We start from the raw sequence: 56,031 nt of genomic DNA, 5'->3' as shown, positions 1-56,031 counted from the left end.
CGCGACGTCCTGGTTATCTTCGACATCAGGCGCTACCAGGAAAGTCTGCTCCGCTTTGCCGAGAAGGCGCACCAGCGCGGCGTCCAAATCGTGCTCTTCACCGATCAGTGGCTCTCGCCGATCGCCCGCTTCGCCCGCCATGTGATCGCCGGGCGTACCGCCGTGCCTTCGGCCTGGGATTCATCCGCCGCCCTCTTTGTCGTCGCCGAAACGCTGATCGGCGCGGTTACGAGGCAGCTCGAAGCCGCCGGCGCCAAGCGCATCCGCGACCTGGAGAGCCTGCGCTAGGCAGTTCCGTCCGTTCGGTTTTCCTTTAACCGAATGGCGGCCGGCATCCCCCAAATTGCGGCAAAAGGTGGGACCGAAGCGATGATCCCGCTTCACGTTACCGAGATTTAATGTGCACGTTTGCGTGATAATTGCCATAAAACGCTGATATTATGATGTGGCGTGGCCGGTATCGCTCTCACGCCGTATCGTCGCTCAGCCTGCTTCCACTTGGAACCGGCGGACGATTCTGCCGCTGGAGTGTCAATGTCGAGCTGGAAACAGATTGTTCTTGCGCTGGTGATCGTGGTTGCCGCTGCGGCCGCCTGGGCGCGCTTCTATCCCGGCGCGCCTGAGGTATTGGCACGCTGGGGTATTGACTGGGCGATTGCGGCGACGCCCCCCGCCACGGGAAGCATCGAGAGCGGTTCTGTCCGGTCCGGTCGCAATCGCGCCGGCCAGATCGTGACCATTGTCGCCTCCCCTGCCGGCACCGCCACCATCAACGACAGGCTTCAGGCGATCGGGACCGGCCGCGCCAATGCGACAGTCACTGTCAATCCATACTCTTCCGGCCGCCTCACCGAACTGCCGGTGCAGTCCGGCACCCATGTCGAAAAAGGCGATGTCATCGCCAGGCTCGATTCGGAGACGGAAGTGATTGCGCGCGACCGTGCCAAGGTCGCGCTCGACGACGCCCAGGCGAAGCTCGACCGGGTCAAGTCGCTGCGAGCCTCCAATGCCGCCACGCAAGTTGCCGTCGCGGATGCCGAGGTGGCGCTCGCCAATGCCAAGCTGGCGCTGCGCGATGCCGAGCTCGCGCTCGAGCGCCGCTCGGTCGTCGCGCCTATCGAAGGCACTGTCGGTATCCTGCCGATCGCCGCCGGCAACTATGTCACCAGCCAGTCGGCGATCGCCACGCTTGACGACCGCTCGAGCATATTGGTCGATTTCTGGGTGCCGGAGCGTTTCGCCGCCGCTGTAAAGGTCGGACAGCGATTGTCGGCCACGCCGCTGGCCAACCCCAACCAGGTCTATTCCGGCACGGTTTCGGCCATCGACAACCATATCGACGAGAACAGCCGCACGCTGCTCGTCAAGGCGACGATCGCCAACCCGGCGGATTCGCTGCGCGCCGGCATGTCGTTCCAGATCGCCATGAAATTCCCCGGCGACACCTATCCGGCCGTCAGCCCACTGGCCATCCAGTGGGGCACCGACGGCGCCTATATCTGGACCGTCGAAAACGGCAAGGCAAAGCGCGTGCCGGTGCGCATCATCCAGCGCAACACCGAGACGGTGCTGATCGATGCTCCCGTCGAGAGCGGCGACATGGTGGTGACCGAAGGCACGGAGAGTGTCAGCGAAGGCGGCGACGTCCGGATCGCCGGCGAGGACCGCGCCACCGCGGCCGAAGGCTCATGAGCGCCACCGGCGACCAGACCGCGGGATCGGGCCTGACCGCGCTCTTCATCCGCAGGCCGGTCATGGCCTTCGTGCTCAACACGCTCATCGCGGTCGCCGGCCTCGCAGCCTTCTGGGGCGTCGAAATCCGCGAACTGCCGGATGTCGACCGCCCGGTCATCACCGTCAACACCACCTTCGAGGGCGCGGCCGCCGAAACCGTCGACCGCGAGTTGACCGACCCGATCGAGGGCGCCGTCGCGCGCGTCTCGGGTGTCAAGTCGATCTCGTCGACTTCATCTTTCGGCCAGAGCCGCGTCACCATCGAGTTCAACGACGGCGTCGATCTCAATGTAGCCGCCTCCGATGTCCGCGATTCCGTCAGCCGCATCACCAACCAACTGCCCGAGACCGCCGATGCGCCGCGCATCGTCAAGGCCGACGCCAATTCCGACCCGGTGATGCGGCTGGCGGTCACGTCCTACACCATGTCGGTGCAGGACATGACGGTGCTGGTCCAGGACCGCATCGAGGACGAGCTCGCCGCCGTTCCAGGGGTCGCCGACGTCCAGGTATCCGGCGACCGCGACAAAATCTTCCGCATCGACGTCGACCAGAACAAGCTGGCAAGCCACGGCTTCACCGTGGCGGATTTGCGCAAGGCGCTCGCCTCCGTCGCCTTCGATTCCCCGGCCGGCTCGATCACCACCACAAACCAGGACCTCGTCGTGCGCACGACGGCCGACGTGACCACGCCGGAGGAATTCGAGAGCATCGTCATCGGCGGCGCGACGCGCATCCGCGACGTCGCCACCGTGACGCTCGGCCCCGACATCGGCCAGACCTCATTGCGCTCCGACGGCAAAACCGGCATCGGCCTCGGCATCATCCGCCAGGCGGAATCGAACACGCTCGATATATCGACCGGCGTCAGGGCCGCCGTGGAGAAGCTCCAGGCAAACCTTCCGCAAGGCATGTCGATCAAGGTCACCAGCGACGATGCCGTCTTCGTCAACGCCGCTGTGCACGAGGTTGAGATCGCGCTCGCGCTTTCCGTCTCGATCGTGCTGATCGTCATCTACGCCTTCCTGCTCGACTGGCGCGCGACGCTGATCCCGGGCCTGTCGATGCCGGTCGCCATGATCGGCACCATCGCCGCGATCTACCTCGCCGGCTTTTCCATCAACATCCTGACGCTGCTGGCGCTGGTTCTGGCGACGGGCCTCGTCGTCGACGACGCCATCGTCGTGCTCGAAAATATCGTGCGCCGCCGCAACGAGGGCATGGGGCCGCGCGCGGCCGCCGTGCTCGGCACCCAGGAAGTCTTCTTCGCCGTCGTTGCCACGACGCTGACCCTGGTCGCCGTCTTCGTGCCGATCTCCTTCCTGCCGGGACAGACCGGCGGGCTCTTTCGCGAGTTCGGCTTCGTGCTGGCGATGTCGGTACTGCTCTCCTGCGTCGTGGCGCTGACGCTCTGCCCGATGCTCGCCTCGCGCATGCTGACCAGCGCCTCTCTTCACCACGAAGGTGGCAGCGGCGTGGGCGCTCGCATCGGCGGCGCATTGCATCGGCTCTACAAGCGCTGCCTGCATGCCTGCCTCGGCGCCCCCTGGATCGTAGTGCTCGTCGCTATGCTCTTCGCTGGCACCGCCTTCACTTTGTTCGGCACGATACGTCAGGAGCTGACGCCGACCGAAGACCGCGCCGTCGTTTTGCTGCGCATCAACGCGCCGCAAGGAGTCAGCCTCGACTATACCACCGAGCAGATGCGCAAGATCGAGCGGCTGATCCAGCCTTTGCGCGATTCCGGCGAGATCCGCAGCACCTTCGCGAATGCCGGCAACAACGGCGCCTACAACAGCGGCTTCATGGTGATGACGCTGGCGCCGTGGGACGAGCGGACGCGCAGCCAGCAGGAGATCATGGCCGAGATCAGCCGCCTGACGAAGCAGGTGCCAAGCGTCCGCGTTTTCCCGGTTCAGCCCAACAGCCTTCGCATCCGTGGCGCCGGCAGCGGCCTGCAATTCGCCCTGGTCGGCAACGACCGCAAGGCGCTAAGCGCGGCGGCGGTGCAGATCGTCGAGGAGATGCGGCAGGATCCGCGCTTCCAAGCACCGCGACTTTCCGTCGACCTTACGCAGCCGCAGCTTGCCGTCGCCATCGACCGTGAGCGCGCCTCCGACCTCGGCATCGACATCACCGGGCTTGCGGACACGCTGCAGGCAATGCTCGACGGCAACGATGTCGTCGACGTCTACATCGCCGACCGCAGCTATGGCGTGAAGCTGGTCTCGACCACCAATCCAATCAACGATCCGACCGATCTGGAAAACATTTTTCTGAAAACGTCGGACGGCCGCTTCGTGCCGATGTCGACCATCGCCACGCTGACCGAGCGCGCCGTGCCGCCGTCCCTCACTCGCGAGCAGCAGCAGCCGTCCGTGGCGATCACCGCCAATCTGGGCGGCAGCTTCGCGCTCGGCGATGCGCTGACGCGCGCCGAGGAAATCGCAACACCGCTGCTGCCGTCGGACGCGCGGATCGTGCCGCTGGCCGAGGCGGCGACGCTCGGCGAGAGCAACAGCGCCATGGCGACCATCTTCGGTTTCGCGCTGGTCATCATCCTTCTGGTGCTGGCGGCCCAGTTCGAGAGCTTCGTCAGCGCCGTCATCATCATGGCGACAGTGCCGCTCGGGCTCGCCTGCGCCATCTTCGCGCTGCTTTTGTCGGGCACCAGCCTCAATGCCTACAGCCAGATCGGCCTGGTCCTCCTGGTCGGGGTCATGGCCAAGAACGGCATCCTGATCGTCGAGTTCGCCAACCAGCTGCGCGACCGCGGGCTTGGCGTGCGCGAGGCGATCGAAGAGGCCGCCACCATTCGCCTTCGCCCGGTGATGATGACGATGATCTGCACCGTGCTCGGCGGCGTGCCGCTGGTGCTGGCTTCGGGCGCAGGCGCCGAGGCGCGCGTGGCGCTCGGTTGGGTGATCGTCGGCGGCCTTGGCCTGGCGACCGTCTCCACGCTTTTCCTGACCCCTGTCGCCTATCTCTTGCTCGGCCGCTTCGTCACGCCCAAGGCGCATGAGGAAGCCCGCGTGAAGCGCGAACTCGAGCAAGCCGCCTATGCCAATGTCGAGCCGGCGGAATAGTGGACGAGCACGAGCCAGGCAGCTCAGCTACTTGCCGGTGAATTCGGGCAGCCGAATGTATGGATTGCGCTGATCGTAGGAATATCTTGGCTCGCCTTTGCCTGACGAAACGGCACCCGCTATGAGCACTCCTTTCGGCCCAAACTGATAATCGATGCCGGCACAAAGATGGGCGAGCGTTTCATAGTCGAAGTTGCGCAATTCGCTGCCGGCTGCGAATGCAGCCGCTTTCAATGCATCGGACGAAAGCGAGCCGAGCATGCTATCGCGATAGGCCCTGACCTTGGCCTTGCTGAGCCGCGATGACTGGCATTCAGAGCCGACGACGCGCGCCAGCATGATATTTCTAATTGCGGTCGATGCTGGATCATTCAAAGAGGCCGAATATTTATTGAGAAAATAGTTCGTACCCGGATCATTGGTCATCGACTTGCGCCAAATGGGCGGGAACTTGTCGGCGGCCTCGGCAGTAAATGTACCTGCCATTGACACCAGGACGAATCCGACAAACCACCGTAGCCTCATAGACGCGACCTCGAGTTATTTTGATCAGGGCTTAACAAACACCTTGCCGTTCGGCTTGACCAGCTCGTCCGACAGCCTGGCCATGGCCTCGTCCAGCGGCACCACCGCTGTCACATCCGTCGACCAGCGCCCGTCGGAAAACCTCTTCTGCGCCTCCAGCACCGCCGGGCCGAGCCGGTCGCGGAACTGCCGCATCCATTCGGCCAGCCAGAAGCCTTCGATGCGCTTGTGCTGGAAGATCAGTTGGCCGGGCTCGCGGATGACAGTCGCCTCGGCGTCGAGCCTCCCATAGACGATCCAGCGCGAGCGCTTCGGCATGACGTTGAAGATGACCGAGGCAAGCGGTCCGGTGACTGCGTCCAGGAAGATGCGGGGCTGCTCCGCCTTCATCACCTCGCGCAGCGCGGCCTCGAAATCCGCCGCCTTCTCGTTGAGCGCATGGGCGGCGCCCAGCTCTTTCAGCAGCGGGATCTGCTCGTCGCGGCGCACGGTGACGATCGGCCGAAAACCCTCCTCTTTCGCCAGCCCGATGATCAGCTTGCAGAGCTGGCTGGCGCCGGCAGTCATGATGAAAGCCTTCTCACCCTCCTGCTTGACGATGTCGAACATGGCTAAGGCGGTCAGCGGATTGACGATCATCGCCGCGGCGTCCTCGTCGCGCACCGTGTCGAGCAGTGGAATACAGGAAGCCGCCTCGGCGACCGCGTATTCTGCCCAGGCGCCCCAGTTCGACACGCCGGTGGCGAAGGCGACGCGCTTGCCCGCAAGGCTTTTTGCGTATGGATCGTCGCCAGTCGAGGCCACGATTCCGACGCCCTCAAATCCGGCCGGCCGGCCCTGCACACGGGGCTGGCCGTATTGCCCTGTGATGAAGGCGATATCGGACGGGTTGATTGAGGCGAGACTGACCTTGATCAGCGCTTGTGTCGGACCAGGCGCCGGCACGGCGATGCTGCCGGGCTTCAAATAAGGCTCCATCGCCTCCGGCACGCTGGCCGAAGGCGTTTTGCTGTAGCCGTCGCCGACAAGCAGCAAGCCTCGCATTTCCGATGGAAGCGTCATGGCGGTCAGATCTTCTCCTGGGTGTATTTCCTGAGCTCGGCGCGCGCCACCTGCCGCCGGTGCACGGCGTCCGGCCCGTCGGCCAATCGCAGAGTTCTCAGATGCGTCCACGAGCGGGCGAGCGGCGTGTCCTGGCTGATGCCTTGCGCGCCGAACATCTGCACCGCCTCGTCGGTGACCTTGAGCGCGACGCGCGGCGCTACCACCTTGATCTGGCTGATCCAAGGGGCCGCAGCGCGTGCATCGCCCTGGTCGATCATCCAAGCTGCCTTCAGACACAGGAGCCTCGCCATCTCGATCTCCATGCGGCATTCGGCGACGATGTCGAAATTGGCGCCGAGCTTTGCCAGCGATTGGCCGAACGCCTCGCGCCGCAGAGAACGCTGGCACAGCATCTCCAGCGCCATCTCGGCCTGGCCGATCGCACGCATGCAATGATGGATGCGGCCTGGCCCAAGCCGTCCCTGCGCGATCTCGAAGCCCCTGCCCTCGCCGAGGATCAGGTTCGCCGCCGGCACCCGCACATCCTTGAACCTCAGATGCATATGGCCATGCGGCGCGTCGTCGTCGCCATAGACCTGCATAGGCCGGAGCTTGGTGATCCCCTCGCTCTCCGCCGGCACCAGGATCATCGAATGCCGGCGATGCTGCGGCTCCTCGTCCGAGCCGGTCCTCACCATGACGATATAGATGGCGCAGCGCGGATCGCCGGCCCCGGACGCCCACCATTTCTCGCCGTTAAGCACATAGTCGTCGCCCTGCCGCTCGCAGCGCATCGAAATATTGGTGGCATCGGATGAGGCGACGTCCGGCTCGGTCATCAGATAGGCCGAGCGGATCTTCCCTTCGAGCAGCGGCTCCAGCCATTGCCGCCTGTGCTCTTCCGAGCCGTAGCGCTCCAGCACTTCCATATTGCCGGTATCGGGCGCCGAGCAGTTGAAGGTCTCTGCGCCGAGATGCGCCTTGCCCATCTCCTCCGCCAGATAGGCATATTCGACCGTCGACAGGCCGTAGCCGCGCTTGGAATCGGTCAGCCAGAAGTTCCACAGCCCGCGCTCCCGCGCCGTCTTCTTCAGTCCTTCGAGGATTTCAGTCTGCCTGGCCGTGTAAGTCCAGCGGTCACCGTTTCTGCCGACCTCGGCGAGAAACTCCTCGCCGAGCGGTGCGATCTCGTCGCGCACCATCGCGGCCACGCGCTGATGGATCGGCTTCAGCCGCTCGGTCATGCCGAGGTTCATGTCCGCCATCGGTTCCGACCCTTTCGCTTCTTTATCCGTGGCAAGGATGACCGTACTTCGGCTAGCCTTGTCAACGCGAGTCCTTCGGTTCCGGCCGGGACGAGGCGCGCGGGAGGAATTAGGATGAGCTATCTCGACAAGCTGTTCTCGGTCGTCGGCAAGACCGCGCTTGTGACCGGTGCCGCAACAGGCATCGGCCGCATGGTGGCGACCGGACTGGTGCAGGCCGGCGCCACTGTGATGATCGCCTCGCGCAAGGGCGAGGACTGTGTGCGGGTCGCCGACGAAATCAACGCTCAGGGCGGCTCCGGTCGGACCGAGGGGTTTGCCGGCGACGTGTCCAGCGAAGCGGGCATCGCCGCGCTGGTTGCCGAGGTGAAGGTCCGAACGGACCGGCTGCACATCCTGGTCAACAATGCCGGCATTTCCTGGGGCGCGCCGCTCGCAGAGTTTCCCTACCACGCCTGGACGAAGGTGTTGGGCGTCAACGTCACCGCCGTCTTCCACCTGACGCGCGAGCTCTTGCCGCTGCTCGATGCTGCAGCAAGCGACGATGACCCGGCCCGCGTGATCAATCTGGGCTCGGTGATGGGCACGCAGCCGCTGGCCGACGACGCCTATTCCTACACCGCCTCCAAGGCTGCCGTGCATCACCTGACGCGCACGCTGGCGATCGAATTCGCCGCCCGCCGCATCACCGTCAACGCCTTTGCGCCCGGTCCCTTCCAGAGTCGGATGACGGCCTTTGCCACCGCCACGGAGGAGCAGGCGAAACGTGTCGGCAGCCATGTTCCGCTCGGCCGCATCGGCGTGGCGGATGACATTGCCGGCGCAACGCTCTATTTGTGCAGCCGTGCCGGAAGCTATGTCACCGGCGCCATCCTGCCGATCGACGGCGGCCAGTCGGTGCAGCACGGGATGACATTGTTCAAGGAGTAGGACGCCCGGTTCAAGCAATCGCGATCCGGGCGGGGTGCGGAGGACATCAGCGTGGAACCGATCAGTCTCGATACGCTTCTGGCCAGCGTCGGCAAGGAAGTCGGCGTGTCGCCCTGGCGCACGGTGACGCAGCGCATGATCGATCAGTTCGCCGACGCCACCGACGATCACCAGTTCATCCATTGCGATCCGGAACGCGCCGCGCGCGAGACGCCGTTCGGCGGCACCATCGCGCACGGCTTCCTGTCGCTGTCGCTGCTGTCGGCCATGACCTTCGAGACCATGCCGCCGATCGAAAACACCAAGATGGGCGTCAATCACGGCTTCGACACGCTGCGCTTCCTGGCGCCGGTGAAGACCGGCTCGCGCATCCGCACCCATTTCGTGCTGGCCGACGTCAAGGTGCGGCCTTCGGGATGGGTGCAGACGGCGCACGACGTCACCATCGAGATCGAAGGATCGAAGAAGCCGGCGCTCACCGCGCGCTGGCTGACCCTGACGCTGATCGAGCGCCAGCCCGAGACCGCATGAGCGGCGACGCCAACGCGCTCGACCAAGCAGCGCTTGCGCCTTATCTCGAAGCGCATGTGCCTGGTTTTTCCAAGCTTTGCGCGGCCGAAAAATTCAAGTCCGGACAGTCGAACCCGACCTATCTGCTGACCGCCGCCAGCGGCCGCTACGTGCTGCGCGCCAAGCCGCCGGGGCAGTTGCTGAAATCGGCGCATCAGGTCGACCGCGAATTCCGGGTCATGCAGGCGCTGAGCACGACCTCCGTGCCGGTGCCGCGCATGCTCCATCTTTCAGGCGAGATGACGCCGATCGGCCGCATGTTCTACGTCATGGAGTTCCTCGACGGGCGCATCTTCTGGGATCCGTCGCTGCCGGATACATCCGGCAATGACGAGCGTGCCGCGATCTACGACGCCATGAATGCGACCCTCGCCGCCCTGCACCAAGTCGATGTCGAGGCTGTGGGCTTAGGCGATTTCGGCAAGCCCGGCAGCTATTTCCAGCGCCAGTTCGCGCGCTGGACAAGTCAGTACCGCGCCTCCGAAACCGAAAGCATAGCCGCTATGGATCGGCTGATGACCTGGCTGGAGACGCATATGCCGGCCGATGACGGCCGGGTCTCGCTGGTGCATGGCGACTACCGATTGGACAATATGATTTTCGCCAAGGACGAGCCGAAGGTCATCGCCGTGCTCGACTGGGAACTGTCGACGCTTGGCCATCCTTTTGCCGACCTCGCCTATCAATGCATGCAATGGCGGCTGCCGCATGCGTCGGGCTTTCGCGGCCTAGACGGCATCGACCGCGCCTCGATCGGCCTGCCGTCCGAGGAGGCCTATGTCGCCGCCTATTGCCGCCGGCGCGGCATCGACGGCATCGGCAACTGGACCTTCTTCCTCGCCTTCTCCTTCTTCCGCCTGGCGGCGATCTGCCAGGGTGTCTACCGCCGCGCGCTGGACGGCAATGCCTCCAACCCGGAAAAGGCCAGGACCTATGGCGAGGCGGTGAAGCTGCTCGCCGCGCTGGCGGTGGAACTGATTGACAAGAAAAGTTGAGGGAGCCAAGCCGGGGTCGTTTCGATGGAGCGACGGTGTTTTAGCCGGTGCGACAGGCGGCCTCGGCAGCGGCGCGGCCAAAGCCTTCGCCACTGAGGGCGAGCGGCCATGCGCTGGCGCTGGACGGCGGCATTAGCGCGATCTAGTTCGGAAAAAGTGGGTAGCGGCTTTCCTGTTCGGAATTAAGTAGGAACAAAGCGTTAGGGCGTAGTTGGGGAACCAGGCCGCTCCCTTGTCCGTTTCCGTACAGCGTATATAATTTTGTCAGGCAACCAACCATAAAGGCAGGCGGAAATTGCCGCTGAGCGTTCAGAAACGCCGCGAGAAACAGAAAGCCGAGCTTCGTTCCGAACTGGTCGACGCAGCTCACAAGCTTGTGCAGGAAGAGGGCTACGAAGGGCTTACCATTCGCAAGCTTGCCAAGCGGGTCGGCTACGCGCCGATGTCGGTCTATTCCTATTTTGCCGATAAGCAGGACATCCTGTTCGCGCTCGCCGAGGACGCGTTCGAAACGCTTGCCCGCCGCATCGAGGAGCACCCGGCAGACGATCCCGTTGAGGCGCTGCGGGCTGTGATGACCGAGTATGCCGCCTTCGGGCTCGGCAATCCCAATGAATACCGCACCGTCTTCATGACAGAGAAGACCCGGCTGCCGGAAGGCCGGAGCTACGAGGACATGGAACAGCGCAATCCGGCTATGAAGGTGCTGATCAGCAGGGTCGAGGCCTGCGTCGCAGCCGGCAAGCTCAAAGGCGACCCTCGCGCCATAGCCACCATGCTGTGGACCGTTGGCCACGGCACGATCTCGCTGCTGATCACCTTTCCCTTCTATCCGTTCGGCGACCCCCAGGCCTATGTGAAGCGGATGTGCGACTTCATGCTGGCCTCGTTGTCGGCGCAAGACATACCCCCGCTCACCGAAACACCGGTCAACTGCTGACCGGCTTCGCCGGCTTGACACAACGCCGGTCGCTTGATTTGCGACGCCGGTTACTCGGTTCAAGCTAATTTGTCGTACGCGTACAAATTCCCTCTTGAATTCAGCCTCCATTAACCGTATATGTACGTTGTGTCGTACATGTACGATTGGAGACGGAAAGATGAAAAAGACAATCCTCGCGCTCGCTGCCTTGCTGGCTTTCTCGGGCGCCGCTTTCGCTGGCGGGAGCCAGCCGGCCAAGCACGCCCCTGCGGCCTGCACCCAGGCTCACACCAATCAGGCGCTCGACTGCGCCGCGACCGGCTCAGTGGAAAAGCCCGATGCCGCCAACACTCAGACGACCAACGGCCCGCGGCTCGGTATCGACGTGAACCCTTGGTTCGTGCCGGGCCTCTAATCAGCGCCAAATCGTAAACGAAACCGGCGGCGCTTGGCCGCCCGTTTTCGTTTAGCCTGAAGCCCGATTTGACTGCGGCGGCGCTCTACTTCTTGTGCGACTTCATTCCAGGCAAGGTCTTGGCCCTGCCAGGCTTTGCCGGCCCGCCGGGGATGGTGGTGCTGGTAATCGACACCGGATCGCTGGCCGGGAAGGTGCCCTCGAGGCCTTCCTCGAGCTCTTCTTCCTCGATCTCGCGATCCCGCTTCAGCGAACGGACCGCCTCTGACTTCTTTGGCGACTTCGGCGCAGACTTGCACGGCATCGGCAGTCTCCTCGCAAGCCGCAGAAACGGCCCGGACCGGTGAAGGCTCCCCGAGGCCGGCCCTTCGGACCGGTTGGCGCAGGATCAGTTCGCCGCGTCGCTCGCCGCTTCCGACAGCAAAGTAAATACATAGTCCGAGAAGGAACGCCAGCATTCCACCCGGAACGTGTCTTCAGCGGTACGCAGCAGCACGATCTCGGACTTGCCGAGAATGGTGCGCGATGCTGCCCCGACCGGGAAGGCCTCGAGCGACAGGTCCTGTGGGCAACCGGAACTGACCGTCACCGCGGCCGCCGGCCCGGCAACCGAGATCGCCACATTGCGATGCGAGATGCCGACCGCGGAGTGCAGCGCCGAAACCTTGGCGCAGTCGGCCAGCGGATCGTTGCCGGCATCGTCGATGACCAGCCATTCGTCCGGCCCGAGCCATAAGGCGGTGCGCCCGCCTTTCGCCGCCGAGGTCTTCGGCTTCGACGGCAGCGTCACGCCGAGCGCCTTGGAGAGCGCGGCGACGGAAGCTTCGGGCGCGCGCAGCGAGATGCGTTCGGCCGGCGGTAGGATCTCGACCTTGACGCCCGGCGCCGACACCGCGCGCCCGGCAAGTGCCGGACGCCGTTCGGCGGCAGCTGAAGCGTCGGCGGCTTTTGTCTTGGCGGTAGCCTTAGCCATTGAGGCGCTCCCCCTTTTCGTCGACGAACACCATGCCGGTGACCTCCACCTCGATCGTGCCGTTCGGCATCGGCACATAGAGCGTCTGGCCCATGCGATCACGGCCGCCGGCGACCAGCGCCAGCGCGATCGAGCGCCCGCAGTTCTCCGACCAGTAGCTGGAGGTGACGTGGCCGATCATCTTCATCGGGATCGCCTGTTTCGGATCCTCGACGATCTGCGCGCCTTCTTCCAACACGACCTTCGGATCCTTGGCCTTCAGGCCGACCAGTTGCTTGCGGCCCTTGGCGACGAGATCCGCGCGCATCATGCCGCGGATGCCGACGAAGTCGGTCTTCTTCTTGCCGACCGCCCAGTCGAGACCGGCATCGTTCGGCGTCACCGTGCCGTCCGTATCCTGGCCGACGATGATGTAGCCCTTTTCGGCGCGCAGCACGTGCATTGTTTCGGTGCCGTAAGCGGTCGCGCCATGCTTCTGGCCTTCGGCCCACAGCGCTTCCCACACCGCTTCGCCATAGTCGGCCGGCACGTTGACCTCGAAGCCGCGCTCGCCGGTGAAAGACATGCGGAACAGCCGCGTCGGCACGCCGCAGATCTTGCCTTCTCGCACCGACATATGCGGCAGTGCCTCGTCCGACATGTCGATGCCTTCGACCAAAGGCTCGATGATTTTCCGCGCGCTCGGCCCCTGCACGGCGATCACCGCCCATTGCTCGGTGATCGAGGTCAGCCAGACATTGAGATGCGGGAACTCGGTCTGGAGATAATCCTCCATGTGATGCATGACACGCGGCGCGCCGCCGGTGGTCGTCGTCACATGGAAGCGGTCCGGCGCCAGCCTGCCGACGACGCCGTCATCATAGATGAAGCCGTCCTCGCGCAGCATGATGCCGTAGCGGCAGCGGCCGGGCTCCAGCTTCTCCCACGGGTTGGTGTAGAGCAGCTCCATGAACTTCGCCGCATCCGGCCCGACCACCTCGATCTTGCCGAGCGTGGAGGCGTCGAACAGGCCGGCCGCTTTGCGCACCGTCACGCATTCGCGGTTGACAGCGGCGTGCATGTCCTCGCCGGCTTTCGGGAAATACCAGGTGCGCTTCCACTGGCCGACATCCTCGAACACGGCACCTTGGGCGGCCGCCCAGCCATGCGTCGCCGTGCGGCGCGTCGGGTCGAACAGCGCGCCACGCGCATGGCCGACGATCGAGCCGAAGGTGACCGGGGTATAGGGCGCGCGGAACGTGGTGAGACCGACCTGCGGGATCGGCTTGCCGAGCGTCTCGGCGGCGATCGCCAGGCCGTGCATGTTCGACGTCTTACCCTGGTCGGTCGCCATGCCGTTGGTGGTGAAGCGCTTGACGTGCTCGATCGAGTGCATGCCCTCATGCACCGCCTGGCGAATGTCCTTGGCGGTGACATCGTTCTGAAAATCGACGAAGGCCTTGACCGTGGTGCCCGGCCCGGCGCCGGGCGCAGCGCCAAGCATGCCGCGTGACCAGCTTTCACTGGCATCGACCTTTGGCTTGGCGCCCTTGCCCATCTTGCCGCTGGAATCCTTGCCGCCGGCGTCCCTTGCCGCCTGGGCGCCTGCCGCATAGGCCTCGTCGACCGTTGCCTCCAGACCGTCCGTGCCGTTGCAGGCGCCGACCGAGACGCAGTCCTGCGCATAGGTCCCCGGCACGAAGCGTCGCGCCTCCTCGTTGAAGGCGACTTTGCCGCGCGACTGCGAGAACAGATGCACCGACGGCGTCCAGCCGGCGGACATCAGGATGGCGTCGACCGCGATCCTGCGCTCGCCGCCGCCGTTCTTCGGCTGCACCGTCATCGACGATACGCGCAGCTTGCCGCCGGCGCTAACCACAGCGCGACCGAAATTGATCTCGATGCCGAGGCTCCTCGCTTCGTCGATCACCGCCCCCGACGGGTTGTCGCGCAGGTCGACGATGGCAGCGACATTGACGCCGGCCTTCCTCAGGTCGATCGCGGCCGCGTAGGCCGAGTCGTTTGCCGTATAGACGCCGACATTCCTGCCGACCGCCACGCCATAGTGGTTGAGGTAGGTGCGCGCCGCCGATGCCAGCATGACGCCCGGCCGGTCGTTGTTGGCGAACACCATGTGCCGCTCGATGGCGCCGGTCGCGAGCACGACCCGCTTGGCGCGAACCTGCCACAGGCGCTCGCGCGCCAGCTCCCGGCCGGGGCTCTTGAGATGGTCGCTGACCCGCTCGACCAGGCCGACGAAGTTCTGCGCGTAGTACCCGAAAGCTGTCGTGCGCGACAGCACTCGGACATTGTCCATCGCCTTGAGTTTGGCGATCGCGGCTTGTGCCCAGGCAAAGCCGTCCTCGCCATCGATCCTGGCGCCGCTCTCGAAGCGCAGGCTGCCGCCGAATTCGGCCTGCTCGTCGGCGAGGATCACCCGCACGCCGGTTTCGGCTGCGGCAAGCGCCGCAGTGATGCCGGCCGCCCCGCCGCCCAGCACCAGCACGTCGCAATGCGCGTAGCGCGCCGCATAATGGTCGGGATCCGGCCGGTCGGGGGAAACGCCAAGGCCGGCCGTCGCGCGGATCTTCGGCTCATAGAAGTTCAACCAGGCCGACTTCGGCCACATGAAGGTCTTGTAGTAGAAGCCGGCCGAGAACATCGGCGAGGCAATGTCGTTGACCGCGCCGACATCGAAGGCGAGCGAGGGCCAGCGGTTCTGCGAATTGGCGGTGAGCCCGTCATAGAGCTCCTGCACGGTCGCCCGCACATTCGGCGTCTTGCGCGCGTCGTCGCGCACGATCTGCACCAGCGCGTTGGGTTCTTCCGCGCCGGCCGACAGGAAGCCGCGCGGCCGGTGGTACTTGAAGGAGCGGCCGACCAGATGCACGCCGTTGGCGAGCAAGGCCGAGGCCAGCGTGTCGCCCTCGATGCCGATATACTGCTTGCCGTCGAAGCTGAACGAGGCGGTCTTCGCCTGGCTGAGACGCCCGGCGCCGGAGATGCGGAAGGCGGCGTTCATTTCGAGGCTCCAGGCAGCTTCGCGGGCTTCGGCTCGCCGGCCTTGTAGGTCATGACGAACTTGTCGGTCACGGTGTCGCGCACGGCGTTGAAGAAGCGGGCGCAGCCATGGATATGCCGCCAGCGCTCATAGATCACGCCCTTGGGGTTCGAGCGGATGAAGAAGAATTTCTCGAAATCGTCGTCGCTCTCGGCGGCAATGTTGGTCGGGCGCGCGATATGCGCCTCGCCAGCATTGCGGAACTCGAGTTCCGGGCGCTCTTCCTCGCAATAGGGACAGCGGATGAGAAGCATCTAGGTTGATCCTACAATTCGCCATGGCCGACGCGGGCGCCGGCCGGTTGATCGCAAAGCTTCTGGCAGGCCATCTCGGCCATCATCAATGCGCCACCGCCGCCGCCGCCGCTTCGTCGATGAGACGGCCGGTGCGGAAGCGCTCGAGCGTGAAGGGCGCGTTAATCGGGTGCGGGTCGTCCCTGGCGATGGTGTGGGCAAAGACGTTGCCCGAACCTGGCGTCGCCTTGAAGCCGCCGGTGCCCCAGCCGCAATTGACATAGAGGCCCTTGACCGGCGTCTTAGCCAGGATCGGCGAGCGGTCGGGGGTCACGTCGACGATGCCGCCCCAGGAGCGCAGCATCTTCATGCGGGTGAAGATCGGGAACATCTCGCAGATGGCGTCGAGCGTGTGCTGCAGGATGTGCAGGCCGCCGGTTTGCGAATAGGAGATATACTGGTCGGTGCCGGCGCCGATGACCAGCTCGCCCTTGTCCGACTGCGAGATATAGGCGTGCACCGTGTTCGACATGATGACGCATGGCACCACCGGCTTGACCGGCTCCGAGACCAGCGCCTGCAACGGATAACTCTCCAACGGCATGCGCACGCCGGCCATATCCATGATGACCGACGAATGGCCGGCAGCGACGACGCCGACCTTCTTGGCGCCGATGAAGCCGCGCGTCGTCTCGACGCCGGTGACCGCGCCGTTGGCCGCACGCTTGACGCCGGTGACCTCGCAGTTCTGGATGATGTGCACGCCGCGCGCCGAGGCGCCGCGCGCATAACCCCAGGCGACCGCATCGTGGCGGGCCGTGCCGCCGCGGCGCTGCAGCGCGGCACCCATGACCGGATAGCGCGCCTCCTTGGAAATGTTGAGCGGCGGACAGAACTCCTTCGCCTGTTCCGGCGTCAGCCACTCATTGTCGATGCCGTTGAGGCGGTTGGCATGGATGTGGCGCTTGAACACCTGAACGTCATGCACATTGTGCGCGAGCATCATGACGCCGCGCGCCGAATACATGACGTTGTAGTTGAGCTCCTGGCTCAGTCCGTCCCACAACTTCAGCGCATGGTCGTAGATGCCGGCGCTTTCGTCATAGAGATAGTTGGAGCGGATGATGGTGGTGTTGCGGCCGGTGTTGCCGCCGCCGAGCCAGCCCTTTTCCAGCACCGCGACATTGGTGATGCCGTGCTCGGTCGCCAGATAATAGGCGGTGGCCAGGCCGTGGCCGCCGGCGCCGACGATGATGACGTCGTATTCCTTCTTCGGCTCGGGTGAGGTCCATTGCTCTTCCCAGCCCTTGTGGCCGCGCATCGCCTCGCGGGCAATGGCGAATACGGAGTATTTCTTCACGTTCAGCCTCGCGCCAAAAATCGCGGATCTCGGCCGGGCATTCCCCGGCGCGCGTGGTGTATCACTAGCGAAAGCGTGCAGTCACCCTTGCGCTGTTTGCGACGGCGCTTGCCGTTTTGCGCCGCGGCTGCGCGGCGCATGCCCGACAACTTGCATTCCGATCGGCAAGTCAGCTTTCGGGTGGCTGCCGAAATGCCGATTTGCGACCAATCATCCCACCACCGGCTGGACCGGCATAGAGAAAGGATGTGAAATGTTCGCACTCACCGAAAAGGTCGCCATCGTCACCGGCGCCAGTTCCGGCATCGGCCGCGCTACGGCCAGTCTGTTCGCCGAGCAGGGCGCCAGTCTCGTCGTCGCGGCGCGCCGCCGGGCCGAACTCGATGCACTCGTCGGCGAAATCGAGACGGCCGGTGGAACCGCAATTGCACTCGCCGGCGATGTCCGAGACGAAGCCTATGCCAGGGCTCTGGTCGAGCTTGCAGTCGAAAGGTTCGGCGGCCTCGACATTGCCTTCAACAATGCCGGCGCCGTCGGCTTGATGGCGCAGGTTCCGGAGATGGCGCCGGCGACTTGGCACGACACGATCGACACCAATTTGACCAGCGCCTTCCTCGCCGCCAGGCACCAGATCCCGGCGATGCTGGAGCGCGGCGGCGGCTCGCTGATCTTCACCTCGAGCTTCGTCGGCTATACCGCCGGCATGCCGGGCATGGCCGCCTATGCCGCCGCCAAGGCGGGTTTGATCGGGCTGACGCAGGTGCTGGCCGCCGAATACGGCCCGAAAGGGCTGCGCGTCAACGCGCTGCTGCCCGGCGGCACCGACACGCCCGCAGCGACGTTCAAGACGCCGGAGTCGCGGACATTCGTCGAAAACCTGCATGCCTTGAAGCGTGTGGCCCGGCCCGAGGAGATCGCCCGCTCAGCGCTCTACCTTGCCTCGGACGCCTCAAGCTTCACCACCGGCGCGGCGCTGTTTGCCGATGGTGGCGTCTCGATCAATCGGACGTGAATCATCTGACGGTCGGCAGCCATGCTCATCCGCTGAAATCGCGCGACGGGGCCTTGCATTCCGGTCCGTTTTGACGATTTGGTTTCCCGTCGAAAACGGATCGGAACGATGCTGCTGATCAGAACCTATGTAGCCCAGAGCGCCATCGAAGGCGTCGGCGTTTTCGCCGCCGAGCCGGTCAGGAAAGGTTCCTCCATCTGGCGGCTCGATCCCGATTTCGACCGGCTGATCCCCATGGAGAAATACGAGAAGGCGCCGCCGCATCTCAAGGAATTGCTCGACCGCTACGCCTATCCGAGCCCGGACAAGCCGGGTTTCATGGTATATGAGGTCGACAATGGCCGCTTCATGAACCATTCCGAGCGGCCGAACACGGATTTCTCCCAATATGGTGGCGCCACAGCGACCCGGGATATCGCGGCCGGCGAGGAAATCACTTGCGACTATGGCGAATTCTTTGAGGATTTCGCCCGTCTGCATCTGGCGACCGCCTAAGGCTCAGACCGGCAAGGCACGGCGCTCGGGCTTCCGATCGCGGTTTCCTGCAATCAACGGTGGACAGCACGGCCTGATTCTGCTATCAGCCGGCACAATTCGCGGTGCAGGTCACTGCGGAGGCATGCGGCTATGGGCTGCTTGCCTGAGATTTCAAACCCGAAGACAGGATTGCACGTGCAGGTACTCGTCCGCGACAACAACGTTGATCAGGCGCTTCGCGCGCTGAAGAAGAAGATGCAGCGCGAAGGTATTTTCCGCGAAATGAAGATGCGCGGTCACTACGAAAAGCCGTCCGAGAAGCGTGCCCGCGAGAAGGCGGAAGCCGTCCGCCGCGCCCGCAAGCTGGCCCGCAAGCGCGCCCAGCGCGAAGGCCTGCTGCCGATGACCCCGCGCCCGGCTCCGGCTGGTGCTGCCGGCGCATCGCGTTCGCCGCGCTGATACCGTCAATTTTTCGTCCTTTTCGAAGGATACCGAGGGTGGCGCGATGCGGAATCGCCGCCACCTTTTTGTTATTCGAGCCGGTTCGGAGAGGGAACGGACTTGACGGCGCGGCGCCAGTGAGGACTGAGATGAACGCAATTACCGTGGAGCGCAGAACCGCTTTTCGCGGCTTCGCCCTGACGGCGGCCCTGCTTTCGGGCCTGACCCTTGCAGCATGCCAGACGGCCCCGACGGGGGAGTTCAACAGTATCGACAAGGCGCAAGGCTCGACCGAGAACATCTCCTCGCTGTCGGCTGTCATCCAGCGCAATCCTCAGGATCCCGAGGGTTACAATGTGCGCGGCTCGGCCTATGGCCGCGGCGGCCAGTACCAGGCGGCGCTCAAGGATTTCGACACCGCCATCCAGCTCAATCCGAACTTCTATCAGGCCTATTCGAACCGGGCGCTCATCCAGCGTTTCCTGGGCAACCAGCAAGCAGCGCTTGCCGACTATAACCGCTCGATCCAGATCAACGCCAATTACGACGCCGCCTATATCGGCCGCGGCAATCTCTATCGCAAGGCCGGCCGCGTCAACGACGCCTTCAACGATTTCCAGAAGGCGATCCAACTCGACACGACCGACGCCCGCGCCTACCACAATCGCGGCCTGATCTATCAGAGCCAGGGCCAGCATAAGTTCGCCATCGAGGATTTCTCGACCGCCATCTCGCTGGCGCCGGACGCAGCCGAGCCCTACAACGGCCGCGGCCTGTCCTATCTGGCCATGAATGACGAGGACAACGCCTTCGCCGACTTCAACATGGCCATCAAGCTCGACGGCAAGAACGCCGAGGCCTGGGCCAACCAGGCGCTGATCTACGAGCGACGCGGCGACAAGGAAAGGGCGGCCAAGTCCTACCGCGAAGCTGTCCACCTCGACCCGAACTACCAACCCGCCAAGGACGGCCTGTCGCGCACCTCGGCCGGCGCCAGCTGATCGGAAGCTAAGGCCGCCCGGGGGTCCGGTCGCCCGCGATGGGTCTATTGCGGCGCTGACACGCCGATGTGGCCGTTAGTCGCCAACGGCGATGTGTTGGCTCGCCATGCTCGCGCCAAGTTTTGGGCGGAACGCTCCTCGCACCTCGACCGTTTAACCGGGGCCGTTTGTTGCGAAAGGACCTTTCCGATGATCAAGACACTTGCCTGTGCCGCCGCCGCGCTTGCCGCCACGGTCCACGCTTCTCCGGTCAGCGCCGGCACGCTCCGGCTCGGCACGCTCGATTGCACCATCGACGGGGGCACCGGTTACGTCATCACCTCCAACAAGGGCGTGTCCTGCGTCTTCCGCCCCTATCATCACGGCCCGGCCGAGCTATACACGGGCATGATCTCCAAGCTCGGCGTCGATATCGGCCGGACGCATCAAGGTCAGCTTGTCTGGGCGGTTCTCGCCGCCACCCGCCACCATGACTCGGGCGATCTCGCCGGCAGCTATTACGGCGTCAACGCGGAGGCGAGCGTCGTGACCGGTGGCGGCGCCAATCTTTTGGTCGGCGGCCTCGACGGCGCCTTCATGCTCGAGCCGCTGAGCGTCCAGGCGCAGACCGGCGTCAACCTCGCTGTTGCCGTGGCTTCGCTGGACCTCGTCCACTCCTATAAGTGAAATTTCAAATCAGTTAGCACCGATACGGCCCGGGACTCTCGCTCCGGGCCGAATTTTTAGCGCGCTGCTCGCCGATATCCCCGAAAAGCCTCTTGAGCTCAACTGCGCTTGAGGTTCTACAAGCCCTGCCGAACTGGATCTGGCGCTTCGTTCGCAATGCGGATGAGGTTGCGGAAAACAAGCGGGAGATCGACGTGACGGCAGCAGGCGGCGGCAAGGTGGCCGGCAACAAGGTGGACTGGCGAGCGCTGTGGGCAAGCGGCGACCTGGCGCGTTTCTGCTTCGTCAGTCTCGGCATCCTGCTGCATGCCACCAATGAGACTATGGTGGCGACGGTGATGCCGGCCATGGTCGGCGAGCTGGCCGGCGTGCAGCTGGTTGGCTGGTCGCTGGCGATCTATGAGCTCGGCGCCATCGTCGCGGGTGCGGCCGCCGGGCGGCTGGTGAGCTATGTCGCGCTGCGCTCCAACATGATGGTCGCCGCCCTGCTCTACGCGGCAGGCGCGCTGATCTGCGCCACGGCACCCTCCATGCCGTTCTTCCTCGCCGGGCGGCTGGTCGAGGGACTTGGCGGCGGCGCGCTGGTGTCGCTCGCCTTCGTTTCGGTCGAGCGTCTCTTTCCGCGCAACATCTGGCCGCAGCTCTTCGGCATCATGTCGGCGATCTGGGGCGTCGCCGCCTTCAGCGGACCGATGCTCGGCGCTGTTATGACCGAGTTCCTGTCATGGCGCTGGGCCTTTGGCGTCTTCACTGTCGGCGGCGCGGCGATGGCGCTGGCGAGCTTTATCGTGCTGGACACGCCGGAGGCGACGAGGCCGCAGGCGGGCAGCGGCACGGCGCCGCCCTTTCCCTATCCGGCGCTTGCCTGTCTCGCCATCGCCGTCGTGCTGATCGCTGCCGCCGGCATCGACATCGCCCTGCTGCGCTCGTCGCTGCTGCTGGCCGTCGGGCTGATCGGCCTGGCGCTTTTCTTCCGCATCGATGCCCTCAGGCCGCGCTCGCGCCTGTTTCCGGCACCTTTGTTCTCATGGCGCTCGCCGCTTGGCTCAGGCATGACCATGGTTGCGGCCTTCTCGGTAGCGACCTGCACGTTCACCATTTACGGGCCGCTGCTGCTCACCACGCTGCACGGCATTCCGATCCTGACCACCGGCTATATCATCGCCGCCGAATCCATCGCCTGGTCGATCCTGTCGATCCTCATCGCCAATGCGCCGCTGGAACGCGAAAGACTGATCATCGTCGTCGGCGCGCTGATGATCGCCTCCGGTCTTGCCAGTTTCGCCTACGCCATCCCCGCAGGTTCGATCCCGCTGATCCTGCTCTGCGCTCTGCTGCAGGGCGGCGGCTTCGGCGTCTGCTGGCCGTTCTTGACGCGCGTCATCGTCGCTTCGGCCCGCGACGGCGAGCAGACGATCGCTTCCGCCGCCGTGCCGACCATGCAGCGGATCGGCTACGCGGTGGGCGCGGCCCTTGCCGGCATCGTCGCCAACGCCAGCGGCTTCTCGCAAGGCCTCAATCGTGACGCGGCTGCAGGCGTGGCCGGCTGGCTCTTCCTCGCCTTCGTGCCGCTTGGGATCCTCGGCTGCATCGCCGCGCTGCGGATCGCGCTGCCGCCAATGCGACCGCAGGCAGCGGCCAGCTAAACCACTGTCGTTTTCAGCCGCTCGGCAATCGATGCGGCGAGCCGTGTCGCCACCTCGTCCTTGCCCATCTCCGGCCACTCCTCGACGCCCGTGCGCGAGACGATACGCACCTTGTTGCGATCGCCGCCCATAACGCCGGAAGGGCCGATGCCGCTGCCATGCGAGACGTCGTTCGCGACGATGAGATCGGCGCCCTTCTTCCTGAGCTTGGCCTCGGCGTTGCCGATGAGGTCCTGCGTCTCGGCGGCAAAGCCGACGACAAGACCGGGCCTCTGCGCATGATGGCCGACGCCCGCGATGATGTCGGGATTCTCGACCATCTTGAGCGACGGCGGGCCCTTCCCCGCCACCTTCTTGATCTTTTCACCGGCGGCATTCGCGGTGCGCCAGTCGGCGACGGCCGCGACGAAAACAGCCGCGTCCGCCGGCAAAAGGCTCTCGACCGCTTCCTTCATCTCGGCCGCTGTTTCCACATGAGTGGTCTTCACCCCGGCCGGATCGGCGATGTTGACCGGACCGGACACGAGCCGGACATCGGCGCCGAGCTTCGCCAGTGCCGCCGCGATAGCATGGCCCTGCTTGCCGGACGAACGGTTGGCGATGTAGCGCACCGGATCGATCGGCTCATGCGTCGGCCCCGAGGTGACGATGATCTTGCGGCCCGCAAGCGGCTTCGGCTTCTCGCCGAGCATCGCCTCGATCGCGGCCACGATTTCCAGCGGCTCGGCCATGCGGCCTTCGCCCGCCTCGTTGCTTTCCGCCATCTCGCCCTTGGCCGGCCCGACAAAGGCGATGCCATCCTTCTGCAGGGTCGCCCGGTTGCGCCGCGTTGCCGGATGCGACCACATCTTCGGATTCATCGCCGGCGCCATCAGCACTTTCTTGTCGGTCGCAAGCAGCACCGTCGAGGCAAGATCATTGGCATGGCCGTTGGCGAGCTTCGCCATCAGGTCGGCGGTGGCCGGCGCCACGACCAGCAGATCGGCCTCGCGCGACAGCCTTATGTGGCCGACATCGTGCTCGTCATTGCGGTCGAAGAGTTCGGTGAAAACATGGTCGGCCGAAAGCGCGCCGACGGACAGCGTGGTGACGAATTCCTGCGCGGCTGATGTCATTACCACCCGGACAGAAGCGCCGCGCTCGCGCAGGCGCCGGATCAAATCGAGCGATTTATAGGCGGCGATGCCGCCGCCGATGACGAGAAGGACGCGTTTGCCGGAGAGCGTTCCGCGAACTGATGGCCTGCCGGGCATGTCGGCGATAGGCGGTGCTTGCTGGCCGGGGCCGGTCAGCGCACGCAGCGTCTTCTCGATCTGGTCGATGCGGTCGGCCTGCCCTGCCCGGCCCTCAACCGCCGCCCTGATCATCGCCCGGGCCTGCTCCTCCATCGAGCAGCCATTTTCGGCAGCCAATTGGCGCAGCAGGTCCTTAACTCCATCGTCAAGGTTGCGGATCGTGATACTGGCCATCTGATTGCACCCGCCTCAAACTAGCGCCGGCAATGATAGCAATGCAATCAAAACGCAGCAAGGCGGCGGGCGGTCAGAAAATCCGCCACGCGATGTAAATCAGCGTCAGCGCAATGGTCCACAGCGCCACCCGGCCGGAGCGGGTGTGGCGCGCCTCCGCCTTGCCGATCGCGCGCGCGGTCGCCTCGTCGAAGCGCAAGCCATGCTCGGCCATCAGGTCGATCTCACGCGACAGCCGCTCGGTGCGAACCGCAATGTCCGGCGCCTGCCTCGCCAGCGAGATCAAGGCCTTGCCGGCGTCCCGCGCGTCCGAGAGCACGCCGCGCGGGCCGAGATTGCCCGCGATCCAGTCACTGACCACCGGCTCCGAAGTCTTCCACATGTTGAACGCCGGATCGAGCGTGCGGGCCACGCCTTCGACCACCACCATGGTCTTTTGCAAAAGCACCAGCTCGGTCCGCGTCGCCATGTCGAAGAGGTCGGTGACCTCGAACAGCAGCGTCAGAAGCTTGGCCATCGAGATCGTGTCGGCCGACTGGCCGTGGATCGGCTCGCCGATGGCGCGGATCGCCTGCGCGAAGGCCGAGACATTGTGCTGACGCGGCACATAGCCGGCCTCGAAATGCACCTCGGCGACGCGCCGGTAGTCGCGCACGATGAAGCCGTAGAGGATCTCGGCCAGAAAACGCCGCTCCTTCTTGCCGAGTCTGCCGGCGATGCCGAGATCGACGGCAACGATGGTGCCGTCCGGTTCGACGAACAGGTTGCCCGGATGCATGTCGGCATGGAAGAAGCCGTCGCGCAGCGTATGCCTGAGGAAGGACTGGACGAGATTGGCTGCGATCGCCTTGAGGTCGTGACCGGCGGCAGCAAGGCCGGTCAGATCGTTCATCTTGACGCCGTCGATCCACTCCATGGTGATCACGTCTCGGCCGGTCCGCTCCCAATCGACCGCCGGCACGCGGAAGCCCGGATCATCCTTGGTGTTCTCAGCGAGCTCGGAAAACGCGGCCGCTTCGAGCCGCATGTCCATCTCGACCTTGGTGGTCTGCGCCAGCGTCTGGGTCACCTCGATCGGCCGCAGGCGCCGCGAGGAGGGGATGTACTTCTCCTGCAGGCGGGCGGCGAGGAAGTAGCTCTCGAGATCCTGGAAGAAGCGATGGCGCACGCCGGGGCGGATGACCTTCACCGCGACCCGTGAAGCCTTTCCGTCGCGAACGACTTCGGCGCCGTGCACCTGGGCGATCGATGCCGCCGCGACCGGCTCGCCGAAGGTTGCGTAGAGATCCTCGATCCTGCGCCCGAGCGAGGCTTCGATCGCCGCGACCGCTTCCGCCCTCGGAAAGGTGTGCATCTTGTCCTGCAGCAGCGCAAGGTCGACCGCCATGTCGTTGCCGACGACGTCGGGCCGCGTGGCGAGGAACTGGCCGAGCTTCACATAGGATGGCCCCAGCCGCACCACCGCCTGCGCCAGCCGGTCGCCGCGCAGATGGCTTCGGGCGCGGCGGCGAGTGAGCACGCGCGCCAGCCGCCAGCCGAGCTTCGGCATACCGGAAAGCTCTTCGCCGGGCAGCGCCGCGACGACGCCCTCGCGGACCAGCACCCAGCCGGCCCTGGCGAGCCGGAAGCCGGCGCCAACGCTGGTCATCGGACGCCCTGCCTCAAAGCTTCCAGCCCGAATGGAGCGCCGCGATGCCCCCCGAATAGTTGCGGAAAGTAACCCGATCGAAGCCGGCCCGACCAATCATCGCGGCGAAGTTCTGCTGGTTGGGGAACTTGCGGATCGATTCGACCAGATAGGAATAGGGCTCGTCGTCGCCGGTCACCGCCCTGCCGATTTTGGGGATGGCGTTGAACGACCAAGCCTCGTAGGCCTTGTCGAGCAGCGGCATGTCGACCTCGGAAAACTCCAGGCATAGGAAGCGCCCGCCGCGCTTCAGCACACGAAAAGCTTCGCTCAGCGCCACATCGATGCGCGGCACGTTGCGGATGCCGAACGCGATCGTATACGCATCGAACGTGCCGTCCTCGAACGGCAGCGCTTCGGCATTGGCCTCGACGAAATCGGTGTTTTCCGAGAGGCCTTTCTTTTCGGCCCTGTCGCGGCCGACGTCGAGCATCGAGCCGTTGATGTCGAGCACCGTGGCATGCGCATGGCGCTGGCTTGCCTCGATGATGCGAAAGGCGATGTCGCCGGTGCCGCCGGCGACGTCGAGCACCTTCCAGCCCGGCCGCTTCGGGGGGTTGAGCCACGCGACCATCGCGTCCTTCCACAGCCGGTGCAACCCACCCGACATCAGATCGTTCATCAGGTCGTATCGATTGGCCACCTTGTGAAAGACGTCATTGACGAGCGACTGCTTGTCGCCCTCGCCAACCTTCCTGAAACCATAGGAGGTTTCCATGCCGCCCGCGGCCGTGGTTCTCTCAACTGACATTATTTCGATCCGCCATAAAACCGGCGGGACCATAGCCGATCGATGGGGCGGGCGCTATTGTCCAAGGCGCGGTTTTCGGCCGCGCTTTCAGAACGGGTCGGGGAAGAGTTTGCCACGATTTTCCACCCGGAATCGGCGCCACGACAGAAGAATACCGCACGGGATGGCCGCATGATCTTGAAAGCCGAATTGCACTGCCACATCGAAGGGGCAGCGGCGCCCGACCTCGTCGTCAGCCAGGCCCGCAAATACGGCAAGGACCCTTCGCCCTACATCCAGAACGGCTCTTTCGTCTGGCACGATTTCACGTCTTTCCTCGCCGCCTATGATTTTGCTTCCGACCTGTTCCGCACCGAGGAGGATTACGCCCGTCTAACCGATCATTATCTCACCAGCCTCGCCCGCGACGGCGCCATCTATTCCGAGGTCTTCACCTCGCCGGATCACGCGAAAAGGGCCGGGCTTTCGCCCAAGGCCTATACGGACGCGCTGGGCGAAGGCATGGCCCGCGCCAAGGCGAGGACCGGCATCGAGGGGCGCATGATCGTCACCGGCGTACGCCACGTCGGCGTCGAGGCGATCGAGCAGGCGGCGCGCTTTGCGGCGCGCTGCGGCCATCCGCTGGTCACCGGCTTCGGCGTCGCCGGCGACGAGCGCATCGGCGATTTCGAGGACTACGTCCGTGCGTTCGAGATCGCGCGCGAGGCCGGCCTCGGCATCACCATCCACGCCGGAGAATTGATGGGCTGGGAAAGCGTGGCGGCAGCGCTCGACCATATCCGCCCGTCGCGGATCGGCCATGGCGTGCGCGCCATCGAGAACCCGGACCTCGTTCGCCGCATAGCCGCCGAGGGCGTGGTGCTGGAATGCTGCCCCGGCTCCAACATCGCGCTCAAGGTGTTCGATAGTTTCGCCACGCATCCTTTTCCGGCGTTGCGCGCGGCCGGCTGCAAGGTGACGCTCAATTCCGACGACCCGCCCTATTTCTGGACCTCGCTGAAGCGCGAATACGACATCGCCGCCGAGCATTTCGCGATGGACGACAAGGCGCTTATCGCCGTCACCAGGACGGCCATCGAGGCGGCCTTCGTCGACCGGAAGACCAAGGCGATGCTGATGAGCCGGCTCGACCCCAAAGGCCGGTGAATGGTCAATGGTGAATGGTGAATGGTGAATGGTGAATGGTGAATGGTGAATGGTGAATGGTGAATGGTGAACGTTTGCCGGCGGCTTCAGCGTGTCAACCAATCATCGGCCCATCAGGACTCGCAAACCGGCTCACTATTCACTATTCACTACTCACCATTCACTGGAGAAGACCATGCAGGGCGTCACCGTCGTCGACCACCCCCTTGTCCAGCACAAGCTGACCATCATGCGCAAGAAGGAGACCTCGACGGCAGGCTTCCGGCGGCTGCTGCGCGAAATCTCCCTGCTTCTCGGCTACGAGGTGACCCGCAACCTCGAACTGACGACCACCACGATCGAGACCCCGATCGAGGAGATGGAAGCGCCGACGCTGGAGGGCAAGAAGCTGGTTTTCGCCTCCGTGCTGCGGGCCGGCAATGGCCTGCTCGAAGGCCTGCTCGATCTGGTGCCGGCGGCGCGCGTCGCCCATATAGGCCTTTACCGCGACCATGAGACGCTCGAGGCGATCGAATATTTCTTCAAGGCGCCGAGCGACCTTGCCGACCGTCTGGTGATCGTGGTCGATCCGATGCTTGCGACCGCCAATTCCGCGATCGCGGCGATCGACAAGCTGAAGGGGCGCGGCGCCACCAACATCCGCTTCCTTTGCCTGCTTGCGGCGCCCGAAGGCATCGAGCGCTTCACCAAGGCGCATCCGGATGTCCCGATCTTCACCGCTTCGATCGACCGCCAGTTGAACGACAAGGGTTACATCATGCCTGGCCTCGGCGACGCCGGCGACCGCATGTACGGAACCAAGTGAGATCTTTTCTTAACCGGTCGTTTACGAAACGCCGTGGTTCCGGCGCGCGTTAAAGCCGAAGACACCATGTCGGCTTAAGGATCGAACCTTCACGAAGGTCGATCCATGCTGCGCAAGCTTCTTCTCCTTGGCGTCTTTGTCGGAAGCTCGGCATCGATTCCGATCATCTATCAGTCGAACCCGCAGATGGTCGAAACCCTGCTGAGATCGGCGGTTGCTTCGAAGCCGGCGCCGCCTGAGGCTCAGCCGGACGTCAATCTCGCTTCGGTTCCAGCCAGGCCGGCGGCGCCGATGCCGCTCGGCCGCCAGGTGCTGGTCAATGCCGACCAGCGCGGCCATTTCACTTCCGCCTTCAAGTTCAACGGCCGTCAGATAGACGGCATGATCGACACCGGCGCGACGCTCGTCGCGATCAACATATCGACGGCGCGCCGGATCGGCATCTCGCTCAACCAGTCGGATTTCAATCAACAGGTGAACACGGCGAACGGCGCCATCAAGGCCGCCGTGGTCACCGTCGACCGTCTGCAGATCGGCAAGATTTCCCTCGACAACGTCCAGGCGGTGGTGCTCGACGATCGAGCGCTGCAAACCAATCTGATCGGCATGAGCTTCCTGCAGCGGCTGCAGAAATACGAAGTCCAGGACGGCGCGCTGTTGCTCGTTCAATAGGCGCGATTTTACAGAGGCAGTATCCGCCTGAGCACCGTCTTTTCTGCGGTCGGCTTCGAGTGACCGACCGTATAGGCGGCGCGCACCGCGACGGCGGCAGCCTCGGCGTCGGCCTCGGTCCGCGCATGGACCAGCGCCAGCGCCTCGCCCGCATGCACCTCCGCGCCGACCGGCAGCAGTCGGGTGAGGCCAACGGAATGATCGATCTTGTCGTCCGGACGGACGCGCCCGCCGCCCAGCGCAACGACGGCGAGCCCGATGTCGCGCGTCGCGATCCCGGTGACGAAGCCGTCCTCGGCCGCTTTGACCGCCAATTCCACTGCCGCCTTCGGCAGATATTTCTCCGGGTTCTCGACGATGTCGGCGGGTCCGCCGAGCGCCGTCACCATCCGCGCGAACACCGCCGCCGCGCGGCCGCCGGCGAGCGTCTCGGCCGCGCGCCTGATCCCGTCCTGGTTGGACGAGACAACTCCCGCCGATTGCAGCATCTCGGCGGCAAGCGCCAGCGTGACGTCCTCCAGCCGGCGGTCGCGGAACCGGCCGGTGAGAAAGTCGACCGCGTTCTTCACCTCGACCGCATTGCCGGCTGCCGAGGCCAGCGGCTCGTTCATGCCGGTCACCAGTGCCGAAGCGTTCAGGCCGGCGCCATTGGCGACCTCGACCAGGCTGTTCGCAAGTGCGGCCGCATCGCGCGACTTCTCCATGAAGGCGCCGTTGCCGACCTTGACGTCGAGCACAAGCGAGTCGAGCCCGGCGGCAAGCTTCTTCGACAGGATCGAAGCCGTTATCAGCGGCACCGATTCCACTGTGCCCGTCACGTCGCGGATGGCGTAGAGCCGCCGATCGGCCGGCGCCAGGTCGGCGGTCTGGCCGATGATGGCGCAGCCCGTCTCGAGCACCGTCCTGCGGAACCGCGCCAAATCCGGCCGGCTGACGTAACCGGGAATGGCATCCATCTTGTCCAGCGTGCCGCCGGTATGGCCAAGCCCGCGGCCGGAGATCATCGGCACATAAGCGCCGCAGGCCGCGACGATCGGCGCCAGCATCAGCGAGACATTGTCGCCGACGCCGCCCGTCGAATGCTTGTCAGTGACCGGTCCCGGCAAATCGGACCAGTCGAGCACGTCACCGGAATCGCGCATCGCGAGCGTCAGCGCCACTGCTTCCTCGCGACTCATGCCTTTGAGGAACACCGCCATGGCAAAGGCGCCGATCTGGCCCTCCGAGAGCGTGCCGGCCGTGATCCCCTCGATGAAGGTCGCAATCTCGGGCATCGAGAGCTTGTGGCCGTCACGCTTGCGCCGAATGATTTCCTGCGGGAGCATCAGCTTTCCGGCAAACCTTCCTCGAAGACGCGCCGCAGGATCGTCGCCAGCCGCGCGCCGCCGACCGGCGCCATGTCCTTGGTTTCCTGGTGCGAGAGTTCCGCCCCGGTCATGCCTGCCGCAAGGTTGGTGATCACCGAGCAGGCAGCGACCTTGAGGCCGAGGAAGCGGGCCAGGATCACTTCGGGCACGGTCGACATGCCGACCGCGTTGGCGCCCATGACGCGCGCCATGCGGATTTCGGCCGGCGTCTCGAAACATGGTCCGGAAAACCACATGTAGACGCCCTGGTGGAGCGCGGTGCCGGTCTCCTTCGCCGCCGTCTCGATCGCCTTGCGCAAGCCGGCATCATAGGCCTCGGTGAGGCCAACGAAGCGGCGGTCGCTCGGCTCGCCGATCAGCGGATTGGAGCCGGAGAAGTTGATGTGATCGGTGATCATCATCACCGAGCCCGGTCCCATCTCGGAATCGACCGAGCCGGCGGCGTTGGTGAGGATGAGATGCGAGATGCCGATGCCGGCAAGCACCTCGAGCGCCGGGCGCATCGCGGCGGCATTGCCGTGCTCGTAATAGTGCGCGCGCCCGGAAAGCATCAGCACCGGCGTGCCGGCGAAACGCCCTGCCACCACCTCGCCGGCGTGGCCGGAGACGCCACTGCGCGGGAAGCCCGGCAATTCGGCATAGGGGATGCGCCTTGCGTCCTCCACCTGGTCGACCAGCCCACCAAGGCCGGAGCCCAGCACAAGCGCCGCGGTCGGGGCCAGCCCGTCCAGTTTCTCGACCAGATGATCCAGCGCCTCCTTCATTTCAGGATATCGCCCCTGAAGCCGTAAGGCAGCATGTCGCCCATGGTGACCGTCTCGACCACGCCGGTGTTGTCGCAGAGATAGAGTTTCGTCTCCGGCCGGCAGAATTCCGCCAGCCGCTGCCGGCAGCCGCCGCAGGGCGAGCATTTGGCCATGCGCTCGGCGATCACCGCGATCTCGGTGATCTTGCCGCCGCCGCCCATGATGTAGTGGCCGAGCGCGGTGGTCTCGGCACACCAGCCTTCCGGATAGGACGCCACCTCGATGTTGGCGCCGGTGAAGACGCGACCGTCCTCGGTGCGCAGCGCGGCGCCTACGGGAAACTTGGAATAGGGCGCATAGGCCTTGGCCATCGCCGTCCTGGCCGCTTCGAACAGATCATGCGACATTTCCTTTTTCTCTCCCACGATCTTGTTCAAATTGCCGGTTGCCGAGACTGCCCGAGCCTCAGCGTTCCTTGACATAGGGCACGCCGCCGGCGCGCGGCGGTATCGCCTTGCCGATGAAGCCGGCGAGCAGGATGACAGTGAGTACATAGGGCAGCGCCTGCATGAACTGCACCGGCACTTTGCCCAGGATCGGCAGCGGCGAGCCCTGCAAGCGGATCGATGCCGCGTCGAGGAAGCCGAACAGCAGGCAGGCGAACATCGCGTTGACCGGCTTCCATTTGGCGAAGATCAGCGCGGCAAGCGCGATATAGCCCTTGCCCGCGGTCATGTCCTTCACGAAGCCGCCATTCTGGACCATGGAGAGATATGCGCCGGCGACGCCGGTAAGGATACCGGTGCAGATCAGCGCCCGGTAGCGCAGCCAGGCGACCGAGATGCCGGCGGTGTCGACGGCGGCCGGGTTTTCGCCCACGGCGCGCATCCGGAGACCGAAGCGGGTGCGGAACAGCACCCACCAGGTGAACGGCACCATCGCGAAGGCGAAGTAGACCAGGATCGAATGCCCGGAGATCAGCTCGGCATAAACGGGCCCGAGGATCGGCACGTTGCGAACGGCTTCGGCGCCCGGCCACACGATCGCCTCGAAGCGCTCGCCCGGCTGCAGCGCCGGCGTGCGGCCGCCCTGCTCGAACCAGGCCTGGCCGAGGATGATGGTCGAACCGGCGGCGACGAAGTTGATGGCGACTCCGGAGACGATCTGGTTGCCGCGATGCGTGATCGAGGCGAAACCGTGCACCATGGCGAAGGCGACCGAGATCAGGACGGCGGTGCCGAGACCGAAAAAGGCCGAATGGAAGACCGATGCCGCTGCAGCGCCGGCGAAGGCGCCGACCAGCATCTTGCCTTCGAGACCGATATCGAAGATGCCGGCCCGCTCTGAATAGAGGCCGGCAAGACAGGCAAGCAGCAGCGGCACCGACAGGCGGATGGTGGAATCCAGGACCTGGACGATCGCGTTGAAACTGTCCATCTCAGGCCCCCTTCCCCTTGACCGCCTGCATGCCGACCGATTTCGGGCTGACCGATGCGAACAGCGCCTGGATATAGGGCCTGAACATATGCTCCAGCGCGCCGGCGAAGAGGATGACCAACCCTTGAATGATGACGATCATGTCGCGGCTGATCGCCGGCATCTCGAAGGCAAGCTCGGCCCCGCCCTGGTAGAGCATGCCGAACAGGATCGCCGCCAGCACGATGCCGACCGGATGCAGTCTGCCCATCAGCGCGACCGCGATGCCGACATAGCCGGCGCCCGAGACGAAATCGATCGCCACATTGTGCTGGTCGCCCATCACGGGGTTGAGCGCCATCATGCCGGCCAACGCACCCGAGATCATCATCGCGGTGAGGATGATGCGGGTTTCCGAAATGCCGGCATAGCGCGCCGCTTTCGGACTATGGCCATAGGTGCGCATCTCGTAGCCGAGCTTGGTGCGCCAGATCAGCAGCCAGACCAGGAACGCCATCGCCAGCGCCAGCAGGAAGCAGATGTTGAGCGGCGCCGAGCGGATCTTGGCGCCGAACAATTCGATCATCCAGTTGAGCTTCGGCAATTCCGCGCCGGCCAGGAAATTGCGTGTCTGCGGCGCCTGCGATCCGACCGGCTTCAGCGGACCGACCAGCAGATAGACCATCACCGAGGCGGCGATGAAGTTGAACATGATGGTGGTGATGACGATGTGCGAGCCGCGCTTGGCCTGCAGATAGGCCGGGATGAAACCCCAGAGCGCGCCGAACGCCGCCGCGGCGACGATCGCCATCGGAAAGATCAGCCACCAGGGCAGGACGCTGTCGAAGCTCAGGCAGACGAGCGCGATGCCGAGGCCGCCGATATAGGCCTGGCCTTCGGTGCCGATGTTGAACAGGCTGCAATGCGCCGCCACCGCCACCGACAGCCCGGTGAAGATGAAGGTCGTGGCATAGAACAAGGTGAAGGCGATGCCTGTGCCCTTGCCGAAAGCGCCTTCGACCAGGATGACGGCGGCGCGGAACGGATTTTCGCCGACCAGCATGACGACGAAGCCCGCGACGATGAAAGCAACCGACAGGTTGATCAAAGGGATCAACCCATAATCGGCCCAGGCCGGGAGCTTGGCGTAAGGCGTGCTCATTCGGCGGCCTCCTGGTGCTCGACACCGGCCATCAAGAGGCCAAGCTCGCCTTCCGTCGCTTCCGGTCCGCGTTCGCCGACGATGCGGCCGGCGAACATCACCAGGATGCGGTCGGACAGCGAGCGGATCTCGTCGAGCTCGACCGACACGACCAGCACCGCCTTGCCCTGATCGCGCATGGCGATCAGCCGCTTGTGGATGAATTCGATGGCGCCGACGTCGACGCCGCGCGTCGGCTGGCCGACGATCAGCACGCCGGGATCCTGCTCCATCTCCCTGGCCAGCACGATCTTCTGCTGGTTGCCGCCGGAGAAATTTGCGGTCTTCAGCCGCGGATTGCCGGGACGGATGTCGTATTTCTCGATCTTGTTCTTCGCGTCGGCCATGATGGCATCGACGTTGAGGAACGGTCCCTTGAGATAGCGCTCGTCGTCATGATAGCCGAGGATCGAGTTCTCGTTCTCCTCGAAGGCGAGCACCAGCCCGACATGGTGGCGGTCTTCCGGCACATGGGCGAGACCGCGGTCGCGCAATTCGCCGGGATCGGCCTTGCCGGTCAGGTCGATTGGCTTGCCGTCGAGCATGACCTCGCCCGAGACGGCGTGCCGGATGCCGGAGATCGCCTCGAGCAGCTCCGACTGGCCGTTGCCGGCCACGCCGGCGATGCCGACGATCTCGCCGCCGCGCACGTCGAAGGAGACGTCGTCGACCATGGTGACGCCGCGTGAATCCTTGACCGTCAGGTTCTTGACCGAGAGTTTTGTCGCACCGGCCTCCGACTGGCCTTTCTCCACCCGCAACAGCACGCGCCGGCCGACCATCAGTTCGGCCAACTCGCCGACCGTCGTTTCCCTGGTCACCCTGGTCGCCACCATGGTCCCCTGGCGCATGACCGAGACCGTGTCGGTAACGGCCATGATCTCGCGCAGCTTGTGGGTGATCAGCACCACCGTTTTTCCCTGTTCCTTCAGCTGCTTGAGGATGCGGAACAGATGGTCGGCCTCGGCTGGCGTCAGAACCCCTGTCGGCTCGTCGAGGATCAGGATCTCGGCGCCGCGATAGAGCGCCTTGAGGATCTCGACGCGCTGCTGCAGGCCGACCGGCAATTCCTCGATGATGGCGTCGGGATCGACCTCGAGGCCGTATTCGCGCTCCAGCCGTTCGAGCTCGGAGCGCGCCTTGGCGATGCTGCTCTTCAACAGCGCGTCGGTCTCGGCGCCGAGGATGACGTTCTCCAGCACCGTGAAATTGTCGACCAGCATGAAATGTTGGTGCACCATGCCGATGCCGAGCGCTATCGCGTCGTTTGGGGTGTTGATCGACACCGGCTTGCCCGCCACGCGGATTTCGCCGCTGTCGGCCTGGTAGAAGCCATAGAGGATCGACATCAGCGTCGATTTGCCTGCGCCGTTCTCCCCGACAATGCCATGGATGGTGCCGCGCGTGACTTCCAGGTTGATGTCGCGGTTCGCGCGCACGGCGCCAAAACTCTTGTTGATGCCTATGAGCTCGATTGCGGCTTGCGCCATGCAGCCTGTCCCACTCGTTATTTTTTTATCGCTTGGTCAAAATGCCTAGCATGATGCCCCGCCCGTGCCAATTGGCCGAAACGCCATTCACTCTCGACAAATCCCCCCGCGCTTGTCAATTTCGAAGGTGGCCGGGAGCTTCACATTCACAGAGACCGGGATGATGACGATGCCTGACGATCGGCTGACGACGCTGGAAATCCGCGCCGCCGAGCAGGAAAAGACGATCGAGGAACTGTCCGGCCAGATCGCTGAGCAGTGGACGGTGATCGAGCGCATGGAACGCAAGCTGGCCGCCCTTGCCGACCGATTCCTGGCCCTGGAGGAGCAGGCCGCTCCCGACGTGCCGGTGACCAAGCCGCCGCACTACTGAGCCTGCAGGGGGAGCGAGCGAGTTCGAGGAGAACGGTCATGGCCGGTGAAGGAGACCGCATCGCAAGGGCCGGCGACTATGTCTTCGGCCTGATGGACGAACGGGAGCGTGCTCGCGCCGAGCGCGACCTAGAGATCGATCCCGCCTTTCGCGACGCGGTGCTGCGGCTTGCCGAGCGCATGCGTGCTTTGGAGCCGCAGGGAGCGTCGGCCACGGCTTCGGATGAGCGCTGGCAGCTTATCCAGCGCCGGCTTGGCGAATTGCCGCAAATGCGGTTTGCCGGGCTGGACAAGGGCGATGCGAAGCCGCAGCCGATCGTGATCAACAAGATCGAGCGCAAGCCTTATGGCGTCGGCCTGCACTCCCTTGGCGGCCGGCTCGGCCTGGCTATCTCGCTCGCCCTGGCGGCCGCCTTCGCGCTGGGCTATCTCGCCGGCACGCTATAGGGCGCACGACATCAAAAGCATCGGCTCGCCCTCCTGCTCGAAAGCTTCCGCCGCAGTCCAGCCAAGCGCTTCGTAGAACGGTCGTGCCTGCCAGGTATAGAGATAGAGCCGGTTAACGCCGGCCGACGCGGCGTGGCCTTCTATGGCCCTGACCAGCGCCGTGCCAACGCCCTGCCCTCGATACGCCTTGTCAACAACAAGCCCGGCGAGCCACGGCGTCAGATCATGCGCCGGGTCGATCTCGTTGCGGACGAAGAGGCAGCTTCCGATCGGCGAGCCGCCGAGGCGGGCGACGACAGCCGCCTCGAACCCGTCGCCTGCGATCAGCCGGCGAAGTCCCGCAATATCCTCTGCGAGCGTCCGGCCAGTGCCCTCAAAGAAGGCGGCCAGGCGCAGCTTGGCGATCGCCTCGACATCGCGCTCCGTCATGGCTTCGATAATCGGTTGCATGATGCTGGTCGAAAAACAAACCGCCGGGCAAAAAGCCCGGCGGTCGAAGAAGCCTCGTTCAGTTGCCGATCAATACGGGCAGTTGTTGTCGGTGGTGTAGTCGTGCACCTGGACCTTGCCGGCGATAATGTCGGCCTTGGCCTTTTCGACGGCCGCCTTCATCTCGTCCGTCACCAGCGCCTTGTTGTTGTCGTCCATGGCGTAGTCGACACCGCCTTCCTTGAGGCCGAGATTTTCGACGCCGCCCTTGAAGGTGCCGTTCTTGCCGTCCATGAAAGCATTGTAGACGGCAACATCGACGCGCTTCAGCATCGAGGTCAGCACCTTGCCGGGCTGCAGGCCGTTCTGGTTGGAATCGACGCCGATGCCGAGCTTGCCGGCATCCGCGGCCGCCTGCAGCACGCCGACGCCGGTGCCGCCGGCCGCGGCATAGACGACGTCCGCGCCCTGATCGATCTGCGTCTTGGCGATCTCGCCGCCCTTGGCGGGGTCGTTCCAGGCGGCCGGGGTATCGCCGGTCATGTTCTGGATGACCTCGGTGGCCCCGGCAGACTTGGCGCCGCCGACATAACCACATTCAAACTTGCGGATCAGCGGGATGTCCATGCCGCCGACGAAGCCGACCTTCTTCGACTTCGACGCCATCGCAGCCAGAATGCCGACGAGGTAGGAGCCTTCGTTCTCCTTGAACACCAGCGAGCGGACATTGGGCAGGTCGACGGCATCGTCGATGATGGCGAAGTTGAGGTCGGTATATTCGGCCGCGACCTTCTTCAGCGCATCTTCCCAGGCAAAGCCGGCCATCACGATCGGGTTGCGGCCGTCCTCGGCGAAGCGGCGCAGCGCCTGCTCGCGCTGCGAAGCGTTGGAGACTTCGAATTCGACATAAGCGACGCCGGTTTCCTTCTTGAATTTCTCGGCGCCGTTATAGGCAGCCTCGTTGAAGGATTTGTCGAACTTGCCGCCGAGATCGTAGAGGATGGCCGGCTGGACATCCGCGGCGAAGGCCGGGAGAACCATTGCGGTTGCGGCCAGGAGGCCGAGAACGATACGTTTCATGTGATCCACACCCTGTCGGTTATTTTCCGTTGCACCGCACACCCTGCCCGGTTCTCCGGCAGGCATGCGACGTCAGGCAGGAAGTGTATGCCCTCCCGCTCGCGGCCAATCTGGCACGGCCCGAAACAAAATTCACGTGGAATTTTGACCTGTTGGAAAAAGCGTGAAGGCCGACCGTTTCGGGCGGAGTCAGCGTCAATTGGTCGGGGCGAATTCGTGGCGCCGCCGGCGGTAGCCGAGGGCGTAGAGCAGGAACGCCAGTACCGCGAACACGGCGAATCCCGGCTGGCCGAGCACCCAGGCGATGATCCCGTCCCAGACCAGCGGACTGGCCTTGGCGCGCACATAGGTCTCGAACGCGGCGCGCGTGTCGGGCGATACCGCCAGCCAGCTTGCGTTGAGCGGCGTCATGACCAGCGCCGACGCCGCGACAGACCGCGTGGTGTCGATCACCGCCATGATGACAGAAATCGACAACGCAACCATGGCCGCCAGCCGAAAGATGAAACGCAGCATCCAACGCACTCCCCGGGAACACTCCCGTCTGCCCCGCCAAACGACATAGAGCGTGCACAACCGCCACGCAATCGCGACACGTGATTTTGAGTTAGGCCCTCCGCGCCGCTTTGCGCCGGTTGACGCGCCAGATGGCGAAAATCCCGCCGCCGACGGCTCCGATGATCAGGCCGCCCAAGCCGATGAAGACAGCAAAAAACCCGCAGGCGCCCTCGAAGCAGCTCATATGGGTGGCGTCGGCGATTAGCGACCCCGCGAAAAATCCGATGCAGGCGCCGATGGCGCCACCAAGAATGATGCCGAGCAACGCGGCGACGAGCGAGACCAGGAGCGGCGGGCGTACGGCCTCGGGATTGGCATACACCGTGTCGGCGCCGGCGCCGCGCCGCAGGAGGTAGATGCAGAGCAGGCCGATGGCGATCTCGGCCACCGTGAAGCCCAGCCCTTCGGCCGAGAAGACGAAATCGGGGACAAGAAGCATGTAGGCCTGACGCACGACGAGCCAAAGGATGATGGCGACCTGCCAGATCGTATAGTGACGCGGGAAACGCGCCGACCGGTTGAAGGCGAGGCCGAGCAGGTAAAGCCCCCACAGAATGGTCACGACGCCGCCGGTCAGCCCGCCGTAGATCAGGAAGAGCACGCTTTCCGGCAGATTGAAGTCGCCGATCAGCCGCCAGCTCGAGATCAGGCCATAGGCCGAAAGCGCCATCACGATGATCAGCCACGCCACCGGGATGAAGGAGAGCCCGCTGTCGGGCCGGCCCGCGGGCTGCTGGTTGATCGATGCCATGTCAGGACAATGCCCCTCGCAAAGCCCAAGCAGTTCCGGGAACTGCGTCGTGGTTTTCCGTCCGGAAGTGCACGAAACAACGCCTCAGGCAGTCGACAGGCGGCCAGAGCCGAAGTCAAGCGCGGGAAACTCCGCCGGCCAGCCTGTGCACAGCATTCGGCTGCATGGCAGGCCACCGGCAGCTTTCGCGCCATCCACGGCAAAAGCCACGGAATGACTTGGCATTCGCTTTCGGATCGACTAGATGAGCCCCGCGCCTGTTTTGCCTAGACGGCTAGAGGTGCCGGGAAAAGGGTTGCCTGCCGGTTGAAGGCACCCCAAATTTAGGCCGAGAGCCCTTCCCGAGGGAGATGCATCTCCCCAACCCGCGCGGCGAAACCGGCCGACGCGACATGCAAGACGGAGAGGTGGCCGAGTGGTTGAAGGCGCACGCCTGGAAAGTGTGTTTACGGGAAACCGTAACGCGGGTTCGAATCCCGCTCTCTCCGCCATCAATTTTCCTAATACTAATGTTTTCAACTAGTTTGCGAAGAAGGAAGGCACCCCAAAGCCGTCCGCAATTGGCTGTTAGGCAGGTGCCCGAAAAGACGTTCCGTGCGGCCCGCCCCAGAAACCGTCGCGCTAACGCCGATCGGTTACCGCCCTGGCAGCTGACCGATCACGTTGCAATCGGTCGTGCTGTCTGAACGCGCCGTGTAGGTGGCGTAGATCACCAAATCCGTGTTCATGGCGATTTCACGCACCAGCTTTCGACGGACTGCGGTGGCGAACATGGCGGGCTCTGTGACACCGATTGCAAACGCGTCTGGTCCGCCAATGACGCAGCGCTCGAAATAGGATTGCAGGTTGGAACGGCCATACCTCGCGAACCCGTCGGCCTCGCCAATCCGGGGCAGTGCGATAGGCAGCCCGTTGATCGTCACGCCTTCCGCGAGAAGAACCTGCCGGATGGGGTCAAGGAGTGCTCCGGCATTATTGGGTCCGTCGCCGGATATATCAACGACCCTGCGCGGGCTGCGCAAGCCACTATTCGCGAACAGATCATTCGCGGCAGACAATGCACCGGAAATCGACGTTCCGCGGCCTTCAGTCAACGACAAAGCCGCGAGCCTGTCTGCCAAAGTGAGAGCGTCCTCGCGACTTTGGACGATTGTCCATGGCACGATGACGGTTTGCTGATTTGGCCCTGCCCACTCCAGATAGAGCACTGCAATTCTTCCACGCTCTCCCGACTTGACTGCCCCCGCAATGTCCGCGTGGCGGAAAGCATCGACGTAGCCGTCGCGCTGCACTCTTTGCTCAACTTTGCTCATCGACGGCGAAACGTCCACTGCAAGGATCAATTGCAGATCGACGTCGACCAGGCCGTCCTGGGAACGGTCGGTTGAGTGAGCCTGGGGCGCCATTGCCAAGAACAGGGTCATCAGGCACACGCCTGTGAGCCGGAGCACCAGCCTTGCGCCCACACTTCGAGCAATCTGCACTTCGTCGTCCATGGTGAGCCTCTCGCTGACGCTGCGATTGTCGGTCCGAGGCGTCTCGGGGTCACGAACGGCTTCCGATCATTTGCCGAAATCGGCGCTCCCCGCCCGATGTGAATGATGATGGCAAGCGCGAAACCGTGCTAGGATCGAAACATTGGACTGCGGCTTCGTGCTTGAGGGAAACGGCTTGAGTAGCTCGCCGCCCACGATGTTCGTGCTCAACGGCGTTACCGTCGACGTGAGCAGCGAGACCTTGCGCGACAAATCCAACAGCACAATCGCACTTCGTCACCAAACCTTCGCGGTGCTTCGTCACCTTCTGGAGAACGCTGATCGCGTCGTCACCAAGGACGAGCTGATGAGGGCGGTCTGGAACGGGATCGCGGTCACCGACGACAGCCTTGTGCAATGCATTCACGAGATCCGTGCGGCGCTCAATGACGGTCGGCAGGCTGTTGTGGAGACGGTGCCTCGGCGCGGTTACAGGCTGGTCCGTCCTTCAAGCGCCGGGCCAAGAATGGCCACTATCCTGGCAGCCGAACTGGCTGCTGACGGTCGGCCGCCAGGTGAGGCTGAGCGGGGCGCTGCTGTACCAATCGGGCCGTACAGGCAGATCGTCGATCGGCTGCTGGTGCAACATGCCGGTCGCGTGCTCTCGAGCGCCGAAGAGAGCGTGGTCGCCGAATTCGCAGGCCCTGTCGAGGCCTTGCGGTGTGCGAGCGACATCCAGCATGAGGTCGACAGACGGAATTGCCAAGTTCCCAAGACAAAGCGCCTGCGCTTCCGCATCGGGCTTCACCTCGGTTATGTCGTCGACGAGGGCGACCACCTCGGGGGCGAGGCGGTCGAGGTCGCAGCCCATGTTCAATCATTGTCACGACCGGGCGGGATTTGCATCACGGAAGCGGTTCATGCCCAGGCTCGAGACCGGCTCCCGCTGGAATTCATCGAGCTTGGCGAGCAGAAGCTGAAGGACGTCGCACGTGCCCTGCGCATCTACCGCGTACCTCTTGCTTCAGAGGAACCGGTCAGGTCGCCATTTCGCGGTCTCGATGCCTTCGAATTCGAAGATGCCGATCTCTTCTTCGGCAGAGCGCGGGCGATTGCTGCCTGCACTTCAAGACTGGAGCAGCAGGCAGCAAGCGGCACCGCATTCCTGCTAATCTACGGCATGAGCGGTTGCGGCAAGTCTTCCCTCCTGCGCGCTGGCCTGCTGCCGTCATTGATCCGGCCCGGAACCGTGGCGGGCATATCGTTGTGGCGCCGCTGCCTGATCCGCCTCTCCGAAGGACCGGATTCATTCGCTGTGCTGGCTGCGGCGCTGCTTAGCGAAGCTGCTGTGCCGGAACTGGCCTGCGAAGTAACAGCCGCGGAGCTCGCTCGGCTTTGCAGGAGCGCGCCGGATCGGGCGCTGGCGATGGTTCGCCAGGCACTTGGCAAAGCCGCTGGGTCGGCCCGCTCGCAGATCAGGTTGGTTGTCGCCATCGATCAGCTGGAGGAGCTGTTCACGACGGAGAAGCAGCCGGCGACGCGCGAGGCTCTCGTGCGGCTCATGACGCTGCTCGCCGCGAGCGGACTGGCCTGGGTGATCGCGGCGATCCGTTCGGATTTTTTTCACCGCTGCGGCGAGGTCCCGGGGTTCTCGGCGCTCAAGGATGGCCTCTCCAGCTACGAACTCCTGCCGCCGACTGGCCCGGAGATCGGTCAGATCATCCGTGAGCCGGCGGGCGTTGCCGGACTCCGCTTTGAGGAGAATGCCGAGTTGGGGCGACTCGATGACGTGCTGCAGGAGGCAGCAGCTGCCGATCCCGGATCATTGCCGCTTCTGGAGTTTGTGCTCGACGCGTTGTACCAGGCCGGCCGCCAGCGCCGCGTTCTCACCTTTGCGGATTATCGCGCGCTCGGCGGGCTCGAAGGCGCAATCGCGCGCCGCGCCGATGAAGTCGTGGATTTACTGGCGTCCGAGATCCAGGAGGCCTTACCGACGGTACTGGGCGCCCTCACAACTGCAAGTCTGAGCGATGACACCGTGACGGCACGTCCAGCCCTGCTCACCGAAGTTGCAGGTACTCCCGCGCGATCGGCGCTGGTCAGGGCCCTGATCGACGCGCGGCTCCTCGTCAGCGACGAGAACGCCGCAGGGCGTGTCTTCGTGCGCGTTGCACATGAAGCACTGTTGAGGCGCTGGCCGCGCGCAAGTGACATTGTGAATGCAAACCGGAATTTTCTCGAGACGCGCGAACGCCTCAGGGCTGATGCCCACCGATGGCACCTGGAAAGCAGGAATCGAGAGCTTCTCCTTCCGTCCGGCAAACGTCTGGCGGAGGGCGAAGAACTAATGTTGTCGAGACGGGAGGAGATCGACGATTATGTCCTTGAGTACATCGAGGAGTCTTTGCGTGCCCATCGGCAGAAAGAGGAGAAGGACCGGCACGCAGCGCTAGCGCTGATCGAGGCCGCCGAAGAGGCAAAACACGAGCGCCTGGAGCGCGAAGCCGAGCGCCGGAGCCTGGCGGCGGCCGCAGCAAACCGGCTTTCCCGACGTACCCGCAACGCAGCGATTGTGGCGATAATGCTCGCTCTCATCGCGGGCGCAGGCGCGCTGGTCGCCTTCAGGGCGCAGGAGGAAGCGAGGTCGCAACGCGACCAGGCGATGCGCAATCAGTTCCTTTCGCTCTCGTTCCTTTCGGAGCAGTCCACCGCGGCAGGCGGCACCGAGGCTGCGATCCTCTTGGCGCTTGAAGCACTGCCCTCAAAAGACCAATCCGAGCGGCAATATCTGTTCGAGGCGGAGGCAGCCCTCTACAAGGCTCTGCTGGCGCACCACCAGATCAAAATCTTCCGGCATGGCGCCGGCGTGACGGATACGGCATTCAATCCGAGCGGCGATCGCATCGTCACCGCATCCTACGACAAGACTGCAGCCGTCTGGGACATCTCCAGCGGTGCCGAAACTGCAGTTCTAAAGGGTCATGAAGCGGCCTTGGAGAGGGCTGAATTCAGCCCGGACGGGAGCCGTATCCTGACGGCGGCGAGGGATGGCACTGCACGTCTCTGGGACGCTGTCTCGGGAGAGCAGCTCTTTATCATGCGCCCGGTAGGCAATTATCCGACGGCAATCTTCAGCCCGGATGGCACCCGGGTGCTGACGGCGGGGGAGAACAGCGATGCAACGCTCTGGGATGCTCGGACCGGAAAGAAAGTTCTAGGTGTAAAAAGCGACGCATATACGCGTGCTGTTTTCAGTTCAGACGGCCGCAGCTTCGCGACGGCAGGCAAGCATTTTGTTTCGATCTGGAATAGCGCAGACGGCGCGCTGACGCGGTCAATGCGAGTGACCTCCTGGCCCTACAGCCTGGCGTTCAGCCCGGACGGAAGCCGGATGCTGGCCGGCCCGTGGGGTTGGCATTCACACCGAGACACTTCCAGCCTTTTCGATTTGTCGAAAGGAACGGAGATCGCAAAGCTGGCCGGCAGCAAGAGCGACACGCAATTGAACGGCGTCATTTTCAGTCATGGGGGTCAGCGAATCGCCACGGTATCCATCGATGGCACTGCCCGAATTTGGGATGGAGCGTTGGGAACGCTGGATCATGTGCTAGGCCAAGAGGTTTCGGGGTTGAAGGCAGACATCGATACGGATGAACGCGATGTGGAGATGAACGGTGCTTTCACTCCGGACGACCGCTTCCTGGCGACTGCCTCGGTCAATGGGCCGATCCGCATCTGGGACGCTGAACGCGCCTCGTTGGTGACGACGATCGCCGGTCATGAATCCTTGGTCGAGCATATGGAATTCAGCCCGGTCGACAGCAACATTCTTCTCACTGCTTCACACGATGGCACCGCTCGGCTGTGGGATGTCGACGGCGCGCTGACGACTGCGCTCTCACATGAATATCGGCCGACTTTCGCGGTCTTCAGTCCCGACAACGTCCACCTGCTGACCGGCGGCGGCGACAGCGCGGCGCACCTGTGGGATGTCGTGAGCGGGCGCGAGACAATCCGGCTCGATACACATGAGATCGTTCAAAGCGCGACGTTCAGCCCAGATGGAAGGCGCGTCGCGACGGCATCTCTTGGGGGGCAGGTCCGTGTTTGGGATGTGGCCACGGGACACGAGACCGCCCAGTTCCGATCACATCGCGGCCTGATCCAGATCCAGTTTGGTCGCGACGGCAAATCGCTTCTCTGCGCATCGATGAACGGCACCGCGCAGCTGTGGGACGCGGCGACCGGCACCGAGCTAGCCGCCATTAACACGAGCAGCAACCTACCGCAGGCCATTCTTAGCCCTGACGGAAATCTGATCCTCTCGGCCAGGGAAGACAATGCGGGCCACCTCTTGACGACGGGCGGAGCCGAGCTCAGGGTTCTTGTGGGGCATCAGGATCGCATCACGGCAGCGGCCTTCAGCCCGGACGGTCAACTCGTCGCCACGGGCTCACTCGACCACACGGCTCGCATTTGGTCGACCACGGACGGAGCAAACGTCAGAACGCTAGTGGGACACACCGGCGCGGTAACGGTCGTCGCCTTGAGCCCCGACGGTCAGTTGCTGCTGACCGGCTCGCGCGATGGAACCATCCGGATCTGGAGCGTCGCTGGCGGACTGGAAAGGGCCGTTCTAAGGGGCCACAGCGGCGCGGTGGACAGCGCCCAGTTCAGTCCCAACGGTTTGTATGTCGTGACCGCGTCCTCGAAGGATCGCACGGTCCGGCTCTGGGCGACGCAATCGGGACGCCAGATTGCCGTCCTCGGCAGCCACGACGAAGCAACCATTCTACTGGGCTTTACACGCGCAGCTTTCAGTTCCGACGGCACCCGCGTTGCAATTGTTTCCGGCGAAAAAGATGTCCGCATCCTTCGCGTCTTCCAAACGTCCCGGGACCTCATTGACTTCGCCCGGCGCACCGTCCCTCGCGAACTCACCGCTTGCGAGCGGCGAAGCTTCTTCCTTCCTGAAGACCCTGCAATTGGCACTTGTCCGGGCTGAGGTCGACAACGGGGTCAGAGCCCTTGTGATCAATCTGCGATGCCAGGCCGATACCGCAGCATGTTTTCGATCTTCTTCGTCCGCTGTGGAGGGTGCGTAGCAGCCATTCCGGGTCTGGGTTGGGCATTCTGATCGAATTCATAAGAAACTGGGATGGAGACGTGTCTGTACCTCAGACAGGTAGGCTTGCCGGTCGCCATCCAAGGCAACCGTGAAGCAAACAGCGCAACGAGCCGGAGCGAAAGCCAAATTTTTTCAATTATTTAGATGCGAACTCGAAAGACGCTCTCTTCGCCAGCACTCCAACGGTCGGGATGGCGGCAAGCCGCATCGTGGGCGGCTCAGATTCCGCGCTCTGGGGTGTGGATCGGCCTATGGTTCGTCCTTGTCGATCCCGATGCTCTCGCCCTCGCCATGCACCTGGTTCCGGTCCCAATCGTTGGTCTTGTCAGGCGTTTTCGCGGCAGCTTTTTGGTTTTCCCGTTCCTTGTCCTTGCGGGGCTTAGGACCGGGCAGATCGCGCGATGATTTGGGTTCCATTGAGGTGTGTCCCTGTCAGTCGAACAGAACCCAACGTGGGCTGAGCTCGAATGTTCCGGCGCTTTGCCGGCGATATGCGTTGCAGGGACATCCCGGCGTCCTGCGGAAGGAACCGGGCAGCCCACAGATACGTTCTGGCGCTCATGGATGAGCTTGTTGAACGTTTCGGGCAGCAAACCTGGCTGCCATTTTCCGTAATTTCAGCCAGGCTTTTGCTGGCTGCGGTTCTTGGCTCACTCGTCGGCATGGAGCGCGAATGGCGTAACCGGCCGGCCGGGCTGAGGACGCATATCCTGATCTGTCTAGCAACCGCCTTGATCGCCATCCTGGCCATCGAAATCACCCATCTCCCCGTCTTCGATGGCCAGGAGATAGCCATTGACCCCATCCGCCTGATTGAAGCCACAACTGCCGGCGTCGCATTCCTGGCTGCGGGGCTAATATTCTTCTCCAAAGGGGAGATTCAGGGGCTGACGACCGGCGCGGGAATGTGGCTGGCCGGTGCCATTGGATTGGCAGTGGGTCTCGGGTTCTGGCAGATCGCAATTCTTGGCACAGTCTTGGCGCTGATCGTGCTAGGGCTTTTGCAGCTGGTGCAGGTTGCCCCAAAGGACGAGCAATAGTCGGAGCATTTGGAGGCAGGGCGTCCAGTCCCTGCGCTTGTCGGCGTTACAGTGTTTTGCTGAATTGCAGATTCCGATCGTCTCGGCCGGCGCACTCATGGCAGATCATGACCTGTCACCAGATCAAGTGCAGACACCCATGGTCCGGCCCGACAAGGCAGGAATCCTCCTAGCCATTTTCGGCTCTGCGCAGCAGCCGCGACAAGTGCTGCCGATGCATCGCCTGCATGTCTTCAAGCAGCTGGAGGAAGCGCAGGGCGTCATCGGTCGGCAATCCCTGATCGCTGAGGTCGGCAACCAACTCGTGCTGGCGGCGAAGGTGCCGCTCGCCTTCGTGAACAAGCCGCCTGGCCATTTCGATATCATCGTCGATTGCCATTTACCGGAACGTCGCTGGTGTCGTGACGTTCCTCGGGCGGGCTGTCCAAGATTGGAACTGATTGCGCGGCCATGACTTGTTATGGGAACGGTCGTTTACCGTTGGGACGTAGCCGTCTCGGCAGCACAAAGCCCGTCGCTTCGCTCATTAGCTGCGACGGGCTTTTCAAGTCTTAGAAAATGTTAATGTCGGTCGCCGCAAGCGCGGCGCATAATGAAACTCTGCCCCGCTGCGCGGGGTAAGGGCCCGGCCTGTATGTCAAGCCCCCAACCCCGCCCGGCAGGCCGGGCTACTTTGATCCACAAAAGCGAACTTTCGCACCGTCCGGTCCGCCGCGTGGCGAGAACGGCGGCCTGCGGCACGTGAAGGCAGCCGAACGTCGTCAGCGTCTGGCGAGACAACGGATCGGCGAGCAACGCGAATGCACGGCGGAACCAATAGGCAAGGGCGCGGTTGGGGCAGATGGTCGCCTATAACGAAACAATTGATCCCGCGCTTACCGGTGCACGCGGTCGAGGCCGGATTTTGCGCCCTCGTTTCTGTCTGTTCGGAAGGAAACGAGGCCATCCTCACGAGCGACATCTGTGTCGGCCTCATTCTTATGAGAACCGGGAAGCAGTCGCGCACGCCCTTGGTCTTAGTCACCAACAGACAAGTTCGTTTGCCGGGCACGAGCCGCTTGCAATAGCTCTGCATCACCTCCCGGGAGTTCTTTGGTGATCGAAGACGATAGCGTCTGTCAGTGGGAACGAATTGACTGCTTGGTTATCGGTGGCGGTCCGGCCGGCTTGGCAGCAGCGACGTATCTCGGGCGCTTTCGCCGCCGGGTCGTCGTTGTCGATTGCGGTCAAAGCCGCGCGAAGCTCATTCCGATTACCCGCAACTGTCCCGGCTTCCCCGACGGCATAGCCGGCGCCGAACTGCTGAATCGGCTGCGGCAGCAGGCTTTGCAGAGCGGAGCCGATCTTAGGCACGATATAATCCACGAGATTGGCCGCGACGGAACGGATTTTATTGCGATCGGTTCGACAGCCATTCGTTCCCGCGCGGCGCTCCTGGCTACTGGCATTGTCGATAAGCTTCCAGAGACGCCTTCGGCAGACGATATGATCAGAGCCGGCACCTTGCGCCTCTGTCCGATCTGTGACGGCTATGAGGTGATCGATAAGCGCGTCGCAGTCCTGGGCCCGGCGGAAGAGGCAGTGAAGAAGGCATTGTTCATGCGGACCTACACTCGCGACGTCACCGTACTGACGACCGATGCTTCGAGTGAAATTGATGCAGATGCCGGCCGACTGATCCACGAAGCTGGAATCCAGCTCGAGCCCTGTATCCCTCATTCGCTACGACCCTCGGGAGAGCAGGCCACCATTCAACTCTCCAACGGAACAGCATCCTCATTCGATACCGTCTATCCAGCCATGGGATGCACGATAAGGTCGCAACTTGGCCTAGATCTCGGGGCGACATGCGACGAGCTTGGAAATCTTGTCGTGGATGCGCATCAGCGCACGGTCGTGCCAGGCCTGTATGCCGCTGGCGATGTGGTCAACGAAATCAATCAGATTGCTGTCGCATTCGGCCACGCCTCGATCGCAGCCACCGACATGCATAACTATCTTGACGATACCAAGTGCTAGTTTTCACCGGTGAATTGTGATGCATCTTGTTCAGATCCTGCTCCCCTGCTCGGACAACAACGGCCAGCCTTTCGCTCAAGAAGATTTCGACCGCGTGAAGGAAGAACTGGCGAGTCGCTTCGAAGGCGTTACTGCTTACCTTCAGGCGCCTGCCGACGGTTTGTGGAAAAAGGGTGCCGAGTCCAACGCCGACAAGATTGTGATCTTCGAAGTCATGGCCAACGAGGTCGATCTCATCGACTGGCGTGAACGCCGGATCGCACTCGAGCGGTGGTTTCGACAGGAGAAGGTGGTTATCCGCTACATGCCGATCGCGCTGGTGTAGTCGTTCTTGTCCATGCACGGGAAATCAGAGCCGGCGCCTCTCCTGCCGGCGTAGCTCAGATGAGCTCGCTCGGCCCGTCGGCATCAGCCGGTCCCGAACCATTCGATGGCCGGGCGGGTGATCATCAGCCATAAGATAGCGGCGACCGCGCCGAAGGCCGGAAAGCCGAAGACGAACCAGAGCCGGAAAAGCCGGTGATAGCGCGGCGGAAGCAGCTGGCCGGCTTTCGCCGCCGCCAGGGCAAGATCGCGCATCTCCATCTGCATCCAGACCACGGGAAGCCAAAAAACACCGGTCACGACGTAGAGAAGGATCGACAGCGCGATCCAGCCGTCCCAGAGCGAATAGCCGACGAGCCAGGCAAGCGCGACGCCGGTGATCGGTTGCGCCACAACTGCCGTTGCCGTGAACAGGAAATCGGCAACCACGACAATGCGCGCGACAGCGGCCACGGTAGCCGGGTTGCCGGTCCGGTGTGCAAGCAGCATGAAGAAGGCGATGCCAGCGCCCGTCCCCAGCAGAACCGCCGCGCCCACGATATGGAGGTATTTGAGACCGAAGTAGAGCATCAGCGCTCCTCCAGGATCGCCAATGCGACGAAGTGCAGAAGAACGATCGGCAGGATCTTCATCAGCGGGCCGAGCGGTTCATTCCACAGATCGGGCCGCAGGAGCGTGCCGGCCAATGCATAAAAAACGCATACGCCGATCGCTCCCCAGAGCCCAACGCGCGCGGTTTTGCGAAGCGCGATGAGAAGGCCGATGACCAGGTCGGCCAGCGCGCCGGCGATGACCAACGGCGCCGCCAGCGCGCTCACCGCGGTACCGATCAGGAGTTGGACGCCGCTCTGCCATCCGGTTGTCAAGGATATGATTCCGGTCATGATCCAGAAGAACGGCAGCACCGTGAAGATCGCGGGTTTGATGAAGTAGAGGCCGGCAAACCACCTGTCCTGCACCGTGGCTGGGTTTGCGGCGAGTGCTGTCGGGAGACCTCGCGGCTCGATCCCGGTTATCGCCTTCCAGGGTCCGGGATCACCGGTTGCTCCCCGGCTGATCTCAAGGGCGGCGTTGGTGCGCATGGGAGGGCGCCATCCCAGCACACTGACGGCGTCACCCAGCCGATAAAGTAGACGCGCCGCCCATCTCGGGAGAGCCAGGACGCGAGCCTCGTCCCATCCAAGCCACCTGCGGTGATGCGCGACTACCTCCTCCATGGCGAAGGCGTCCGGACCAGCAAGGTCGAGAGCGATCCGTGACGGGCTGTCAGGGCTGAGGAAAAACGCCACCGTTTCGACCACGTCCTCAAGTTGAACCACCTGCAGACGGCCGGAGCCGGGCATGGAGGGCAGCAGAGGAAGCGCGGCAAGGCCGCGAAACAGGGCGCTCGCTCCAAAAACGGGGCGGCCCAGAACGACGGAGGGTCTCAGCACGACCCAATCCAAGTCGAGCGCCATCAAGGCCTCCTCGCCGGCATATTTGCTGGCGGAGAAGGCCGAGGGTTGCTCACGATCGACGCCGATAGCGGAAAAGTGGATGACCCGGCGCACCCCGGCTTGCTGGCAGGCACGAAACAGCGCCGCTGCGCCCAATGCATGAACCCCTGTCGTATTTTCGCTGGCGCTGTCCTGCAGAACACCGGCACAATTCACCACCAGGTCAACGCCTTGAAGAGCACTGCCCCAGTTCTCGGGGGCGAGCGCCTTCGCCATATCGATGGCGACCGTTCCCGCCTCCCCCGCCCGGCTTGATCGGCGTCGTGAGGCCCGCACGACCTCGTGCCCTGACGCGACCAAACGCGCGCACACCGCTGTGCCGATGAGACCGTTCGATCCCGTTACGAGAACCTTCATTGCCGATGTCCCGCCGGACAAGACAGCGCGGCGGGCCGAAGGGTCGGATCGTTCCGCAGAACGCGCGGCCCGGTCACCGGCTTCTCCTCTCGGCTTGCTGGTCGAACGCCTCGATGGCGGCGCGTTCCATCTCTCTCAGTGATCTCGAAAGCGTCAGGCCCCAAACGACATGAGCTGCAATCATCAGCATGTTTCTCCTGATGGGGTGACGGTGCGCCGGGGTCAGAATGCGGGCGGCGGGAATCCAACCGAGATAGCTCAGCGCCCAGATGCATAAGCCGTAGGCGATCCCGCTCCCTCGAGTGGTGGGCAGCAGGGCAAACAAAGCACCGGTGAGACCGCCAAACCCGAAATGCGCAAGCAGTGTTCTTGAACGTGCTTCGCGCTCGTCAACAGCTGGAAAAGTGCGGTCGACGATCTCGCGAGGCGGAAGCGGATAGCGCTCGTCGTCGGGCAGGACTGCGTGCAGGCGCCTCATCGTTGCTGTCATCGCCATGGTCGCCGCGACGCCTGCCACAGCCCCAAGCAACGCCTTATCGAGCGGCCGCATTGCTCACCATCTCTTCTCCATTGGGATCGAAAGACGACCTTTGCGTCCAGCCTGACGTCGACGCTTCAGGCCAGAGGCAAGAATCAACGCCGTCGTCCTCGACCCTCACTTCGCTTTAAAACCTCCATCAACCCGGCAAGCCGGTCAGGGAGCCACCTCTCGGTCCGAAACAGCGGAAGTGCACGCAGATGGCGCCTCATTATCTCACTGGAAAACTGGCGCCTCAGTAGCTGCGCAACCTGCTCATTATTATGTCTTCTATGTCCAACCATTTTCGTGACCGCAATCGGTTCGGTCACCAAACCGGAAAGACTTGCAGTTTGTTCCTGGACAGCTGAGCTGTTCTGCCAGCTCCATTATGCTAAGTGCTCGTCGTCCTGTTCTAAGGTTGGCCATCCGTGTTTTCGCCGAATTGCACCCGACGACGGGCGCCGATATTGGAGCACGACCGGGGCGGGTCGCACCAAGAATGGTGACATGGGCGGCGCCGCCAACATCCAGAAGGCGCCGGCGCGGGCAGCAGCCGCCACTAGCAGAACCAGGTAATCCTATTGGCCGCGAAGCAAGCTCTCGAAAGCTTCCTCGAACAGCCTAGCCATCTCGGCATAGCCGCCGTCGGACGGATGCAGGCCGTCGCCGCAATCGAAGGCGGCGAGCAGCCTCGACGGGTTGGCGGGATCGGCCAGCGCACGCTCGAAATCGACGACGGCATCGGCTTCGCCCGATGTCCTGATCCAGGCGTTCACCGCCTCACGGTCGCGCTCCTTGGTCGGAGAGTAGAACGTTCTGAGCGGCTGGCCTTCGAAGGCGCCGCTGAAGGGCGGCAGCGTGCCAAGCAGCACCTTGATGCCGTTGAGGCGGGCGCGTGCGATCAATTGCCGGTAAGCCGCGATCAGGCTTTCGACGGCGACGGCCTCCTGGCGACCGGCAAGCATGGTTTCCGGCCAGCCGATGTCGTTGATGCCTTCCAGCACCGAGACCCATCGGACGTTGGGAAAGCCCAGAACGTCGCGGTCGAAGCGGGCGAGCGCGTTGGCGCCGCGGGCGCGGCTGGCAAGCACGCGGTTGCCGCCGATCCCCTGGTTGAGGACGCCGATGCCTGACAGCCGGCCGCTTTTCGCAAACCGCTCCGCCAGCCGGTCCGGCCAGCGCGCATTGCCGTCGACGGTCGAGCCGAAGCCGTCGGTAATGGAATCGCCGAGACAAACCAGAGAGCCGCTGTCCGGCCCGCTCTCGACCAGCACGGCGCTGAGGAAATAGCGGCTGGTCGAGGTCTGCTGCACCGGCAGTTCGGCTGCGCCGGCGAAGTCGCCGATTTCGGAGATGTAGGCGGTCTGCTGCGCCTCGTAGTGATAGGTCTCGATCGGAGCGAAATCGGGGAAATAGAGGCTGATCGCGATCTGCCCGAGATCGGGAACCGCTAGGTCCACAACATCGCTGAGCAGCGGCGCGCCGGGCGCTAGATCGGTCTGCCGTTCGCCGCCGAACGTCACCTGCCGGATGCTGCCGGCGTCGACCGCGCCGTCTTTCGCGGCAAGCGCGACGGTCGCGGCGCCGATCCGAATCGGCGAGGCGCCATATTCGTTGGACAGCCTCAATCGCAACCTCTCACCGCCTGTGCTGACGCGCACGACTTGGCGTACCGTCTGCCGGTGGAAGCCATAGAGCACGGCGTCTCCCGGCCAGACGTTCATCGGGCTTGCGCTCCAGGTTCCGATCCAGTGCTTCATTCTCTCCATCCCTTCGGTTTCGACGCGCGGCCCTCCGCCAGACAGATAGTCGCGGCTTGCGGCGCGAGCTACCGGTTGCGCTTTCCGCGACACATAGATTTTTGACTCCGAATGCAACGCGCCGGAGGTCGAGCATGTTGTAGCGCAGTCGTAATCGCGGCCTCGGCTTTCACTAGCGGAATCAAAAAAGTACTAACACCCGCCCCGGAACGTGGTGGCTGGCCGGATAGCGCGCGCCTAGCCTGATCAGATCGTCCGGGGGAGGAAACGTTCCGGGGGATGTTTGGGGCTGAGTGCCCCGCCGGGCGGGCTTGGTGGAAAGCTCTACCGGCAAAGATTCCAACCATTTCAGGGAGCGAGACATGGGTTGCGAGACCAAGAGCTTAACATTGAACCGCCGCGCGCTTTTGCAGGGCGCGGCAGCCACTGCCGGCGGCCTGTTGCTGGCGGGCGGCGAGCGCGCCGCGGCGCAAGGCACGACCTCCAAGGTTGTGGCTTGGGAGACCGGCTATCTCGGTTTCTTCTTCTTCGTCGTGCTGCAGGAGGCGCTGAAGCGCAAGGTCGAAAGCCTCGGCCTGGAATTCGTCGGCAAGGACGCCAATGGCGATGCCAACGCGCAGGTCAACGACTGGAACAGCCTGCTCTTGCAGAAGCCGCGCTACCTCATTTCCGACGCGCTGGATTCGGAGCTGCTCATCCCACTGAGCAAGAAGGCGAAGTCGCTCGGCGTGCCGCTCGGCATGGTCGACACCGTGCTTACCGGCGGAGAGGTAGCCGCTTCGGTGACCTTCGACAACAAGCAGTCGGGCGTCATGGCGGCGGAGAAGACCGCCGAGCTGCTCACCAAGAAGCACGGCTCGCCGAAGGGCAGCGTGCTCAACAATTACGGCTCGCTGACCGCCGTGGCGCTGCGCGACCGCAAAGACGGTTTCGAGGACACGCTTAAGAGCAAATATCCCGACATCGAGATCATCTCGCGGCCGCAGAACAACCAGCATGAGCAGGCGCTCGCCGTGGTCTCGGCGACGCTGCGCGAGCGGCCGGACCTCGACGCCATCCACATGCCGACCGACATCTTCGTCGTTGATGCCCGCAAGGCACTCGAAACGCAGAAACGGCTGTTTCCGGTCGGCCATGAGAAGCACATCATCCTGACCAGCATCGATGCCTCGCCGAATGCGCTGGAATGGGTGAAGGCCGGCGAGATCGACGCCGACATCGCACAGGACCCGATCGCCTATGTCGAGATCGTCGTCGACCTGCTGGAAGAGTACACGCTGAAGGGCAAGCCGGTTCCGACCGGACCTTACGAAAACAAGAAGTATTTTTGGGAGAAGGGCACGATCGCCGACAGCCCGTCCGGCCCGCTGCTCACCATCCCGCCCTACTTCCTCACCAAGGAAAATGCCGACGACCCGCGCCACTGGGCCAATGTCGTGACCCAGGTGTGGAAGATGCAGCAGAACGCCGGCTGAGATCGCAGCCGACGAGGCGGGTGAGAACGCGCCCATCGCGTTCTCACCTCATTTCGAGATTGCCGGTTATCCCAATGGTCAACGCCGACGGCACAATCGTGCCCGATAGCCTTGCGCAGGACGGTGCCAACGCTGTTCTGACCGTCGACAATGTCTTCAAGCGCTTCGGCCCGCTTGCGGTGTTGGACGGCGTCTCGCTGAGCGTGTCGCGGGGCGCGATCCATGGCCTGCTCGGCAAGAACGGCGCTGGCAAATCGACGCTGTCCAACATCATCGCCGGGCTGTTGCGTCTCGACAGTGGCACCATCCTGTTGAATGGGGAGGACGTGTCGGCTCTGCCGTTGACGGCGCGCAAGAAGCGCGGGCTCCACCTTCTGTCGCAGCATTCGGAGATCTTCGAAGACCTCTCGATCGGCGAAAATCTTCTGCTGCCGGATCTGCCGAGACGCTACGGCTTGACCGACTGGTCCGCGCTCCGCCGCCTGGCGGTGCGCCAGCTCGAAAGCCACGGCATGCCGGTCGATCCGAGGCGGCGCGCCGGCGACCTCGGCGCCAGCGACAGGCGCAGGCTCGCCATCATCAAGGCGGTCGCGGCCGAAGCCTCGCTGATCATCCTCGACGAGCCGACCGCAGGCCTTGCGGCGGCCGAGCGGCTGCATCTGCTGGAATGGGTCGAGAGCCTTACCCAACGGGGCACGTCTTTCATCTACATCTCGCACCACAACGACGAGGTGCGCCAGCTCTGTTCGGAATACACGGTGCTGCGCGACGGCAAGGTGACCGCCAGCGGCAAAGCGGCGGAGCCTTCGGCCGAGGCCATGGCGCGCGTCATCACCGGCGCCGACGTCGCCGAATTCCACCGCGCCCGCAAGGATCATGGCGCGGCCATCGAGCTCAGCGGGCTATCCTTTTCCGGCGGCGGCCCGGTCGATCTTGCGATCGGCCACGGCGAGATCGTCGGCCTCGTCGGCCTGCTCGGCGAAGGGCCGCAGGAATTGATGCGGGCGCTGGGCGGCCTGCTGCCCATCGAGGCCGGTGCCGTCCTGATCGATGGCCGGGAAGCGCGTCTCGGCTCGCCGGGGCAGAGCCTCGGCTCGGGCATTGCCTACCTCACGCATGACCGCATCGGCGAAGGCCTGGTCGGCTCGATGTCGGTGACCGAGAACCTCAACCTCGGCAATTGGCCGCTATCGCTCGGCTGGCTGGTGAGCGGCGCCGGCATGAACCGCCGCATGCGCGAGGCGCGCGGCGCCATGGAGATCGTCATGGGCAGCGGCGCCCAGGAGATCGGCGAGTTGTCTGGCGGCAACCAGCAGAAGGTGCTGCTTGGCCGGCTGCTGGAACGCAAGCCGAGATTGCTTCTGCTCGACGAACCGACCGTCGGCGTCGATGTCGCCGCCAAGGAGCAGATCCACCGCCTGATCGACGATGCGACGAAGGAGGGCGTTAGCGTGCTTCTGCTCGCGCAGGACCCGGAAGAGATGCAGCGCCTCGTCGACCGCGTGGTGATCTTCTCCAAGGGTCGAATCGCGCGAATGCTGCGCGGCGCCGAGATCACCATCGATGCGATCGCCGAAGCGAGAGCGGCGCGATGACAGGGGCAGTATCAGACATGACCAGCAAGAAATTCCTTCTCGACAATGTGGTCTGGATCCTGATCATCGTGTTCAGCATCCTCGCCGGCTTCCTCAATCCCTTCTTCCTTTCGGAAGGCA

Annotated in this window: 54 protein-coding genes and 1 tRNA gene (2 of these 55 only partly in view); 28 read left to right on the top strand and 27 right to left on the bottom strand. The window is 63.9% G+C overall.

All coding sequences use genetic code 11. The annotated features are described in order from the left end of the window. The 3 genes from P9217_RS14140 to P9217_RS14130 form a co-directional block, all read left to right on the top strand. Window positions 1-288, top strand: partial view of a MurR/RpiR family transcriptional regulator gene (locus P9217_RS14140; RefSeq protein ID WP_067002767.1) — the end only. It extends 543 nt beyond the left edge of the window; 288 of the gene's 831 nt are visible here — the last part of the coding sequence; the start codon falls outside the window, past its left edge; its stop codon occupies window positions 286-288. Window positions 289-534: 246 nt separating this feature from the next. Further along, window positions 535-1,692 carry an efflux RND transporter periplasmic adaptor subunit gene (locus tag P9217_RS14135; protein WP_127239422.1) on the top strand — a complete coding sequence of 386 codons (1,158 nt, stop codon included), beginning with the start codon at window positions 535-537 and terminating at the stop codon, window positions 1,690-1,692. After that, entirely contained in the window at window positions 1,689-4,820 is a 3,132-nt protein-coding gene (locus P9217_RS14130; protein WP_278087095.1) for an efflux RND transporter permease subunit, read from the top strand. Before P9217_RS14135 ends, P9217_RS14130 begins: the two co-directional genes overlap by 4 nt. Window positions 4,821-4,847: 27 nt before the next feature. Here the strand turns inward: P9217_RS14130 and P9217_RS14125 are convergent, their stop codons facing one another. From P9217_RS14125 to P9217_RS14115, 3 genes are all read right to left on the bottom strand, one after another. Continuing rightward, entirely contained in the window at window positions 4,848-5,306 is a 459-nt protein-coding gene (locus P9217_RS14125; protein WP_164747693.1) for a hypothetical protein, read from the bottom strand. A gap of 63 nt (window positions 5,307-5,369) precedes the next feature. Beyond that, window positions 5,370-6,407, bottom strand: a complete 1,038-nt coding sequence (locus P9217_RS14120) for a zinc-binding dehydrogenase (RefSeq protein WP_127325951.1) — start codon at window positions 6,405-6,407, stop codon at window positions 5,370-5,372. Window positions 6,408-6,412: 5 nt separating this feature from the next. Next, window positions 6,413-7,654, bottom strand: a complete 1,242-nt coding sequence (locus P9217_RS14115) for an acyl-CoA dehydrogenase family protein (RefSeq protein ID WP_278087094.1) — start codon at window positions 7,652-7,654, stop codon at window positions 6,413-6,415. 114 nt (window positions 7,655-7,768) lie between these two features. Between P9217_RS14115 and P9217_RS14110 the strand changes: the two genes are divergently transcribed. The 5 genes from P9217_RS14110 to P9217_RS14090 all read left to right on the top strand — a co-directional run bounded on the left by P9217_RS14110 (window position 7,769) and on the right by P9217_RS14090 (window position 11,486). Then, complete coding sequence (locus P9217_RS14110; protein WP_095823444.1) at window positions 7,769-8,584, top strand: SDR family oxidoreductase; 816 nt, start codon at window positions 7,769-7,771, stop codon at window positions 8,582-8,584. 45 nt (window positions 8,585-8,629) lie between these two features. After that, window positions 8,630-9,115, top strand: coding sequence for a MaoC family dehydratase (locus tag P9217_RS14105; RefSeq protein WP_277816115.1), 486 nt, complete (start codon window positions 8,630-8,632; stop codon window positions 9,113-9,115). Beyond that, window positions 9,112-10,149 carry a phosphotransferase gene (locus tag P9217_RS14100; RefSeq protein WP_127324640.1) on the top strand — a complete coding sequence of 346 codons (1,038 nt, stop codon included), beginning with the start codon at window positions 9,112-9,114 and terminating at the stop codon, window positions 10,147-10,149. Before P9217_RS14105 ends, P9217_RS14100 begins: the two co-directional genes overlap by 4 nt. A 295-nt stretch (window positions 10,150-10,444) precedes the next feature. Continuing rightward, on the top strand, window positions 10,445-11,089 hold the full coding sequence (locus P9217_RS14095; RefSeq protein WP_278087092.1) for a TetR/AcrR family transcriptional regulator: 645 nt from the start codon (window positions 10,445-10,447) through the stop codon (window positions 11,087-11,089). Window positions 11,090-11,249: 160 nt separating this feature from the next. Then, window positions 11,250-11,486 (top strand): DUF680 domain-containing protein, encoded by a 237-nt coding sequence (locus P9217_RS14090; protein WP_095800511.1) that lies wholly within the window; start codon window positions 11,250-11,252, stop codon window positions 11,484-11,486. An 85-nt stretch (window positions 11,487-11,571) separates the two neighbouring features. Here P9217_RS14090 and P9217_RS14085 read toward each other — a convergent pair whose 3' ends face one another. The 5 genes from P9217_RS14085 to P9217_RS14065 all read right to left on the bottom strand — a co-directional run bounded on the left by P9217_RS14085 (window position 11,572) and on the right by P9217_RS14065 (window position 17,092). Next, window positions 11,572-11,790, bottom strand: a complete 219-nt coding sequence (locus P9217_RS14085) for a hypothetical protein (protein ID WP_278087091.1) — start codon at window positions 11,788-11,790, stop codon at window positions 11,572-11,574. 84 nt (window positions 11,791-11,874) lie between these two features. Then, the gene (locus P9217_RS14080) at window positions 11,875-12,459 is read right to left on the bottom strand and encodes a sarcosine oxidase subunit gamma (protein WP_067325799.1); all 585 of its coding nucleotides are present in this window, start codon (window positions 12,457-12,459) and stop codon (window positions 11,875-11,877) included. After that, complete coding sequence (locus tag P9217_RS14075; protein ID WP_278087090.1) at window positions 12,452-15,460, bottom strand: sarcosine oxidase subunit alpha; 3,009 nt, start codon at window positions 15,458-15,460, stop codon at window positions 12,452-12,454. The genes P9217_RS14080 and P9217_RS14075 overlap by 8 nt, the downstream gene beginning before the upstream one ends. After that, on the bottom strand, window positions 15,457-15,753 hold the full coding sequence (locus P9217_RS14070; RefSeq protein ID WP_067325793.1) for a sarcosine oxidase subunit delta: 297 nt from the start codon (window positions 15,751-15,753) through the stop codon (window positions 15,457-15,459). Before P9217_RS14070 ends, P9217_RS14075 begins: the two co-directional genes overlap by 4 nt. Before the next feature lie 85 nt (window positions 15,754-15,838). Further along, window positions 15,839-17,092 (bottom strand): sarcosine oxidase subunit beta, encoded by a 1,254-nt coding sequence (locus P9217_RS14065; protein WP_067002609.1) that lies wholly within the window; start codon window positions 17,090-17,092, stop codon window positions 15,839-15,841. Window positions 17,093-17,345: 253 nt separating this feature from the next. On the opposite strand from P9217_RS14065, the gene P9217_RS14060 reads away from it, so the two are divergent. The 6 genes from P9217_RS14060 (at window position 17,346) to P9217_RS14035 (ending at window position 22,335) form a co-directional block, all read left to right on the top strand. Continuing rightward, window positions 17,346-18,104: an SDR family oxidoreductase gene (locus tag P9217_RS14060; protein WP_067325787.1), complete on the top strand. Its 759-nt coding sequence runs from the start codon at window positions 17,346-17,348 to the stop codon at window positions 18,102-18,104. 108 nt (window positions 18,105-18,212) lie between these two features. Next, window positions 18,213-18,599 carry an SET domain-containing protein-lysine N-methyltransferase gene (locus P9217_RS14055; protein WP_278087089.1) on the top strand — a complete coding sequence of 129 codons (387 nt, stop codon included), beginning with the start codon at window positions 18,213-18,215 and terminating at the stop codon, window positions 18,597-18,599. 177 nt (window positions 18,600-18,776) lie between these two features. Further along, a complete protein-coding gene (gene rpsU, locus P9217_RS14050) occupies window positions 18,777-19,040 on the top strand; it encodes a 30S ribosomal protein S21 (RefSeq protein WP_040969057.1) in 264 nt (87 codons plus the stop codon). Window positions 19,041-19,171: 131 nt separating this feature from the next. After that, window positions 19,172-20,023: a tetratricopeptide repeat protein gene (locus P9217_RS14045; protein WP_095826741.1), complete on the top strand. Its 852-nt coding sequence runs from the start codon at window positions 19,172-19,174 to the stop codon at window positions 20,021-20,023. 189 nt (window positions 20,024-20,212) lie between these two features. Then, window positions 20,213-20,689 (top strand): DUF992 domain-containing protein, encoded by a 477-nt coding sequence (locus P9217_RS14040; protein ID WP_278087088.1) that lies wholly within the window; start codon window positions 20,213-20,215, stop codon window positions 20,687-20,689. A gap of 194 nt (window positions 20,690-20,883) precedes the next feature. Next, window positions 20,884-22,335: an MFS transporter gene (locus P9217_RS14035; RefSeq protein ID WP_278088292.1), complete on the top strand. Its 1,452-nt coding sequence runs from the start codon at window positions 20,884-20,886 to the stop codon at window positions 22,333-22,335. Here P9217_RS14035 and coaBC read toward each other — a convergent pair. The 3 genes from coaBC to ubiE all read right to left on the bottom strand — a co-directional run bounded on the left by coaBC (window position 22,332) and on the right by ubiE (window position 26,242). Next, window positions 22,332-23,804: a bifunctional phosphopantothenoylcysteine decarboxylase/phosphopantothenate--cysteine ligase CoaBC gene (coaBC, locus tag P9217_RS14030; protein WP_278087087.1), complete on the bottom strand. Its 1,473-nt coding sequence runs from the start codon at window positions 23,802-23,804 to the stop codon at window positions 22,332-22,334. The genes P9217_RS14035 and coaBC overlap by 4 nt on opposite strands. Before the next feature lie 73 nt (window positions 23,805-23,877). Next, window positions 23,878-25,452 carry a 2-polyprenylphenol 6-hydroxylase gene (gene ubiB / locus P9217_RS14025; RefSeq protein ID WP_095781082.1) on the bottom strand — a complete coding sequence of 525 codons (1,575 nt, stop codon included), beginning with the start codon at window positions 25,450-25,452 and terminating at the stop codon, window positions 23,878-23,880. Between the two features lie 13 nt (window positions 25,453-25,465). Further along, complete coding sequence (ubiE, locus tag P9217_RS14020; protein ID WP_127325050.1) at window positions 25,466-26,242, bottom strand: bifunctional demethylmenaquinone methyltransferase/2-methoxy-6-polyprenyl-1,4-benzoquinol methylase UbiE; 777 nt, start codon at window positions 26,240-26,242, stop codon at window positions 25,466-25,468. A 171-nt stretch (window positions 26,243-26,413) separates the two neighbouring features. Here ubiE and P9217_RS14015 point away from each other — a divergent pair, with 171 nt between their 5' ends. The 3 genes from P9217_RS14015 (at window position 26,414) to P9217_RS14005 (ending at window position 28,865) form a co-directional block, all read left to right on the top strand. Next, entirely contained in the window at window positions 26,414-27,388 is a 975-nt protein-coding gene (locus P9217_RS14015) for an adenosine deaminase (RefSeq protein WP_095800650.1), read from the top strand. Between the two features lie 175 nt (window positions 27,389-27,563). Then, window positions 27,564-28,193, top strand: coding sequence for a uracil phosphoribosyltransferase (upp, locus tag P9217_RS14010; protein WP_067002624.1), 630 nt, complete (start codon window positions 27,564-27,566; stop codon window positions 28,191-28,193). Window positions 28,194-28,298: 105 nt separating this feature from the next. Further along, complete coding sequence (locus P9217_RS14005; protein WP_278087086.1) at window positions 28,299-28,865, top strand: TIGR02281 family clan AA aspartic protease; 567 nt, start codon at window positions 28,299-28,301, stop codon at window positions 28,863-28,865. A gap of 8 nt (window positions 28,866-28,873) precedes the next feature. Here P9217_RS14005 and deoA read toward each other — a convergent pair whose 3' ends face one another. From deoA to P9217_RS13975, 6 genes are read right to left on the bottom strand one after another with little or no spacing between them, the layout of a single operon-like run. Beyond that, window positions 28,874-30,190 carry a thymidine phosphorylase gene (deoA, locus tag P9217_RS14000; RefSeq protein ID WP_278087085.1) on the bottom strand — a complete coding sequence of 439 codons (1,317 nt, stop codon included), beginning with the start codon at window positions 30,188-30,190 and terminating at the stop codon, window positions 28,874-28,876. Beyond that, window positions 30,190-30,996 carry a purine-nucleoside phosphorylase gene (locus P9217_RS13995; RefSeq protein WP_095778797.1) on the bottom strand — a complete coding sequence of 269 codons (807 nt, stop codon included), beginning with the start codon at window positions 30,994-30,996 and terminating at the stop codon, window positions 30,190-30,192. Before P9217_RS13995 ends, deoA begins: the two co-directional genes overlap by 1 nt. Further along, window positions 30,993-31,385, bottom strand: coding sequence for a cytidine deaminase (gene cdd / locus P9217_RS13990; protein ID WP_067325754.1), 393 nt, complete (start codon window positions 31,383-31,385; stop codon window positions 30,993-30,995). Before cdd ends, P9217_RS13995 begins: the two co-directional genes overlap by 4 nt. Before the next feature lie 58 nt (window positions 31,386-31,443). Further along, the gene (locus P9217_RS13985) at window positions 31,444-32,415 is read right to left on the bottom strand and encodes an ABC transporter permease (protein ID WP_067325751.1); all 972 of its coding nucleotides are present in this window, start codon (window positions 32,413-32,415) and stop codon (window positions 31,444-31,446) included. 1 nt (window position 32,416) lies between these two features. Next, window positions 32,417-33,556 (bottom strand): ABC transporter permease, encoded by a 1,140-nt coding sequence (locus P9217_RS13980; RefSeq protein WP_095781077.1) that lies wholly within the window; start codon window positions 33,554-33,556, stop codon window positions 32,417-32,419. Then, window positions 33,553-35,085 carry an ABC transporter ATP-binding protein gene (locus tag P9217_RS13975; protein WP_278087084.1) on the bottom strand — a complete coding sequence of 511 codons (1,533 nt, stop codon included), beginning with the start codon at window positions 35,083-35,085 and terminating at the stop codon, window positions 33,553-33,555. The genes P9217_RS13980 and P9217_RS13975 overlap by 4 nt, the downstream gene beginning before the upstream one ends. Before the next feature lie 163 nt (window positions 35,086-35,248). Between P9217_RS13975 and P9217_RS13970 the strand changes: the two genes are divergently transcribed. Further along, window positions 35,249-35,458, top strand: a complete 210-nt coding sequence (locus P9217_RS13970; RefSeq protein WP_067002641.1) for a SlyX family protein — start codon at window positions 35,249-35,251, stop codon at window positions 35,456-35,458. A gap of 38 nt (window positions 35,459-35,496) precedes the next feature. Continuing rightward, a complete protein-coding gene (locus P9217_RS13965) occupies window positions 35,497-35,904 on the top strand; it encodes a hypothetical protein (protein WP_278087083.1) in 408 nt (135 codons plus the stop codon). On the opposite strand, the gene P9217_RS13960 is transcribed toward P9217_RS13965, so the two are convergent. The 4 genes from P9217_RS13960 to P9217_RS13945 form a co-directional block, all read right to left on the bottom strand. Next, the gene (locus tag P9217_RS13960) at window positions 35,899-36,354 is read right to left on the bottom strand and encodes a GNAT family N-acetyltransferase (protein WP_278087082.1); all 456 of its coding nucleotides are present in this window, start codon (window positions 36,352-36,354) and stop codon (window positions 35,899-35,901) included. The two genes, P9217_RS13965 and P9217_RS13960, sit on opposite strands and share 6 nt — an antisense overlap. A gap of 69 nt (window positions 36,355-36,423) precedes the next feature. Beyond that, window positions 36,424-37,413: a BMP family ABC transporter substrate-binding protein gene (locus P9217_RS13955; RefSeq protein ID WP_278087081.1), complete on the bottom strand. Its 990-nt coding sequence runs from the start codon at window positions 37,411-37,413 to the stop codon at window positions 36,424-36,426. Window positions 37,414-37,608: 195 nt separating this feature from the next. After that, window positions 37,609-37,929: a hypothetical protein gene (locus tag P9217_RS13950; RefSeq protein WP_067002648.1), complete on the bottom strand. Its 321-nt coding sequence runs from the start codon at window positions 37,927-37,929 to the stop codon at window positions 37,609-37,611. A gap of 91 nt (window positions 37,930-38,020) precedes the next feature. Further along, window positions 38,021-38,722, bottom strand: a complete 702-nt coding sequence (locus P9217_RS13945; protein ID WP_278087080.1) for a hypothetical protein — start codon at window positions 38,720-38,722, stop codon at window positions 38,021-38,023. A gap of 401 nt (window positions 38,723-39,123) precedes the next feature. Here P9217_RS13945 and P9217_RS13940 point away from each other — a divergent pair. Then, window positions 39,124-39,213: transfer RNA gene (locus tag P9217_RS13940), tRNA-Ser, on the top strand. Window positions 39,214-39,357: 144 nt separating this feature from the next. On the opposite strand, the gene P9217_RS13935 is transcribed toward P9217_RS13940, so the two are convergent. After that, complete coding sequence (locus tag P9217_RS13935; protein WP_278087079.1) at window positions 39,358-40,218, bottom strand: DUF1194 domain-containing protein; 861 nt, start codon at window positions 40,216-40,218, stop codon at window positions 39,358-39,360. 142 nt (window positions 40,219-40,360) lie between these two features. On the opposite strand from P9217_RS13935, the gene P9217_RS13930 reads away from it, so the two are divergent. After that, entirely contained in the window at window positions 40,361-45,202 is a 4,842-nt protein-coding gene (locus P9217_RS13930; RefSeq protein WP_278087078.1) for a winged helix-turn-helix domain-containing protein, read from the top strand. A gap of 372 nt (window positions 45,203-45,574) precedes the next feature. On the opposite strand, the gene P9217_RS13925 is transcribed toward P9217_RS13930, so the two are convergent. After that, window positions 45,575-45,742, bottom strand: coding sequence for a hypothetical protein (locus P9217_RS13925; protein WP_164746634.1), 168 nt, complete (start codon window positions 45,740-45,742; stop codon window positions 45,575-45,577). A gap of 143 nt (window positions 45,743-45,885) precedes the next feature. Between P9217_RS13925 and P9217_RS13920 the strand changes: the two genes are divergently transcribed. From P9217_RS13920 to P9217_RS13905, 4 genes are all read left to right on the top strand, one after another. Next, window positions 45,886-46,365, top strand: a complete 480-nt coding sequence (locus P9217_RS13920; RefSeq protein WP_095800651.1) for an MgtC/SapB family protein — start codon at window positions 45,886-45,888, stop codon at window positions 46,363-46,365. 97 nt (window positions 46,366-46,462) lie between these two features. Beyond that, window positions 46,463-46,819 carry a hypothetical protein gene (locus tag P9217_RS13915; RefSeq protein ID WP_278087077.1) on the top strand — a complete coding sequence of 119 codons (357 nt, stop codon included), beginning with the start codon at window positions 46,463-46,465 and terminating at the stop codon, window positions 46,817-46,819. Between the two features lie 641 nt (window positions 46,820-47,460). After that, entirely contained in the window at window positions 47,461-48,384 is a 924-nt protein-coding gene (locus tag P9217_RS13910; RefSeq protein ID WP_245322269.1) for an NAD(P)/FAD-dependent oxidoreductase, read from the top strand. 19 nt (window positions 48,385-48,403) lie between these two features. Continuing rightward, window positions 48,404-48,709 carry a hypothetical protein gene (locus P9217_RS13905; RefSeq protein WP_067318770.1) on the top strand — a complete coding sequence of 102 codons (306 nt, stop codon included), beginning with the start codon at window positions 48,404-48,406 and terminating at the stop codon, window positions 48,707-48,709. 83 nt (window positions 48,710-48,792) lie between these two features. On the opposite strand, the gene P9217_RS13900 is transcribed toward P9217_RS13905, so the two are convergent. The 4 genes from P9217_RS13900 to P9217_RS13885 all read right to left on the bottom strand — a co-directional run bounded on the left by P9217_RS13900 (window position 48,793) and on the right by P9217_RS13885 (window position 52,841). Beyond that, window positions 48,793-49,278 carry a DUF2269 family protein gene (locus P9217_RS13900; RefSeq protein WP_127241191.1) on the bottom strand — a complete coding sequence of 162 codons (486 nt, stop codon included), beginning with the start codon at window positions 49,276-49,278 and terminating at the stop codon, window positions 48,793-48,795. Beyond that, window positions 49,278-50,561 carry an SDR family oxidoreductase gene (locus P9217_RS13895; protein ID WP_278087392.1) on the bottom strand — a complete coding sequence of 428 codons (1,284 nt, stop codon included), beginning with the start codon at window positions 50,559-50,561 and terminating at the stop codon, window positions 49,278-49,280. The genes P9217_RS13900 and P9217_RS13895 overlap by 1 nt, the downstream gene beginning before the upstream one ends. 73 nt (window positions 50,562-50,634) lie before the next feature. Then, a complete protein-coding gene (locus P9217_RS13890) occupies window positions 50,635-51,111 on the bottom strand; it encodes a hypothetical protein (RefSeq protein ID WP_067318776.1) in 477 nt (158 codons plus the stop codon). A 548-nt stretch (window positions 51,112-51,659) separates the two neighbouring features. Continuing rightward, on the bottom strand, window positions 51,660-52,841 hold the full coding sequence (locus P9217_RS13885; RefSeq protein ID WP_164746844.1) for an SGNH/GDSL hydrolase family protein: 1,182 nt from the start codon (window positions 52,839-52,841) through the stop codon (window positions 51,660-51,662). A gap of 362 nt (window positions 52,842-53,203) precedes the next feature. Here P9217_RS13885 and P9217_RS13880 point away from each other — a divergent pair, with 362 nt between their 5' ends. From P9217_RS13880 to P9217_RS13870, 3 genes are all read left to right on the top strand, one after another. Next, window positions 53,204-54,316, top strand: coding sequence for a sugar ABC transporter substrate-binding protein (locus P9217_RS13880; RefSeq protein ID WP_127324215.1), 1,113 nt, complete (start codon window positions 53,204-53,206; stop codon window positions 54,314-54,316). Window positions 54,317-54,390: 74 nt separating this feature from the next. Then, complete coding sequence (locus P9217_RS13875; RefSeq protein WP_278087076.1) at window positions 54,391-55,911, top strand: sugar ABC transporter ATP-binding protein; 1,521 nt, start codon at window positions 54,391-54,393, stop codon at window positions 55,909-55,911. A gap of 17 nt (window positions 55,912-55,928) precedes the next feature. Continuing rightward, window positions 55,929-56,031: the start of an ABC transporter permease gene (locus P9217_RS13870; protein WP_278087075.1), read on the top strand. The gene runs 848 nt beyond the window's last position; only the first 103 of its 951 coding nucleotides appear in the window; the start codon lies at window positions 55,929-55,931; its stop codon lies off the right edge, out of view.

This window comes from Mesorhizobium sp. WSM4989 (assembly GCF_029625795.1).
GTDB lineage: Bacteria > Pseudomonadota > Alphaproteobacteria > Rhizobiales > Rhizobiaceae > Mesorhizobium.
Note: the sequence above shows the minus strand (reverse complement) of the source record. Positions and strands in the feature narration are given on the sequence as shown.

What these genes read in the sequence shown, in the direction of transcription:
- P9217_RS13980 (WP_095781077.1), bottom strand. Translation starts at nt 33,556, where the DNA reads ATGAGCACGCCTTACGCCAAGCTCCCGGCCTGGGCCGATTATGGGTTG.
- P9217_RS14005 (WP_278087086.1), top strand. Translation starts at nt 28,299, where the DNA reads ATGCTGCGCAAGCTTCTTCTCCTTGGCGTCTTTGTCGGAAGCTCGGCA.
- P9217_RS13890 (WP_067318776.1), bottom strand. Translation starts at nt 51,111, where the DNA reads ATGCGGCCGCTCGATAAGGCGTTGCTTGGGGCTGTGGCAGGCGTCGCG.
- P9217_RS14080 (WP_067325799.1), bottom strand. Translation starts at nt 12,459, where the DNA reads ATGGCTAAGGCTACCGCCAAGACAAAAGCCGCCGACGCTTCAGCTGCC.
- P9217_RS13920 (WP_095800651.1), top strand. Translation starts at nt 45,886, where the DNA reads ATGGATGAGCTTGTTGAACGTTTCGGGCAGCAAACCTGGCTGCCATTT.
- P9217_RS14075 (WP_278087090.1), bottom strand. Translation starts at nt 15,460, where the DNA reads ATGAACGCCGCCTTCCGCATCTCCGGCGCCGGGCGTCTCAGCCAGGCG.
- upp (WP_067002624.1), top strand. Translation starts at nt 27,564, where the DNA reads ATGCAGGGCGTCACCGTCGTCGACCACCCCCTTGTCCAGCACAAGCTG.
- P9217_RS13880 (WP_127324215.1), top strand. Translation starts at nt 53,204, where the DNA reads ATGGGTTGCGAGACCAAGAGCTTAACATTGAACCGCCGCGCGCTTTTG.
- P9217_RS13885 (WP_164746844.1), bottom strand. Translation starts at nt 52,841, where the DNA reads ATGAAGCACTGGATCGGAACCTGGAGCGCAAGCCCGATGAACGTCTGG.
- P9217_RS13985 (WP_067325751.1), bottom strand. Translation starts at nt 32,415, where the DNA reads ATGGACAGTTTCAACGCGATCGTCCAGGTCCTGGATTCCACCATCCGC.
- P9217_RS13895 (WP_278087392.1), bottom strand. Translation starts at nt 50,561, where the DNA reads ATGAAGGTTCTCGTAACGGGATCGAACGGTCTCATCGGCACAGCGGTG.
- ubiB (WP_095781082.1), bottom strand. Translation starts at nt 25,452, where the DNA reads ATGACCAGCGTTGGCGCCGGCTTCCGGCTCGCCAGGGCCGGCTGGGTG.
- P9217_RS13925 (WP_164746634.1), bottom strand. Translation starts at nt 45,742, where the DNA reads ATGGAACCCAAATCATCGCGCGATCTGCCCGGTCCTAAGCCCCGCAAG.
- P9217_RS13935 (WP_278087079.1), bottom strand. Translation starts at nt 40,218, where the DNA reads ATGGACGACGAAGTGCAGATTGCTCGAAGTGTGGGCGCAAGGCTGGTG.
- cdd (WP_067325754.1), bottom strand. Translation starts at nt 31,385, where the DNA reads ATGTCGCATGATCTGTTCGAAGCGGCCAGGACGGCGATGGCCAAGGCC.
- P9217_RS13975 (WP_278087084.1), bottom strand. Translation starts at nt 35,085, where the DNA reads ATGGCGCAAGCCGCAATCGAGCTCATAGGCATCAACAAGAGTTTTGGC.
- P9217_RS14130 (WP_278087095.1), top strand. Translation starts at nt 1,689, where the DNA reads ATGAGCGCCACCGGCGACCAGACCGCGGGATCGGGCCTGACCGCGCTC.
- P9217_RS14135 (WP_127239422.1), top strand. Translation starts at nt 535, where the DNA reads ATGTCGAGCTGGAAACAGATTGTTCTTGCGCTGGTGATCGTGGTTGCC.
- P9217_RS13955 (WP_278087081.1), bottom strand. Translation starts at nt 37,413, where the DNA reads ATGAAACGTATCGTTCTCGGCCTCCTGGCCGCAACCGCAATGGTTCTC.
- P9217_RS14060 (WP_067325787.1), top strand. Translation starts at nt 17,346, where the DNA reads ATGTTCGCACTCACCGAAAAGGTCGCCATCGTCACCGGCGCCAGTTCC.
- P9217_RS14040 (WP_278087088.1), top strand. Translation starts at nt 20,213, where the DNA reads ATGATCAAGACACTTGCCTGTGCCGCCGCCGCGCTTGCCGCCACGGTC.
- P9217_RS14015 (WP_095800650.1), top strand. Translation starts at nt 26,414, where the DNA reads ATGATCTTGAAAGCCGAATTGCACTGCCACATCGAAGGGGCAGCGGCG.
- P9217_RS13875 (WP_278087076.1), top strand. Translation starts at nt 54,391, where the DNA reads ATGGTCAACGCCGACGGCACAATCGTGCCCGATAGCCTTGCGCAGGAC.
- P9217_RS14115 (WP_278087094.1), bottom strand. Translation starts at nt 7,654, where the DNA reads ATGGCGGACATGAACCTCGGCATGACCGAGCGGCTGAAGCCGATCCAT.
- P9217_RS14120 (WP_127325951.1), bottom strand. Translation starts at nt 6,407, where the DNA reads ATGACGCTTCCATCGGAAATGCGAGGCTTGCTGCTTGTCGGCGACGGC.
- P9217_RS13945 (WP_278087080.1), bottom strand. Translation starts at nt 38,722, where the DNA reads ATGGCATCGATCAACCAGCAGCCCGCGGGCCGGCCCGACAGCGGGCTC.
- ubiE (WP_127325050.1), bottom strand. Translation starts at nt 26,242, where the DNA reads ATGTCAGTTGAGAGAACCACGGCCGCGGGCGGCATGGAAACCTCCTAT.
- coaBC (WP_278087087.1), bottom strand. Translation starts at nt 23,804, where the DNA reads ATGGCCAGTATCACGATCCGCAACCTTGACGATGGAGTTAAGGACCTG.
- P9217_RS13960 (WP_278087082.1), bottom strand. Translation starts at nt 36,354, where the DNA reads ATGCAACCGATTATCGAAGCCATGACGGAGCGCGATGTCGAGGCGATC.
- P9217_RS14100 (WP_127324640.1), top strand. Translation starts at nt 9,112, where the DNA reads ATGAGCGGCGACGCCAACGCGCTCGACCAAGCAGCGCTTGCGCCTTAT.
- P9217_RS14085 (WP_278087091.1), bottom strand. Translation starts at nt 11,790, where the DNA reads ATGCCGTGCAAGTCTGCGCCGAAGTCGCCAAAGAAGTCAGAGGCGGTC.
- P9217_RS13900 (WP_127241191.1), bottom strand. Translation starts at nt 49,278, where the DNA reads ATGCTCTACTTCGGTCTCAAATACCTCCATATCGTGGGCGCGGCGGTT.
- P9217_RS14055 (WP_278087089.1), top strand. Translation starts at nt 18,213, where the DNA reads ATGCTGCTGATCAGAACCTATGTAGCCCAGAGCGCCATCGAAGGCGTC.
- P9217_RS13915 (WP_278087077.1), top strand. Translation starts at nt 46,463, where the DNA reads ATGGCAGATCATGACCTGTCACCAGATCAAGTGCAGACACCCATGGTC.
- P9217_RS13950 (WP_067002648.1), bottom strand. Translation starts at nt 37,929, where the DNA reads ATGCTGCGTTTCATCTTTCGGCTGGCGGCCATGGTTGCGTTGTCGATT.
- P9217_RS14070 (WP_067325793.1), bottom strand. Translation starts at nt 15,753, where the DNA reads ATGCTTCTCATCCGCTGTCCCTATTGCGAGGAAGAGCGCCCGGAACTC.
- P9217_RS13970 (WP_067002641.1), top strand. Translation starts at nt 35,249, where the DNA reads ATGACGATGCCTGACGATCGGCTGACGACGCTGGAAATCCGCGCCGCC.
- P9217_RS14045 (WP_095826741.1), top strand. Translation starts at nt 19,172, where the DNA reads ATGAACGCAATTACCGTGGAGCGCAGAACCGCTTTTCGCGGCTTCGCC.
- deoA (WP_278087085.1), bottom strand. Translation starts at nt 30,190, where the DNA reads ATGCTCCCGCAGGAAATCATTCGGCGCAAGCGTGACGGCCACAAGCTC.
- P9217_RS13905 (WP_067318770.1), top strand. Translation starts at nt 48,404, where the DNA reads ATGCATCTTGTTCAGATCCTGCTCCCCTGCTCGGACAACAACGGCCAG.
- P9217_RS14090 (WP_095800511.1), top strand. Translation starts at nt 11,250, where the DNA reads ATGAAAAAGACAATCCTCGCGCTCGCTGCCTTGCTGGCTTTCTCGGGC.
- P9217_RS13995 (WP_095778797.1), bottom strand. Translation starts at nt 30,996, where the DNA reads ATGAAGGAGGCGCTGGATCATCTGGTCGAGAAACTGGACGGGCTGGCC.
- P9217_RS14125 (WP_164747693.1), bottom strand. Translation starts at nt 5,306, where the DNA reads ATGGCAGGTACATTTACTGCCGAGGCCGCCGACAAGTTCCCGCCCATT.
- P9217_RS14110 (WP_095823444.1), top strand. Translation starts at nt 7,769, where the DNA reads ATGAGCTATCTCGACAAGCTGTTCTCGGTCGTCGGCAAGACCGCGCTT.
- P9217_RS13965 (WP_278087083.1), top strand. Translation starts at nt 35,497, where the DNA reads ATGGCCGGTGAAGGAGACCGCATCGCAAGGGCCGGCGACTATGTCTTC.